Here is a 57,671-nt window from a genome sequence, read left to right as displayed (position 1 = left end):
CGCTACGGGTCCGGCGGCACCGGTTCCCGGCTGGTCATGGAGGAGCTGCTACAGGCGTTGTGGGCCTCGGGCCTGCCCGAGGAGGAGATTCCGTCCCGCTACCACCGGATCGTGATCCTCGTCGCCGCGCTGATCGCCTCCGAGGCCGGCATCGCCACCCTCACCCCCGGCGAGTACGAACAGGGCATGGAGCAGTTCCGCGTCGCGGTCCTCGGCGCCGACCCCGGCCACTTCCCCGCCCTGGCCCACTTCGCCCGCGAGATCCGTCCCCTCGGGGCCGCCGGCGGCGACGCGTTCGACGAGATCCTGGCCGCTCACCTCGCCCGGATCGAGGCCGCGATTCCCTGAGGGGCCCTCCCGGCTCGCGGGCTGTCTCGGCGTCGCACCTGAAGATCACCGGTAGGCTGTCGCGCCGAACGACTGGAGCCCCGATTGTCGCGATTATCCCTGCTGGTCTGGGTGGCCGCCCCGACCGCCGCCGCGTACCCGACCTGGATCGCCTGGCAGCCCGAAGACGCCGAGTCGCAGTCCTACATGTGCGTGGGCGATTTCTGGGATCTGGAGCGCATCTCGCCGTTCCTGACGCTGCGCGGGGACCTCGGTACGCTGACGGAACTCGTGGTGACCTGGGGAATCCCGGTACTCGTCGTACTCGCCGCCCTGGGCCACTGGCGTTCGGCGGCGGCCGGGCGACGGGCCGCGGGGTTCCTCGTCCTGATCGCGATCGTGAGGCCGCTCACCCCTTGGTACAGCGAGGACGAGCCGTGCGGCGGGCTCCTCGATCTGTTCAGCCCGGACTGGTTCGAGGCCGTGCTCGGCTCCTGGGGGCCCGTCGAGTACGCCCTCCTGATCTCCGCCGCGCTGGTGCTGCTCGCGACGCACGCATCGGGCCCCGCCCAGGAGCCCGCCGGCACGCCGATCCGGCGGGCGGGGCTGGTGTTCCTGATCGATTACCTCATCGTCGCCTACCTCGTCACCCTCGCCGTCGTTCTGACCGACGGCTGGGCCTCCAGCATGCACAGCGGCCTGCTGAACTGGCTCAGCTTCGACGCGATGCTGGGCGAGCCCGCCCGCCTGCTGACCTATCCGGCGCTGATCGGCTACATCCTGCTCAGGCGGCGGCTCGCGGCACGTCCTGCCGTGGTGGCGAGCCTTCCCCCGCGATCTGCGGTCCCGCGGTGGGTCTCGCTGATCTGGACGGCCGCCCTGGCCGCCGCCGCCTTTCCGACCTGGCAGTCGTGGCCGCCCGTGCCCTCGGAGTGGGCACGTCATGTGTCCGGCTCCGGCGTGCTCAGGTCGTTCCTGGAAACGCTGCGCGACGACGCCGGTCGCGTGGTGGAGTTCGCGATCACGTGGGGGGTGCCCGCGGTCGCCGTACTGGCCTGCGTCTGCCTGCGCGGCCCGGCTCCCGTGGGCCGGCGGGTGGCGGGGATGCTGGCCGCGATCGCGGTCGCCCGGCAACTCCTCACCACCTTCCGCTTCGACACGGACCTCTGCTGCTCGACCCCGGGGATCAAGGACCTCGGCGCCCTCTACGTGAACGGCGATCTCGCGCAGGACGTGCACGGCGAGCCCTTGCAGGACGTCGGCGTCCAGGTGCCGGGCGGCTGGCTCGCGGCGTCCTTGCTGGTGGCGGCCGTGCTGGTGCTGGTCGCGTCCCGGTGGATGGCTCCGGCCGTGGGGCCGGTGCGAGCGCGGTCGTCGCGCCGGGTGGCGGCGCTGCTGATCGACTACGCGGTCGTGGTCGCGATCCTCCTCACCCTGCTCAAGCTGGGCGTCACAGATGTGCGGCCCCTCGATCACGGACTGCTCGATCCCGCATGGCAGCAGATGATCTTCGAGGAGGTCGAGTGGCTGCTCGTCGTACTGTCGGTCTTCCTCTATGCGCTGAGCGGGCACACGGTCGGCAAGCTGATCATGCGCGTACGGATCGTCACCGCCGGTACGGGCCGCCGGCCCGCGTGGGGCAGGCTGGCCGTACGGGCGCTGATCTTCCCGCTGCTCGCCTTCACCCCGCAGATCGGGATCGCCCTGCTGGTCCTGGATGGACTGTGGGCCACGATCGACCCCTCCGGCCGCAGCCTGCACGACCGCCTGTCCGGGACGATCGTGGTGGACAAACCGGCCTGACAACAGCCGATCCCCCTTGGCCGGCGGGGAACCGACGGCCGACCGACGCCCCCCATCCTGACCGGCTCGGCCCGGACGCCGCCCGTACCGTCGCCCGGCGCCTGCGGGAGGCCGCCACCGCGAAATCGCGCCGCAGCACCTGCTGCCGGCACTCCTGGACTGCGAACCACCGGATCCCGCGTTCGTGCGTGACCGCATCCGGCCTTGAGGAACGTGGGCAGCCGCAAGATCTTCGCCGACAGGAAGTCCGGCGAGAACGTGCTGCGCCCGTAAACGAAAGCCTGCCCACGCGGGGCTGTGATCGGCTACGCGAACCGCCCGCCGAAGGACATCATCCTGAACGCGTGCCTGAGGCCAGCGCCTTCACCTCCGCAGCCGTCACCGGCTTGCCCGCCACACCCCAGTCGCCGTCCTTGATCTCCTCAACGACGACCACGGTCAGCGGCCGCATGTGCTCACCCTCGATGGCGACGATCGCGTCGGTCAGTTTCTTCACCATCTCGGCCTTCTGGGCGTCGCTGAACACGCCCTCGATCACCTTCACGTTGATGAGTGGCATGGGGTTCCCCTCCCTCTCGATGCGGTGCACCGATGGCACCTCACGCCGTTCAGCCGACATGCCCTTGGATGTAAGGGACAAACCCGGCCCCACCTCTGGCTGTTGTCGATGCTCGGAACCACCGGTGCCGGCGGGCGTTGGAACGGCTCGGGTGCCCGTGGTGGCGTTGCTGGTGATCGGGTGATCGCCTTCGTCGCCCGCTACGGGTTGGGCATCGTCCTGGCGCTGGCGGTGCTCGGGAAGGCGCGGAACTTCGGCGCGTTCCGGAGCAGCCTGGCGACCTTCGGGCTCCAAGGACGGGTGGCCCAGGCGGGCGCCTTCACGGTGGTGACCGTGGAGGCGCTCGTCGCGCTGGCCGCCTTCTCTCTCGTCGCCGACGACCTGGTCGTGGGCGTGACGGGGACGGGTCTGGGTCTGTCGTTCACGGCGGCCCAGACGTACCTCCTGGTCATGGGAGAGCAGGCGGCCCCCTGCCTGTGTTTCGGCTCGGCGGAGCGGGCGTCGGCCCGTACGTTCGGCAGGGCCGCACTGGTCCTGCTGCTGGGCCTGACACTGTGGGGTGCCGCGGTCTGAAGAACCGACTCAACCTTCCGCCGGTCTCGATGAGTGTTGTAGATGAGGCGTCCACGACGGAGGGTTGGGCCGGTGACAGACGACGGGTTCCGCGAGTTCGTGGCCGCGCGTGGTCCGGCGCTGTCGCGTATGGCCTACGTGGTCACGGGGGATCACGGCCTTGCCGAGGACCTGGTGCAGGAGGCGCTGGTCAAGGTCGCGGCACGCTGGCGGAAACTGGCCGGACGGGGTGACCCGGAACCCTACGTCCGCAAGGTCATGATCAACCAGCTGCGTACCTGGCGGCGGCCCCGCCGGTTGACGTTCGTCCCGGCCGCGGTGCTTCCCGAGTCGCCGCCGTCCACGGACGAGTCCGCGCGGACCGACCTGAAGGTCGCGTTGTCGCGGGCGCTGGCCGTGCTCACCGTGAAGCAGCGGATCGTGCTCTATCTCAGGTTCTACGAGGATCTGTCCGAGAGCGCGGTCGCCGCTGAGCTGGGATGCTCCGTCGGCACGGTCAAACGTCACACCCACGACGCGCTCGAACGCCTGCGGAAGGTGGCTCCCCGACTGCTCGAAGCGGAGGTGCGCTCATGAACCGGGCTCTCGGTGAGGCCTTTCACCGTCTCGGCCAGGAGGCTCGCGACTATGCCGACGCCGACAGGGCACTCGCCGCGCTTCGTACCCGAAGGACCCGCAGGACCCGCAGGGCGCTGGTCGCCGGATCGGCCGCCCTCGTGGTGATCGCCGGCGGTCTCGCCGCCTTCCAGGCGCGCTCCCCCGCCGCGCCGGACGCCACGGTGACCGTGGTGTCACCGGCGCACGCCGTCGAGCCGCCCGCCCAGGCGCCGACGCTGCCCGCCACCGGTCCCGTCGGGCGGGGCGCGCTGGTTTACACCGCCTGCCAGTCGCAGTGCCCCACGTTCCTGCTGCTCGCGGACGGCCGGCAGTACCTGCTGGGCGAGCGGACCGTCAGCCCGCCGGGCAACATCACGCTCTCCCCCGACGGGCGCTGGCTCGGACAACCGGTCAAGGGCGGGTACGAGGTCAGGGACCTGCTGGGCGACGCCGTGCACAGACTCGAACCGCCGGCCGCCCCCGACGCCGACAGCGCGTACAGCCCATGGGCGTGGTCCGCGGACTCCCGGCGGCTGATCGTCGGCTACCACGCCAGCGGAGACGTCCGTACCTATCGGACGCTGGAGTTGCCGAGCGGCCGCACCGGCGAGCTCGACCCACCACCCGGGCAGGAGCCGGTCGGCCTGCTGCCGTCGGGCGAGCCGCTCCTCCTCGACCACGGCCAGGACGCCAAGTCGCCCCTCGAACGCGTCACGCTGAAGCACGCGGACACCGGCCGCGCCGTCACCCTGGCATCCGGAACCGGGGTTCTCGCCGACGCCGACCACGGGTTGTCCGTCCAGACGAACGGCGAGCGCGTCTTCGTCCTGGAGTACGCTGGCGACCGGATCACGGTCCTGGAGTTCGACGTCACGGGCAGGCAGGTGGCCCGCCTGCCGCTGCCGCCCGGCCAGTACCCGGTCGGACCGGTGGACGGCGGCTACGCCGTCATCCAGGTTCCCCAGGACCAGGCCCGTGGGCGGCAGAAGCTGGAGGTCGTCTCCCCCGTGGGCCGGCGACCGCTGTTCGACGTACCCGGGCCGGCGGCCGTCGTGCTGCCGGGAGGCGCCCGGCACTAGGCTTCGCGGCGAGCCTGATCGCCACTGTGCGTCGGACCAGGTTCGTGGTCGGCGAAGCGGCCATCCGCCGGGCCCCGACCTCGTAGTTGCGGACCCGGCGGGGCGACTCCGGTCCGTACGTGCGGTTTCCGGGCGCTTGAGGAGCGTTCTCCAGACCGTCGATCACCGTCTCCTCGTACACCAGGGGGCCGTCGGCCGGCCACTGCCGCAGCCGCCGGTCGGGGTGGGCGGTCTCCGTGCCGTTCGTGACGGCGGATGATCATATGATGCGTGATCAGCCCAGTACGAGACCTGGAGATATCGTGCTTATCGCGCTCATCCGGACATCCCTAGCGTGACAGACCATCGTCGATCCATCCCGCGGACGGACACGTTGCTCGCCGACCCCCGGCTCGTCGAGGCGCGGCGGCGGTTCGGCCACGCCCAGGTCAAAGCCGTGATCGTCGAGGCGCAGCAGCGTGCCAGAGATGGAGACCTCCCGCCGGAGGACGTCCTGACCGCCGTACTGGCGGCACTGCCCGCCTCCGCGGCCGGCCTGCGGCCGGTGATCAACGCCACCGGCGTGCTGCTGCACACCAACCTGGGCCGCGCCCCGCTGTCGGCCGCCGCCCGCCAGGCGGTGGACCTGGCCGCCGGGGTCACCGACGTCGAACTCGACCTCGACACGGGCGACAGAGGCAGACGGGGACGTACGGCGCTGGCGGCGCTGGCCGCCGCTGTGCCCGCGGCCGAAGCGGTTCACGTGGTGAACAACAACGCCGCCGCGCTCGTGCTGGCGGCCACCGCGCTGGCGGCGGGAGGCGAGATCGTGATCAGCCGGGGGGAGCTGATCGAGATCGGCGACGGCTTCCGGCTGCCCGACCTGCTCGTCTCCACGGGGGCCAGGCTGCGGGAGGTCGGCATGACCAACCGCACCGCCCTCGCCGACTACGCCGACGCGATCGGGCCGCGGACGGGCATGGTGTTGAAGGTGCACCCCTCCAACTACCGGATCGAGGGCTTCACGGCCGACGTCCCGGTGGCACGGTTGTCGGAGCTGTGCCGGGAGCGTGGCATCCCCCTGGTCGCCGACGCGGGTTCGGGACTGCTCACCCCCGAACCGCTGCTGCCTCGTGAGCCCGACGTCACGAGCTGGTTGACCGAGGGCGCCGACCTCGTCACCACCAGCGGGGACAAACTGCTCGGCGGCCCCCAATGCGGGCTGATGTTCGGCCGTGCCGACCTCGTGGACCGGCTGCGCCGCCATCCCCTCGCACGCGCGCTCCGGGTGGACAAGATCACGCTGGCGGCCCTGGAGGCCACGGTCGCGGGCCCCCCGACGCCGACTTGGGAGAGCCTGCACGCCGATCAGGCCACGCTGCGATCCCGTGCCGAGAACCTGGCCGCCCGGCTGCGTGACAAGGGGGTCGACGCCGAGGCCGTCGACAGCCGGAGCGTGGTCGGCGGCGGCGGGGCGCCCGGGGTGTCCCTCCCGAGCGCCGCCGTCGCGCTGGACAGGCGGACGGCCGACGCGCTACGCCGGGCGGACCCGCCCGTCCTCGCCCGAGTGGAGGACGGGCGCTGCCTGCTCGACCTGCGTGCGGTGCCGGCCGAGCACGACGACACGCTGCTGGCCGGCGTCCTCGCCACGCTGCCGGAAAGAAGCCGCCTGCCGGCTGCCGGTCAGGTGCAGAAGGACGTCCAGGCGGCGCGGCCCGCCGGGTCGCGCAGGCGGTAGTCGCCCGTGGACCAGTCGAGGTCGAAGTAGAGGGCCCACAGGGTGCCGTGCCGGCTGAGGTACGCGGTCATCTGGTCGAGCCAGGCGGCACGGCGGGTGCCGTCGTCGCCTGCGGCGATGTGGCTGCCGAGTTCGGCCACGCCGTGCGGGAGGTTCTCGGCCTGGTTGACGGCATAGGTGCGGTCGAGCAGGGCGGACGGGGTGAGGTACTGGCCTTTGGCGGCGGTGGTGTCGTAGTTGTAGACGTCCCAGGCCAGGGCGTCGATGGCGGTGTTGCCCGGGTAGTAGTCGTGCCAGTCGCGGCCCGAGGCCGGGTCCACCGTCCAGCCCATCAGGATGAGCGTGGCGCGCAGGCGGGGGTTGGCCGCCTCGTCGGCCAGCGCGGCGAGGTGGCTCCAGGCCTGGCGGTACTCCGCGGCGGTGAACTCGCCGTTCCTGATGTTGTCCTCGGGTTCGTGGTAGTAGGTCCAGTAGATGTCCTGGTCGCGTGGTGCCGCGGCGAACCAGGCGCGCATCGTGGCGTCGTGGGTTCCGGCGACGATCGCGGTGGGTGCGGCCTTGAACGAGATGACCATGGGGCGTTTGCCCGCGTTCAGCTTGCCGGGCCAGGGGTCGGGCAGGCCGCCATAGAAGACGCGTACCGCCTTCAGCCCGCCGAACAGGGAGTCCTCGCGAGCCAGCGCCTGCTGGTAGGTCTCGCCGTTCTCGGCGGCGAAGGACGCTCCGCACAGGGGCGGCCGGGTGTAGCTGACGATCAGGCGGGGGCCCAGGTCACCGGCCTCGCGCGAGTGCACGACGGTCGCCGACTCGGCGCTCGGGTTGGTCATCGCGAAGGAGTACGTCCCGGCCGTGCGCACCGTCGCGGAGACGTCGAAGCCGATGCTGGTGGCGCCCGCCGCGGGCAGGGTGGCGGTGGCCACGACGGGGCCGGGCGCGGGCCGGATGGAGTAGGTCATGGACTCGGTCCAGGAGTTGTCGGCGACCGAGCGCAGTTCGGTGACGACGGCCTGCTGGTCGGTCTTCTGGTAGAGCATCTCCAGCCGGGCCGAGGCGATGTTCTGCCCGGCGGGCGGGGCGGGCACGGAGAACTTCAGGTACGCCACGCTGTGCCAGGGGGTGCTCCAGTTGGAGGCCGCCAGTTTGGCCGACGTCCCGTAGACGGTCCCCGGCGCCTCGGCCACCACGTAGGTGTCGGCGGTGGGCGCGATGCCGTCCCGTGCCGCCTGGGCCGAGGCCGGCAGGGGGGCGAGGCCCCCGAGCAGCAGGCCCGGAAGGAGTGCCCAGACTCGTAACCTCGCGGATGAGCGGAGCCTTCTTTGTCGCACGTCTCTCCCTCTTGTCGGTGAACTCGTCCCCCGTCGGACATTCTCCGGAAAACAGCGCAGCAGGCCTTGGCAGGATCCGAAAGAATGGCATGGGAGCTGCATTTCGTACGTCCGCCCGCTTGGTGTGCGTCAAAGACCTGGCGATGTTCTCCCTCCCCCGCCTCCCGGATGGTCGGAACATTGTTCGCCTGATCAGAGCACATCGTGCACGTACGGCAGTTGATAAAGAATGGAAGAAACGTTGAATCGGCTTGTCAATGCCGCTATACAAGATCATGGAACAGCCCAGGATTGGAGAGCGGCATGGCCGTCGAGTTCCGGCTGTTAGGCAGCATCGAGGCGTACGTGGACGAACGTCCGCTCGATATCGGGCCGGCCCGCCAGCGAAGCCTGCTGGCCGCTCTGCTGGCCGACCCCAACCGGCCGGTCTCGGCGGATCAGCTGGTGGAGCGCGTGTGGGGAGACCACGCTCCGCACCGGGCCAGGGAGACGCTGCGCACCTACCTCAGCCGGCTGCGCCAGGCCCTCGCCGTCACCGACGAGGTGAGCATCGGACGCCGCGCGGGCGGGTACGTGCTCACCCTGGACCCGGGGATCGTGGACCTGCATCACTTCCACCAGCTCCTCGCCATGGCACGCTCCACCGGTGACGGCACGGCGGCCATGGACCTGTTCGACCAGGCCTTGGCGCTGTGGCGAGGGGAGCCCTTCGCCCAGCTCGACACCCCCTGGAGTCGCGCGGCCCGTACGGAGGCGGAGAACGAGCGGACCAGGGCCGAGCTGGACCGCACCGACCTGCTGCTGCGCCATGGCCGGCATCACGAGCTGCCGGCCGCGCTGTGGGCGCAGACAGCCGAGCGGCCGCTGGACGAGCGCCTGGCCGGGCAGCTCATGCTCGCGCTCTACCGCAACGGCCGTCAGGCCGATGCGCTCGACCGCTACCAGGACATCCGCACCAGGCTGGCCGAGGAGCTCGGCGCCGACCCCAGCCCGCCGCTGCAACGGCTGCACCAGCAGATCCTGACCGCCGACCCAGCGCTGGCCCCTCCGACGATCACCTCCGCAGCCACCCCGTCGCCGATACCGCGTCAACTCCCCGCACCACCGCAGCTGTTCACCGGCCGGACCCGCGAACTGCGCGCCCTCACCGCCGCACTGGACGAGCCGGCCGCCCCCGGAGACCGCATGCCGATCTCCGCGATCGGGGGAACAGGCGGCATCGGCAAGACCTGGCTCGCCCTGCACTGGGCACACCAGCAGGCCGAACGCTTTCCCGACGGGCAGCTCTACGTCAACCTCCGCGGCTTCGCCCCCGGCACACAACCGGTGTCCCCCACCATGGCGGTCCGCGGATTCCTCGACGCCCTCGGTGTCGTTCCCACCGCGATTCCCGCCGACCCCGACGCGCAGGCCGCGTTGTACCGCAGTCTCGTCGCGGGCAAACGGATGCTCGTCGTCCTGGACAACGCGGCCTCCAGCAGCCAGGTGATCCCGCTGCTGCCCGGCGACTCCACCTGCGCCGTACTGATCACCAGCCGTAACAAGCTCACCAGCCTCGTGGTCACCCACGGCGCTCGCCTGATCCTGCTGGACGTGCTCGGCCACACGGAAGCACGCGACCTGCTCATGCGGCACCTCGGCGCCGACCGGCTCGCGACCGAGCCGGAAGTGGCGCACGACCTGCTGCGATGCTGCGGCGGACTGCCTCTGGCGCTGGGCATCGTCGCCGCCCGCGTCGCCGCCCATCCCGGCCGGGCGCTGTCGATGTTCGCCCAGGAGCTTGTCGATCACTCCACGCGGCTGGACGCACTGGACGCCGGCGAGGCGGACCTCAGCGTACGGGCGGTGTTCTCCTGGTCGTACGAGGCCCTCGACACCGATGCGGCAGACCTGCTCGGCCTGCTCAGCCTGGTCCCCGGACCGGACATCAGCCTCTCGGCCGCCGCCTCCCTCGCCGCGTTGCCTCTCGCCCGAGCCGGCGCGATGTTGCGCAGGCTGGACACCGCGCATCTGATCCAGCAACATCTGCCCGGCCGTTACCGCATGCACGACCTGATCCGCGCGTACGCCGCCGAACAAGCCCACCGCAGCCTGGCTGAGGCCACCCGCGTCGCCGCCCTGCGCCGGCTGGTCGACTTCTACGTCCACACCGCCTACGCGGGCGACCGGCTGCAGCAGCAACATCGGGAGCCCATCAGCCTCGACGTCCCGGTCGACGGATGCCGTCCCGAGCCGCTGGCGGACCAGGCGGCAGCCCTGTCGTGGTTCGAGGCGGAACACGCCTGCCTGCTCGCCGCGCACCGGCTGGCCGACGACCAGCGGTGGGACACCTCGGTGTGGCAACTGGCGTGGGCCCTGCGCACCTTCCACCGGCGACGCGGCCACGGGCACGAGGATCTCGCCTTGTGGCAGGTGGGCCTGGTCGCCGCCGAACGACTGGGCGACCTCGCCGTACAGATCCAGGCCCATCGTTTCCTCGGCAGCACCTGGTCCGAGCTGGGACGGCATGACGACGCCCACCGCCACCTCGAACACGCTCTCGCGCTTGCCGAGCACACCGGGGACACCACAGCGGAAGCCCACATCCACATGGCCCTCGGGTGGGTGGAGAAGGCCCGTGGCGCGAGCCGGCCGGCGGCGGACCACCTCACCCGCGCCGCGCAGCTGTACCGGACCCTCGTCAACCCGGTGTGGGAAGCGGACGCACTCACCACCGCCGGCTGGTTCCACGCCGAGGCCGGCAGGTACGACGAGGCGCTGACGGAGTGCGAGGACGCGCTCCGCATCTACCGCAAGCACGACGAGCCCGAAGGCGAGGCCGACACGCTGAGCAGCCTCGGCTACATCGCCCACCACACCGGCCGGTACACCGCGGCGCTCGAACTCTACGAGCAGGCCCGCGTCCTGTTCCAGGGGCTCGGTTACTCCTCCAACGAAGCCGACACGCTGGACCGTCTCGGCCATACCCAGGTGGCCCTCGACCGTCCCGATCAGGCCCGCCGTTCCTGGCGTCAGGCCCTCAGCATCTACCAGGCACAACAACGCACCACCGACGCCGAACGCGTCCAGGAACAACTTGCCGAACTCGACACCCCTTGACCCGGTACGCGGGCTCGTCCCGGGCGAGCGGGCACGAACCCCGAGCCGCCGAAGCCGAGGAGCGGATCACCTCCGTGTGAGGCCGTGTCCAAGGCTTAAGCGCTGATGGGCTGGGACCGTGGAGGGCCGGTCCGATCTTGTTGGGGACTCTGCCGCGCCGGTCAGGGCTGGACACGTCCGGAAGCTGCGGCCGCTCGCTCCAGCCGTGCGAAGGTGACCGGCCTGCCAGCCCGCGACCCAACCGGCGGGGTGTCCGGTGCCACCAGCAGCTGCTTGCCCGCATCAACCGATCGGTTGATGTCTGCATCCACCACCCCGCTCCCCGTACGGACGATCCGCCACCTCCCGCTTCCGCAGGAGGCTCAGAGCATGCCAACAAACGGCGAGCCCGCCCTCCGCACCACCGGACTCCGCAAAGCGTTCGGCGACCACCTGGCCGTCGACGACATCGACCTCACCGTCCCCGCCGGCTCCTTCTACGGCCTGGTCGGCCCGAACGGCGCCGGCAAGACCACCACCCTGGCCATGGCCGTCGGCCTGCTCCGCCCCGACGCCGGCACCGCCGAGATCTTCGGCGTCGACGTCTGGCGGGACACCGAGCAGGCGAAGGGACTGATCGGCGTGCTGCCCGACGGCAACGCCATGCCGGAACGACTCACCGGCCGCGAAGTCCTCACCTACCTCGGCCTGCTGCGCGGCATGCCCCCCGCCGTCGTCGCCGAGCGCACCGACGAACTCCTCCAGGTCCTCGAACTCGACGCCGCCGAGCAGACCCTGGTCATCGAATACTCCACCGGCATGCGCAAGAAGATCGGCCTGGCCATCGCCCTCCTGCACGCGCCCCGCCTGCTCGTCCTGGACGAGCCCTTCGAGGCCGTCGACCCCGTCTCCGCAGCCACGATCAGGGCCATCCTGCGCAGGTTCGCGGGCAGCGGCGGCTCCGTGATCATCTCCAGCCATGTCATGGCCCTCGTCGAGCAGGTCTGCGACCACGTGGGCGTCATCTCCGACGGCCGCGTCGTGGCCGCCGGGCCGCTGGCCGACGTACGCGGCGCCGGAACCCTGGAGGACGCCTTCGTCGACCTCGTCGGCGCCCGCACCAGCGGAACGGAGGGGCTGACATGGCTCACCTCCTGACCCCCGGCCCGGCCGCCATGGCCCAGCACATGATCCGCATGCGGCTGACGCTCATGCGCAACTCCCTGCGCGGCGACAAAGCCTCCAACCTCTACACCGGCGTCTCGCTCGGGCTGGTCCTGGCCTTCGGAACGATCGCCGTCGCCGTCCTGTGGCCCGTCTACCTGCCGGTCACGCTGGCCGTCTGGCTGTCCGGCTGGATCTTCGGCCCCATCTTCATCGGGGGCGGCAGCGAAGCCCTGCGTCCCGAGTACTTCTCCATGCTCCCGGCCACGCCAGGCCGGATCGCGGCGGCACTGCTCGCCGGAGCCTTCGCCGGTCCCGCGCCAGCGGTCAACCTCGTCGCCCTGATGTCACTGCCGGTGTACGGCTGGCGCTTCGGCCCGGCAGGCGTGCTCATCGGCCTGGCGGCAGCGGTCCTCACGCTCGTCACGATGGTGATGATCTCCCGTGTGATCGTGGCCCTGATCGGCCTGTTCGTCCGATCCCGCGCCACCGCGGCCGCGGTCGGCGTGGTGACCGGGACCGCCATCGCCCTGTGCGGCAACGGCTGGGCCCCGGTGGCGGCGCTGGGCGGCGCCGATACCGCCGCGTGGTCGCACCTCTTCGTCCGCGTCCTGCCGTCGGGATGGGGCGTGGCCGCCATCGAAGCCCCCTGGTTCCTCGCCCTGGCCGTCCTCGCGGCCAACGCCGCCGTGATCGCTCTCCTCCTGGCCGCCTGGTCCGGCCTGCTCGCGCGCCGCGTCGTCTCGGCCGCGCGGGGCGGGGTGCCGCCCCGCCGCGGCACCCCGCGCCCGCTTCCTGCGGCGTACGGCGCCCGGATCGTGGCTGCGAAGGAACTGCGCGTCTGGTGGCGTGACCTGGTCCGCGTCCAGCTCCTGGCCACCGCCCTGTCCTACGCCGTCGTCATGCCCCTCCTGCTGGTGACCATCGACGCCTGGGTCATGGTCCCGTTCGCGGGTCTCATCGCGGTCGTGATGGGAGCCGCCACCTCGGCCAACCTGTACGGCTCCGACGGCACCGCCCTGTGGCTCACCCTCATGACCCCCGGCGCCGAACGCGCCGACGTCCGCGGCCGTCAGCTGGCCTGGTTGGTCATCGTCGGCCCGGCCGCGCTCGTCCTCTCCCTGGCAGGCACCCTCATCAGCGGCCTGGCCTGGGCCTGGCCGTGGGTTCTCGGCCTGCTGCCCGCCCTGCTCGGCGGCGGCGCCGGGGTCATCGTCCTGCTCGCCGTCACCTCGCTCGTCCCCGGCACCGACCCGCACAAGCGCGGCGGCAACCCGCTCAGCACCGGTGCCGACGAGACGGCCGAGACCAGCCTCGCCTGGCTGGTGCTGCTCGCGGTCCCCGCCACCGCCCTGCCCACGGCCGGAGCCATCCTCCTCGCCCCCTGGGCCGGCGTCATCACCGGCGTGCTGACCGGCGTCCTCACCGCCTGGGGCCTGGGCAAGATCGCCTACCGCAGGCTGGAGAGCCACGGGATCGAACTGCTCAATCTCATGAAGTTCGGCCCGCCCACCGAGCCCGACAAGCCCACCACCGCCGATCTGCCCACCCGCCACCGCATCGGCGTCACGATCACGTACCTCATCGCCTGGCTCCCCCTGTTCCCGCAGGGTCTGGTGCCTCTGGTCATGAAGATCCTGGGTGTCAAGGAGCGCGTCTGGTTCCTGGCCCTGTACCTCCCGCCGATCTGGCAGTGGCCGACCATCATCTTCATGATCGCGATCGGACTGCTGATGTACGGCTACGCCATTCTCATCCCGATGCGTCTAGGCTCGTCCACGTCGACTACCAGGCGAAAAGGAGGGTAAGCCCCGGATGAACGACCCCTTCCCCCTTTCCGCCTGGGAACGGCGCTTCGGGCGCCTCGTCGAGATCGTCCCGTACCTCACCCTCGCCGCCTCCCTGGTCATCAGCCTGGCCTCCCCTGAGCAGCCCACGGGCGGGATCCCGCGCACCCTCGCGCTCACCGCCCTGGCCCTGGCCTGGATCCTCGGCGCCCGCACCCTCCTGCCCGCCGCCGTGCGCGGGCGGCGGGTGGCGGTCACCGCGCACTTCCTCGGCGTCCTGGCCACCGCGGCGCTGCTGGCCTTCCACGACCCCATCTTCATCATCTACTGCACATCCGGCTTCTTCCTGGCCGCCCACTTCGCCCCCTCCAGGTGGACCTTCGCCGCCGTCGCCGCCACCTCCTTCGTCCTGTACGGCTCGACGCTCGACTGGTCGCAGGCCACCATCCAGCTCATCGCCTTCTACCTGGCGATCATCGCCGTGCAGACCGTCGCCATCGGCGGCGGCTCCATCGCCGGAATCAAGATCGAGGACCGCCAGCGCGCCTACCGGAAGGCGGTCAGCGACCTGCAGGTCGCCCTGGAGGAGAACGCCGACCTGCACGCCCAACTTCTCACCCAGGCCCACGAGGCGGGCATCCTCGACGAACGCCAGCGCATGGCCCGCGAGATCCACGACACCCTCGCCCAGGGCCTGACCGGCATCATCACCCAGCTGCGCGCCGCCCAGCGCGTCGAGGACTCCGACACCCACGTCGCGCTCGACCTCCACCTCGCCCGCGACAGCCTCACCGAGGCCCGCCGTTCCGTCGCCGCCCTCCAGCCCCACCAGCTCGACGACGCCCACCTGCCCGAGGCGATGACCACCTTGGCGCGCAGCTGGGCCCAGTCCACCGGCGTCGACTTGCACGTCGAGGTCACCGGCGATCGCGTCCCACTCAGTCCCGCCATCGAGGTCACCCTCTTCCGCGTCGCCCAGGAAGCCCTCACCAACGTCGCCAAGCACGCGGGCGCCACCCGCGCCGGCCTGACCCTCTCCTACACCGGCCCCGTCGTCCTGCTCGACATCCGCGACGACGGCACCGGCATCCTCGACCCCGCCGGCGGAGGATTCGGCCTCAGCAGCATGAGACAACGCCTACGCGGCGTCGGCGGCTCCCTCGAAGTCGAGAGCACGCCCGGCGAGGGCACCGCCGTCAGCGCCACCGTCCCCGCGCTCCAAGGAAACCCCCGGTGATCCGCCTCCTCATCGTCGACGACCACCCCATCGTCCGCGACGGCCTGCGCGCCGCCTTCGAAGCCGAACCCGACATCCACGTCGCCGGCGAAGCCGCCAACGGTCGCGAAGGCATCGACCGCGCCGTCGCACTCCAGGTCGACATCGTCCTCATGGACCTGCGCATGCCCGAAATGGACGGCGTCACCGCCATCAGCGCCCTGCGCCACTCCCACCCCGACATCAAGACCCTCGTCCTGACCACCTTCGACGGCGACTCCGACGTCTTGCCCGCCATCGAAGCCGGCGCCACCGGCTACCTCCTCAAGGACGCCCCCACCGACGAACTCCTGCGTGCCGTCCGCGCCGCGGCCGCCGGCGAGCCGGTCCTGTCCCCCTCCGTCGCCGGCCGCCTGATGGGCCAGGTACGCAGACCGGTCAAGCCCGCTCTCACCGACCGCGAACTCCAAGTCCTCGCCCTCGTCGCCGACGGAGCCTCCAACCGCCAGGCAGCCGCCAAGCTCTTCATCAGCGAGGCCAGCATCAAGACCCACCTGCTGCACATCTACGACAAACTCGGCGTCCGCGACCGCGCCGCCGCCGTCGGCGAGGGTTATCGGCGAGGTCTGCTCAGCTAACCGACCACACGGCGCTGAACCGAGACGGCAGTCACAGGGGCGGACATCATCGCAGGTCAGGCAAATCTGGTGGAAACCTACCCAGGGCTACAGGGAGGCCGTTAGAGCAGCAGCAACGTCTTCCCCAAGGCCGTACGGTTTTCGATGGCGGCGTGCGCGTCGGCGGCGCGTTCCAGCACGAAGGTCTGCCCGATGACCGTCCGGACGAGCCCGGCGGCGGCCTGGGACATCATCTGCCCCGCCCACCGCACCAGGTTCGGCCCGAAGTCGAAGAGCTGCTCGATGCCGATCACTTCCACGCCCTGGACCCGTGCCTCCCCCCGGGGTCGATGAGGGTGACCTCGCCGCTGGACGCGCCATCCACGGAGAACCGGCCTCCGCGGGCCGTCACCTCGACCACGACCTGCCCGACCCCAGCCACCGGTTCCGGAGCCCCTCCCAGAACCAGCACCTCCGGACCACCGAACCGCATCACCCGAACCACCCGCACGCCTTGGCTGACGACCTCTCGCCGGGCCGATTCCCCGGGACTACATGAACCCCCCGCAGCCGTCACGGCCTACCGCACCGGCTGCGAGGGTCTCAGAGTGACCGCCGCCCCATCACTCCGGCAGGGCGCCCGCGAAGATCGGCGGGACCCTGTCCCGCCACGGCATCGCCCGTTCCAGGTACGCGGCAACCTGGAACAGCACGTCCTCACGCCCGTACGCGGCGGCGAGCTGTACGCCGACGGGCAGCCCGTCCGCGCTCTGCCCCAGCGGCAGGCTGATCGCCGGCTGCCCGGTGGTGTTGAACAACTGCGTGAACGGCCCGAACCCGGACAACGTCTCCAGCCATCCCCGCAGCGTCTGACCGGGATCGTCGTACCGCAACGTGCCGAGCGGCACCGGGAGGCGGCCCAGGGTGGGCGTGACGAGCAGGTCGTACCGGGTGAAGAAGGCCGCCGCCGACCGGGTGATCCGGTTCTGGGCGTCGAAGGCGGCCAGCATGTCCAGCGCGGTGGCCTGTCTGGCCGCCTTCAGGAACTCCCGCGAGACCGCCTCCATCCTGGCCTCGTCGGGCTGCCGTGGCGCGAGCAGGCAGTGGGAGGCGACCCCGGCGGCCTCGATCAGCCACGCTCTCATGGCGTCCTCGCGGTCGACCGCCGGGCTCGCCTCCTCGACGACGTGCCCGGCCTGCTCCAGCACGTGGGCCGTCGCGACCGCCGCCGCGGCGACCTCCGGGTCCACGTCCGTGCCCATCCAGGAGGCGGTGGTCAGCGCGACCCGCAACCGGCCCGGGTCCGTCACGATCTCCCGTGCGTACGGGCCGCGCGGAGGAGGCGCGGTGTACTTGTCGCCGATCCCCGGCCCGTGGACCGCGTCCAGCAGGCGGGCGGCGTCGCGGACCGTACGCGTGAGCACGAACTCGTCCGCCATGCCCAGGACCAGCTCACCGGCCTCCGGGCCGCAGGGGCCACGCCCACGGCTCAGCTTGAGCCCGACCAGTCCGCAGCAGGCGGCCGGGATCCGGGTGGAGCCGGCGCCGTCGCTGGCGTGCGCGACCGGTACGGCCCCGGCCACCACCAGCGCCGCGGCGCCGCCGCTCGACCCGCCCGCGGTACGGCCGAGGTCCCAGGGGTTGCGTACGGGCCCGTAGCGCACGGGCTCGGTGGTGAAGCTGACGCACAGCTCAGGCACCGCGGTCAGGCCCAGCGTGACCAGGCCGGCGGCGCGGAAGCGTGTCATCAGGTCGGTGTCGCGCCTGGCGAGGACGCCGGGATAGGCCCGGCTTCCCAGCGTGAACGGCACCCCTTCGGCCACCGGCCCGTGATCCTTGATGAGGAACGGCACCCCCGCGAAGGGCCCGTCGGCGGCGTGGTCGAGCGCCGGCGTGAACACCGGCAGGGCCAGCCCGTTGACGTGCTCGTCGACCTGCGCCAGCGCCTGGCGGGCGGCGGTCTCGACCTCGCCGGCGCCGGCCTCGCCCGTCCTGATCAGGTCGCGGAGGCCGGTGGCGTCGTACCTGGCGTACTCATGGATGTCCATGGAAAGTCCTTCTCCGGGCGCGCTCGGGCGCCCGTACGTCGATCGTCTGAGGGAAGAGTCAGAGAGCTGCCGACAAGGAGGTGACGGCTCCTGGGCCGCCCCTCTGCCGGTGATCGACGTGTTCCTACGCTCGGTACATCACCGCCCATGCTCGCAGCGACGGGCCCGAGGGGCCACCGAGTTTTCCGCCAGGGGAACAGGGTCCTCATGGCCGCCTTGCCCGTTCGGGTGGTCACGCCCGGGTCGAGCGAGCATGCGCAAGACGGTCGCCTCCGGCTCATACGACGGAATCGTGGCCCGCGAATTCCCTGCCGGGACCTGTCCCTTCAGCGCAGCTGGGTTGGGGTGTGAGGGCAAGAGCCAATTCGGCGAAGGCGGTGGCCGTCGGGAGCGGGTCGGCGGGCAGGGCGAGAAGGATGGTGCGCTCGGCAGCCGGGTCCAGCGGGATCGCGTGCACGCCCGGGCGATGGGCGGGCAGCGACAGTTCGGGGACGATGCTCACCCCGAGCCCCTCGGCGACCATGGCGAGAATGCTGCTGGTGTCGCGCACCCGGTAGTGGCAGTTCAGGCTCGCCCCCGCCGCTCGCGCGAGTGTCGTGATCAGAGGCTCACAGCCGCCCGCGGACATGATGAACGGATGCCGGGACAGTTCGACCACCGGTATCGAGTCGCGGACGCCCAGTTCGTGACCGCTGGGCAGGACGGCCAGCATGCGGTCGGTGGCAAGCGGTCGCGCCGTCAACCCTGCGGGGAGCGAGGCCGGGGTGGCCCGTGCGCGCGCCACCCCGGCTGACACAGTCGCGATATCCGCCGCTCCCGTTTCGAGCCACTCCAGCACCTCGCCGTCCGAGCCCTCCATCACCGTGAGCCGCACCTGCGGGTAGGTCTCGCCGAACCGCCGCAGGATCGGCGGCAGCAGCCGGACGTTGGCGCTGGGGATGACACCGACGCGTAGGCTGCCACGCTCATGCTTCTGGACTGCGGCCACCTCCTGCTCCAGCGCTTCCACCTGGGTGAGGATGAGCGTGGCGCGACGGCACACGGCACGTCCGGCCGCCGTCAGGCTCACCCCCTGGTTGCCCCGCACCAGCAGCGCGACCCCGAGCTCGCTCTCCAGCGCGCGCAGAGCGTGGCTGACGGCAGACTGTGTGGTGGACAGTTCCTCGGCGGCCCGGGTCATGCTGCCGGTCCGTGCGACCGCCTGCAGGATCTTCAGCTGGGTGAAGGTCATAGCGCCGCGCGCAGCAGGCCGACGACCAGCGGGTGCGGGGCCCCGGGACGCGAGCGGGCTTGCGGCACGAACAGTGTGGCCACGTAGTAGGGGTGGCCGGGAATCTCCAGCACCCGGGCCTCGCCATCACCGTCCACTCCTGTGACTGAGAAGCCACCGTCGTGCAGGGTCTTCTGCCGGCTGGGGTCGAGACCGAAGTTGCAGTAGTACTCCTCTTCGACCTCGGTCCGTCCGTACAGTGCGGCCACCCGGGTACCGGGGATCAGGGTGACGGGCATGGTCTTGCCGGCCAGCGAGCAGGCCAGTTCCGACACGAAGAGGGTGGAGGCGTATGGGTCGTACTCCGCGTGCTGTGCGTCCTCGTAGCCGAGCACGTGGCGGGCGTACTCGATGACCATGTGCTGGCAGCCGCCGCACGTACCCAAGGTGGGGAGGCTGTGCTCGCGGCCGTGACGAAGTGCGGCCAGTGCGCCGCGCATGCTTCGGTACGGGCTGCCTGGCGCGCACCACAACACGTCGGCGGCCTTGACCTCGGCCAGGTCGGATTCGAGCGGTTCGGTGGCCAGCCAGCGGACGTCCACCCCGATGCCGAGGTGCGCGGCGGCGTGCCGCAGCGCGTCGTCGGTAGCCACGTGCGGGGGAAAAGCTGGATCGCGGTCGCCAATGACCGCGACGCGCAGAGATCGGTCCATGGCCTCACTATGTGATGTTCCGGTCTGAGCACCCATACCAGACCATGCGTGCGCCATGAGCAATCGCTCATATCCAGCTCGGCGGGAAGCCTCGCTACACGACTTCGAAAACTGACATCCATCCCGAAACCCTTCCGCTGGAGATTGAAACCCTTTTCGGGACGATGGAGGGATGAGCCCGCACACCAGGTCTGCGCCGCGCACTGGCCGGAGAGGTACTGCGGGAAGGCGCGCTCGGCGAGTTCGCGATCTTCCACCGGTCATCGGCCTGGCGCACCTATCTCGCGCTGCAGGCCACGTTCCGCAGCCTGCCCGACAGCGACCTGCGCGCCGAGGTCCAGCGATCTCTCACCGAGTCGGAACGCTCGATGGTCGCGGACGTGGCAACCGCCTACTCCTGGGTGGCGAGATCGATCGGCCTGCGTCCGCGCGCCGGCATCACCTTCGAGACAGTGGCCCGCCTGGCCGTCGCCACATTGCGCGGGCTGATCCTGATGACACCCAGCAACCCGGAAATCATCTCCCAGCGGTTCCAGGCCAATCCGTTCGAAGCACCCGAGCCCGCCGAATGGTCGGAGCCCGCACTGGCGATCGCGTCCGTAGTGCTCGATCTGCTGGAAACCGACCCCGAGGTGGAATGGACCGACGAGCACGAGCGCTCGGTCGCAGCCGGTCTGCGAACCGGGCGATGGGCGGCGAGCTGACAACTGCGCCATTCGCCGAACTGGTCGCCGTCCAGGCCGGCCGATTCCACGACCACGACAGGTTCGTCACCCTGCCTGAGTGGGCCGACATCCTGGACCGCCACTTCCCGGCCACCGCATCCGGGAGACCGGCCCCCGTCGGCGACGTCCATCAGCAGGCTCACCCAGCGGCGCCGCACGGCTCGGTGATGGCCTTGCCGAGGTGCATGGACAGCAAGTGGCTCGCTCGTCGGTGCAGCGGGAGGGGCCGCCGGAACCGCGCACCGCCGTGCGCTCGTAGTGCGTGATCCATGCGGATTTCACCATGAAGATCATCAATGCGTTACGTTGTCTCCGCGTTAACGGGCAAAGACGGGGGTCATCATGCACAGGGTCACACGGCTCGCCAGGCGAACAACCGCTCTGACCGTGGGGATCGGGCTGGCCGCGCCCGCACTGATTCTCGGCGCACCCGGGCCGGCCGCCTCGGCCGAGATCACATTGCGGACACTCGCGGCTGCGCGAGGCTTTCGGATCGGCGCGTCCGTCAGCTCCTCGGCGCTGGAGAAGGACTCGGGCTACCAGGACAAGCTCAAGTACGAGTTCAACAGTGTGACGCCCGAGAACGCCATGAAATGGGCCAATCTGGAGGCCACGCGAGGCCAGGAAACTTGGGGGAAGGCCGACGCGATCGTCGACCTCGCCACGCAGAACAACCAGATGGTGCGCGGTCACACACTGGTGTGGCACAAGTCGCTCCCCACCTGGGTCACCGATGGAACGCTCTCCACCGACGAGCTCCGCGACGCCCTGAAGCAGCACATCCAGAAGACCGTGAAGCGCTACGCCGGTCGTGTTGCCGTATGGGACGTCGTCAACGAAGCGTTGAACGATGACGGCACCCTCCGGCAGAGCATCTGGCTGCAGCGGCTGGGCAGCGGTTACATCGCCGACGCGTTCCGCTGGGCACGTGAGGCCGACCCCTCGGCCAAGCTCTACATCAACGACTTCGACGCCGAGTGGGCCACCCCCAAGCGTGACGGCCTGTACAAACTGGTCCGCGACCTGCGAGCCCAAGGCGTGCCCATCGACGGGGTCGGCTTCCAGACGCACACCCTGATCAAGGATCCCATCCCCGCCGCATTGCCCCTGACCCAGCTCCAGGACACCCTGAAGCTCTTCGCGGGCCTCGGCGTCGACGTGGCCGTCACCGAGTTGGACATCCGCGTGAAGCTGCCGTCCGACGCCGACAAGCTCGCCGCTCAGGCCGAGACCTATCGGCGGGCCGCCGCGGCCTGTGTCGGCGTCTCCCGATGCGTATCGCTCACCGTGTGGGGCTTCACCGACAAGTACTCATGGGTGGACAGCGGGGTCCCGGGCTGGGGAGACGCCGACCTCCTCGACCGGAGTCTCCAGAAGAAGCCCGCCTACGCCAAGGTCCAGTCCGTCCTCGCCGATCGGGACTTCGCGGGCACGGTCACAGCGCTGCATTCAGGCCAGTGCCTCACCATGCCGGCTGACGGCAGGCGGCTCGTCCAGTCCTCCTGCACCAACGGTCAGGACCAGAAGTTCACCTTCCAGCGCGTAGCGACCAAGATCTACACCATCACGAGCGGCGGCAAGTGCCTCACCGTCGACGGCGCGAGCACCGCGGCCGGTGCGGCCGTCTCGGGGCGCGCCTGTGTCGCCGGAAAGCCCGAGCAACAGTTCGAGCTGCGTCCGGTCGGAGAGGTCGGAGCCCAGGACTACCGGCTCATGCCCACGCACAGCTACAAGAGCGTGGCCGTGAAGGGGGGAAGCACGGCGAACTGGGCCCCGGTCGAGCAGGCGCAGTACTTGTCCTCCACGACGCCGCCCACTCAGGTGTGGCGCCTGTCGGGCGTGCCCCGCCAGCCCTGAACCCACCCTCAGCCGGTGATCCGGCGGCCGGTCACATGGCGGTGCGGGCGGACCACAGCTCGGGGAAGACGTCCCGGCGCTCACCCCGCCACGGTCGGTGAACACAGGTGAGCGCCTCCCGGTCAACTCCCCGTCGGACGTCAGGGAGTGGGCCAGGGAGGCGCGAGCCGCAGCCCTGCCACCGGCAGACCCGCGTCTGCCCGGCAGCCCAGCCACGCCATACAGGTCGGCGGGTCAGGCATGTTGCCCAGGTCTGATCACGGCGGGAGGTCGCGCCAGCGTGCGGCCGACGCCAGGGCGTCCAGGCTGATCCGCTCCAGGAACGCACCGCCCCTGGCCAGGCGGCGGCCCACGGGCGTGTCGAGCCCGAGCGTCTGCCCTGCCGCCTTCGTGATCTCCGCGGCCGCGAGCGTCTGCCGCGCGCTGATCATCGTCGAGTGGTACCAGGCGTCGTCGTCGACCACGTAGATGTCGCGCCGCCGCCGCGGATCACGTTCGCGCCTGATCAGCCCCTGTCGGGTCAGGTAGCCCACCGCCATGGAGATCGAGGCCGGACTGACGTTCAGTCCGCGCGACAACTCGGTCGCGGTGAGCCTGCCGTCCTCGCTCACCCACAGGCCGATGAGTACGCGCGCCACCATCTTCGGCAGGCCCATCCCGACCGCCATCTCGACGGCTCCCTCTTCCACCTCCAAGATCTTGCGCTCCTGGGGTTCGGCCTCGGGCGAACGGGCCGGGGTGCCGCGCCGCGCCCGCCGCGCTGTCGCCTGGTGCGCCCGCTCGGGGCGGTAGTCACCGGGTCCGCCGTTGCGGCCGACCTCACGGCTGATCGTCGAGGTCGGACGCTCCAGGCGCCTGGCGATCTCGGCGTAGGAGCGGCCTTCGGCGAGGCCGGTCGCGATGCGCTGCCGCTCCCGCAGGGTCAACCTTCCTTCTGGCATGACACCACTATTGCGTTCGACGCCATTCAGTGCAACGTTTCATTGCATTCATCTTCACCGTCAACGCATCAATACATCCACCTTCAGCTGCACATATGTACATCGATTGATTGACAGAATTCTTGAAAGCAACGTAGCTTTTTGATTGTGATGAACACGTACTATCTCGATGAGTTCTGCAACCGGTGAGGGTGGGCATGTTCAAACGCATTCTTCCTGCGCTGGGTCTGCTGGTTCTCGCGCCGCTGGTCGGCGAGTACCTGCTGGGCAACATCGCCATCGACGCCCTACCGATGATCATCGGGCTGATCCCGCTCTACGGCGGTGGCGCGCTGCTGATCCGTGAGGTCGCACGCCGGTGGCGGCTGGGGTGGCCGGGGATCATCCTGCTCGGGCTCGCCTATGCCGTGATCGAGGAGGGCCTGCTCACCCGGTCGTTGTTCGATCCCGACTATGTCGGGTTGCGGTTGCTCGACTACGGGTTCATTCCGGGGCTGGGCATCGGCGCCTACTGGACCGTGTTCGTTCTGGCCATCCATGGGGTGTGGAGCATCGCGGTGCCGATCTCGATGGTTGAGGCGGGCTCACGCCGTCCGGACACACCCTGGCTCGGCAAGGTCGGTCTCACCGTGTCGGCCGTGCTGTTCGTGTCAGGTGGCGCGGTACCCATCGCCCTGGCGGGTTCGGCCGCCTACCCGCTGTCGGCCGCCCAGATCGCCTGGACGCTGTTCGCGGCCGTCGCCCTGATCGTCGCCGCGTTCCTGTCCGTACGATTCCGCCGTTCACCCCTCTCCCCGCCCGCATCGGCCGGCCCGTGGACCGTCTTCGCGATCGCCGTCGTGGCCGGGCTGGTGTTCTGGCTCCCCGGTTTGCTCGCCCTGGTGGGGATCAAGCTGGAGTCCATCGTGCCCGCGTGGATCACGGTCGGCTTCTACCTCGCGCTCTACGCCACCATGACGCTGATCGTCCTGCGGTGGTCCCGGCGTGTGGGCTGGGGGGCCTGGCACAGGTTCGCTCTGGGCGCTGCCGGTCTGGTCACCTATGCCTGGCACGGCTTCCCCCAGCCGCCGAGTTTCCCGGCGCCCGCGCATGTGGACCTCATCGGCAACGCGGTCTTCGCGCTGGCCGCCGTCGGTCTGCTCGCCATTGTGGTGGTACGGCTCCGCCGCACCGTTCCGGCAACTTGACCTTCAACCTGGGTGCTTGGGATGCCTCTGGGGTGCCGACGGCGGCGCCCCTTCGTCCTGCCCCGACGCGTGTGGCCGTCCGGACGTTCCGTGCGGGTGCATGGTGAGTCGACCTCCGGCCCGGACTTGTGGGCGCTGATCGCAACCTGTAGGTTGCCATCTATGGCAACCTGCAGGTTGCAAAAAAAGGGGGGCATGGGTTCGGACGTGTGGTGGTGCGGCGGCACCCCGTCGAGCGGGCCGGCTCGCCGAGCGAGAACTTGCCCTGGACGCCACCGACACGAAGGAGTCAAGCAACCATGAACAAGCCTGAATTCACCGCCGGCCTGAACATCGCCATGAAGATCCCCAAGGCGCAGTACGAGGCCACCGTGGCCTTCTACCGCGACACTCTGGGCTTCGACGTCAAGGAGGACGACGTCTCCTACGCTCCGACCGTCTCGAGAACTCACTCGGTGCGGTTCGGGCCCAACACGCTGTGGCTCGACTGTGTCGACAACTACAGCCAGCCCGACCTGTGGCTGCAGCTGCACACCGATGACCTGGACGCGGCAGCGGCCAAACTGGCCGACGTCGGCATCCATCCGTGCGACGAGGTCGAGCCCCTGGAGAGTCTCGATTCCAGAACCCACTGGATCAAGAACCCGGCCGGTGTCGTGCACCTGCTCGCGGAGTCCGGCTGATCCCTATGCCGCGATGAGGCATCCCGTTCGCGTCGGCTCAGTTGCGGACGGCTCGTTGCAGGACGGCTTGGATGTGGTCAGGGTCGGCGGGGGCGTTGTCGAGGAGAATCGCGGTGCACAGTCCGTCGGAGGCCGCGACGAGGGCGGCGATGGCCGCCGGGTCGTCGGTCAGTGTGGTGGCGAGTTCGGCGATGTTCTCCCGCCAGCGTCGCGCCACGGGTCGCAGTGCGGGGCGGCGGGCGGCCAGGGTTGCCAGCTCGCGTTCGGCCAGCGCGCGTTCACGTCCGGGACCGGCGGACTCGGCGATGAGGTGGGCCAGCCCGGTGAGCTTGTCGCCGGGGGTGTCGATGATGTCGCGGATGCGGGCGGTGTAGGCGTCGGCGACACTCGTGAGGGCGGCGACGAGCAGGTCGTCGAGGGTCGCGAAGTAGTAGGTGCTCAGGGACGTCGTGGTGCCGGCCTGTTTGGCGACCGTGCGATGGGTGACGCCTGCCGCGCCGTCGCGAGTGACCACGGCGAGGGTGGCCTCGATGATCTCCGCGCGTCGTCTCTCGCCACGCGCGCGGCGTCCGTCGATGTGCTCGCTGTCGTCGGTGGTGTCGTTCATGCTGCTCCTCGGCCCGGCCCTCAGGATAGTCGGACCATCGTTCAAACGTCGGAGTCGCGGTTCTGCGCCTCCCCGAGCGTGGGCACGTGACGCAGCATCCCGAGGCACAGCACCGTGGCGGCGGCGATGGCGACCCCCGCGACCAGGGAGGCGACGTTGAGCCCGCCGGTGAATGCCTGCTGGGCCGCCTTGACGGTCCCGGACGGAAGGCTCTCGATGATCGCCATGGTCGCGTTCAGGCTGTCGGTGAGGGGACCGGAGATCTCCGACGCCAGATCTTCGGGCACTGTCACCTGAGCACGGTAGACGGCGGTGGTGAGGCTGCCGAGCAGGGCGACGCCGACGGCGATGCCGAGCTCCTGGACCGTCTCGGACATCGACGCCGCCGATCCGGATCGTGCTGCCGGCACCGCGCCCACCACCATGTCGGTGCCCAGGGCGGCGAGGGCGCCCAGCCCGAGATAGACGAACGCGAAGCCGACCGCCACAGGGATCGCGTCGTCGAGTCCCGCGGTGGCGAGCAGCGCGTAGCCGGCGAGGGACGCCCCGAGGGCGGCGCCCATGACCGAGCCGGGGCGGAAGCGCCGGGCGATCAGCGGAGCACCGACGGCGGCGGCGAACATCGCCAGCGCCGGTGGTCCCATCCAGAGCCCCGCGTCGAAGGGGGTGAGCCCTTCGACGAGCTGGAGGTACTGCGTGACCAGGTACATCGAGCCGCCGACTCCGGCCAGGCCGATGAGCAGCACACTCAGGGCCACGGTGAAGGCCCGGTTGCCGAACAGCGTCACGTCCAGCAGTGGGTCGGGGAGGCGACGTTGGCGGCGTACGAACACGATTCCGGCCACAACTCCCGCCACGGCACAGACGAGGGCTGGGCCATCGGGACCGTCGGAGGCGATGTGCTTGACGGCGTAGATGACCGGAAGGATCGCCGCCAGGGACAGGCCCACGCTGATCAGGTCCAGTCGGCCGGTGGAGGGGGCCGCGTACTCGGGGAGCAGGGCGCGTGCCCCGGCCAGGACGACGAGGGCGATGGGCACCGCCGTCAGGAACGGCGCTCCCCACCAGAAGGAGTCCACGAGTGATCCGCCCACGATCGGTCCGGCGGCCATCCCGAGCGCGAACATCGTGGCCCAGACCCCGATCGCGACCGCGCGCTGACGCGCGTCGGGGAACATGTTCGAGATCAGCGACAGCGTGGAGGGCATGAGCGTCGCCCCGGCCACCCCCAGCAGGGCTCGCGCGAGGATCAACAGCTCGGCCGTGGGAGCGAACGCGGCGAACACCGAGGCCGCCGCGAACGCGATCATCCCGGTCTTCAGCAACCGGCGCCGCCCGATCCGGTCGCCCAGCGTGCCCATGGTGACGAGGAACCCGGCGACGAGGAACCCGTAGGCGTCCATGATCCATAGCAGTTGGGTGGCTGACGGGGACAGATCGGCCGCCATGCTCGGCGCCACCAGGTACAGCACGGTCACGTCCAGTCCCAGCAGCGCGGTCGGCAGGGCCAGCAGACCCAGGCCCGCCCACTGGCGTGTCCCTGCCCGCGTGAATCGTTGCTGCGTCATCACGTCCCCTTCGCTCTCATTAAGTTGGACGTTAGTACAACTAGTACTATCGTTCAACTTGATGAAAACGGGTGCCGTCGTACATCTCGTTCTTGATCGCGCATTCGGGAGTCCTGACGGCGGCTTGCTCGGGGGCGGCCGGTCGGGTCGCCCCGGGCGTTTCAGCCCGGGGCTCCCACAGAACCGTGCGTAACAATCTCTCGTTACACGGCTCTTGTCGTCCTGATCACCAGACTGCTGGAACCGTGTTCACCCAGATCCAGTGGGCGAAGAACTTGGGCCGCAGCTTCACGACCCTTTCCCACTGGGCTTGGGCCTTCTTTCGGCTCCGTAGCCGCTTGTACTTGTTGCGCGACCACCGCATCAGGTAAGCGTTGATGCGGGCCAGGAGGGGATGCAGCGCGGAGCGGTAGAACGCCCCGTAGTACTGCATCCAGCCCCGCACGACCGGATTGATCCGCCGCGCGAGGTCGTGTTCGGAGGATCCGGTGCGATGGTGGAGCCGCCAGGCTCGCACTGTCACACCCATCTGTTTCAAGGCTTCCTTGCCGACCGCCGGGTTGAAGCCGCAGCGCATCTTCCCGGTTTTCGTCCGCACCCCCCGCGGTCGGAAGGTGAACCCAAGGAACGTGAACGACGTGTGCTCGTGCGAGCCGCGCCGTCTGTCGTCCTTGCAGTACACGATCCGGGTCTTGTCCGGGTGCAGGTCAAGCCCAACCTCGGCCATCCGTTCCTTAACCGCCGCCAGTACGCGTTCGGCCTGCCCCAGCCTGGAGCAGTGCACGACCGCGTCGTCGGCGTAGCGCTCGAACACCACGTCCGGGAACTCCCGGATGATCCAGGCGTCGAACGCATAGTGCAGGAACAGATTCGCTAAGACGGGTGAGACCGCCGATCCCTGTGGGGTTCCGCGATCTCGGTCTTGCAAGGTTCCGTCGGGCAGTGCCAGCGGCGCAGCGAGCCACCGCTTGACATACAGCACCACCCACGGCAGGTCGGTGTGCGCCTGGACCGCCTTGACGATCAGGTCCCACGGCACGGAGTCGAAGAACTTCCGGATGTCGAACTCGACCACCCAGTCGAACTCCCAACAGCGTTGCCGACAGGCCCCGACCGCGTCCAACGCCGAGCGGCCCGGACGATAGCCATAGGAGTCCGGATGGAAGATCGGTTCGACCTTCGCTTCCAGCACTCCGGCTACCACCGTCTGCGCGATCCGATCGGCCACGGTGGGCACGCCGAGCATTCTTGTGCCCCCGCCGTGTGCCTTCGGGATCTCCACAGCCATGACCGGCGGCGGAAAGTACGTCCCCGAGGACATCCGATTCCAGATCTTGTAGAGATTGTTCTTCAGATCCTTCTCGAATTCCCCGATGGATAACCCGTCCACCCCGGCCGCACCCTTATTTGCCTTGACCTTCTCCCACGCCATCTGGACAGTCCATTTTGAGATCTCAAACGGATTGCCCGGTGCTTTCAACTCGTCCACGCGACTCCTCCCGGAGAACTTCCGGTTGATCGAACAAACGGGTCACGAACGACCCGGCCCCTTCGCTCCAGCCCTATTACAGGACCTTCACCACTACTACGGGCCGGTCCGCCGGCGCGCCCGGCAACGGGTACTCTGACGCCGGCTCCGGGAGTTTCCCCAGATCACAGCTCTTCCCTGTCGCCCACCGAGGCGGGCAGTGTCCGAACGCGCCTTCTCCTGTTCCACTCGAACGCCGCAGACCGGGCTCGCGCCACCTCCATGCCGGACACCGCCTGGCCAGTAAGCGGACACCCGCCAGGCTCATCCCGGGGTCGTATTCACTCCCCGGTTTCGATGTCATCTGTTCTGATTTCGACACGTCGTCAGTGGTTCACTCGCGTTCGCCTTCCCGATCCCTACCTGACGCCTATCCGGCGCCTTTTCCTCATCGCTCACCACGACTGTCTTCAGCAAACGCAGCATGAGGTGGTTTGGAGCCTCCCTCCGCAGGGCGACTCCGAAGGGCCAAGACCTTCATCGTCCGAGCAGCATCGCTCCAGATCATTCGCCTACATCGAACTCTCCTTCACGTTCAGGACACACGAATACGCCAGAAAGGGGCCGTTGGCTGCTGTAGTCGCAGCTCAGCGGGTTCGGCGGTAGGCGCGACCATCCCCTGCAAGGTGGGGTTGGTCCAGGGTCAGCGGGTTCGGCGACGTTGGGCGGGGTCGGCTTCGGCGGTGAGGCGGGCGGAGGTCTCTTCGCCGAGGCGTACGTAGCGGCCGAGGCTGGCCAGGTGCTGGTGGCGGCTCTTGGCCTGCAGTTCGGGCGCTGTTCGGCCGGCTTGGGCGAGATGCTGGAGCGCCGAATGGCGGAGCTGGTGCAAGGTCCACCCTTGCCGGTGCGGGTCGAGCTTTGCGGAGGCGCTCTTGAACAGGTACTCGGCGCGCGGATAGGACAGTCGGCCTCGCCCAGTGCACGTACTCGATGGCGCCGCCCTTGGAGACGACGCGGGCGCGGCGAAACTCCAGGTCGAGGTCTTCGACGTTGAGGGTGAGGATTTCCTCGGCGCGGGCGGCCGTGTCGTACAGCAGCCTCCAGAGGACTTTTTCCCGCAGGGCGTGCGCAGGGTCGGTGAACAGCCTCTCCAGTCGGGTGCGCGGGATGGAGCGGTCGCCTCGGTGTGCCGTCTTTCGGCGTTCCAGCCGCCGGGCTGGGTTGGTGGCCAGCAGCTCCTGGCGCTGAGCCCAGGTGGTGAACGAGGTCAGCGCGGATAGGTGCCGGTTCCAGGTCGCGGCTGCTGCGGCGCTCCATTGGTCCATCGCCGAGGCGTAGTGCTCAGACTGCAGGGCGGCGACCGGATGGTGCGGGCCGGTGGCCGCGGTCAGCCGGGTGAGGGTCTCGGCGTAGCCGGCGCGGGTGGTGGCCGCAGCGAGGGATTCGAGGAAACGCTCGACTGCGGTCGTGACCGTCACGTCGGCGGTCGCAGGGTCGGGCTGGCTGGGGAACGCCACGATGGACACGGAGCCGCCTCCCGAAAGGCGATGTGACACATAATGTAGCCGAGTCGACTGCGCGGCGGCGGGCGCCGAGCTGGGCGGAGGTGATCCGTCGGCAGCCGGTGTGACAGATAATGCACATTCTGTGTCACATGTATCACTCCGCTGTTCCTCCTGCAGGGGATGCATCCTCCGATCTCGCGAAAACTACGACGAGCTCCAGCCCGCCGCCCGGGTTGGGGTTCGCTCGCACGTCGGCCCCGTGGGCCTTCGCGATCGCTGCGACGATCGACAATCCGAGCCCGGCGCCCTGTCCAGGGGTCGTGTGGAGCCGTCGGAAGGGCTTGAAGAGGTCGCCGAAACGTTCCTGGGGCACGTGCGGGCCGGTGTTACGGACCGTCAGAACTCCATGAGAGAGCGTTACCTCAACGGTTCCGCCGGGATGGTTGTAGCGGACCGCGTTGTCGAGGAGGTTGGTGACGAGCCGGTTCAGCAGGACAGGGTCCCCATCGACGACGAACGGCTCTGCCTGCCCCGTCACACTGACGCCGTCCGCATCTCTATTCGCCAGGACGCGCTGTACCACCTGGTCCATGGCCACCGGACTCCTGTTGTCCAGGCCGTGTTCCGCCTGGGCCAGGACCAGCAAGGCGTCGATGAGGTTCTCCGCGCGGCGGTTGTGGCGCAGGAGCGTGCCGCGGATCTCGCCGACGTCCTCGGGAAGCCCGATCTCGATCGCCGCCCGCTGGACGGCCAGCGGAGTCCGCAACTCGTGGGAAGCGTTCGCGATGAACCGCCGCTGCCCCTCGGCGGGGCGTTCGAGCCGGTCGAGCATCGCGTCGAAGGTGTCGGCCAGTTCCTTCAGCTCGTCCTTCGGCCCGGCGAGCGCGATCCGTTCGTGCAGGGTTGACAGGGACAGCCGCTGCGCGGTGGCGGTGATCCGGTGGATGGGCCGCAGGATCCGCCCGGCGAGCAACCATCCGACGGCCAACGAGACCAGTGTCAGGGCCCCGACCGTCAGCGCGGTCACCTGCCACTGGTAGCCGATCACGTTGTTCACCAGTTCGGGCAGCTGTGGCAGCCGATCGTTCGGCACGCCCCGGGGCGGCGCCGCCCCTCCGCCAGACAGCCGGCCGATCCGCGCGTCCAGCGTCCGACGCAGCAGGAGGTTGACCGTGACCAGCAACACAACCGAGGTGAGTAGGAACAGTCCGGAGTAGATCAGCGTGAGCCGTACCCGGATCGTCGTCACAGCAGGTATCCCGCGCCCGGAACGGTCTGAATGCACGGCGGGTCCCCCAGCTTGGTCCGCAGGCGGCTGACCAGGACCCGCACCACCGTGGTGAACGGATCGGCGTTCTCGTCCCAGGCCTCTTCAAGCAGCCGTTCGGAGCTCACGACCGCGCCGTCCGCCCTCATCAGCACCTCCAGGACGGCGAACTCCTTGAGTGACAGATGCAGGTGCCGCCCGTCCCGCGAGGCCTGCAGCCGGTGCCTGTCGAGCACGATCCCGTGCCGCGTCAGCACCGGTGGTACCTGCGACTGGCTGCGCCGCCCCAGCGCCTGCACTCGTGCGACCAGCTCGGTGTAGTCAAAAGGTTTGGGCAGGTAGTCGTCGGCCCCCATCCCGAGACCTGCGACTCGCTCCGGCACCGACGCCGCCGCCGTCAACATCAGGATCCGCGTACGGCTCCCGCGCGCCACCAGCTCACTGCACACGAGGTCGCCGTGGATCTCAGGCAGGTCCCGGTCCAGCACGAGAACGTCGTAGTCGTGCACCGCCAGCCGCTCCACCGCGGCGGCTCCGTCGTACACCACGTCGACGGCCATGGCGTGGCGGCGCAACCCCACCGCCACGAGATCAGCCAGGTCTCGTTCATCTTCGGCCACCAGAATCCGCATCCGACATTCCTACTCGAACCGGGGTTTCAATGGCGTTAACGGATCCGTTCACGACCGTGTAACCCGCTTCAGGCCACGCTAGCGGCCATGATCAGAGCCCTCTGCGCGGCCGTCCTGGTGGCGGCCTGCTCTATGTCCGCACCCGCGTCCTCGCCGGCCACCACCACCTCAGGCGAGCGCTGCACCGCCGCCACCGCGCCACCTCCGGAATCGGCGCCGCCGACATCGGTGAACACGCTCCGGCAGGCGTACTTCTGCGTGCTGGACAACTACTACAGCGGTCCGGCCATGGATCCGAAGGCATTGCTGAAGAGCGCCTTCGCCGCCTATACCCAGGACCTGATGCGGCGCGACGCCGATCGGGCCGACCTCCGGCTGCCCGAGCTGACCGGGAACCGTGACATCGACTGGGCCGCCTTCGCCAAAGTCCTCGGCGCCGGTGACGTGTCCGCGCTGCGCGCCGCGATCACCGCAATGGTCGCCGGACTGCACGACAACCACGCCCGCGCGGTCAGGCCGACTCCCCAGCCGGAAGGCGGGCCGACCGGAACGGGCATCGTGGGCATATCGGCCCGGCAGGGCCAGCAACTCGACCCGGCAGCCAAGCCGCCGTTGTTCATCACCAGCGTCCTGCCCGGCAGGCCCGCCGCCAAGGCCGGCATCAGACCCGGAGACATCATCGTCAAGGCCAACGGCGTGCCCGCGTTCATCGGGAACACCGTGAACCAGAGCATCGTCGCGGCCTTCGCCACCAACCCGGTAAAGCTCACGCTCAAGCGCCCCACGATGGGACGGACCCGCACGGTCGACCTCAAGGAGGGGCCCATCACGAGGCAGCCTCCGGCGGTGACATCGAAGACGCTTCCCGGCGGCGCCGTTTACGTCCAGCTGCCCGGTTTTTTCGAAGGCGCCGCCGACCAGGTCATCGCCAAGCTGAAGGGCAAACCGAAGGCGGTGGTCCTCGACCTGCGCGGCAACGGCGGTGGGTCGCCCCGCGAGGTGACGCGGCTGCTCGGCGCGTTCGCACACGGCAAGGTCACCAGCTACTTCTGCCCGCTCAAGGGCGACTGCGCGCCCAACCGGACTGACGACACCGTCGCGCTGCTCGGCTCGCGCCTGGTCGTCCTCACCGACCGGGGATGCGCCTCGGCCTGCGAGGACTTCAGCGCGGCCGTCAAGGACAACAGACTGGGCACCCTCATCGGGACCCGCACCGCGGGAGCCGTCTCCGGCCCCGCCGAAGGCTACCTCCTCAACGACGGCAGCCTTCTGCTGCTGCCCAAGGTCCGGCACCTCGGGCCCGTCCACGAAATCATCGACACGATCGGTGTACCGGTCGACCACTACGCCCCCATGACCGCGCTTGACCTGGCTACCGGGCGCGACCCTGGTGTGGTTAAGGCGCTGGAGCTTCTTTGACGCGCTTGCCGCAGCGGCCGGGCTGGCCGCCCCTTTCACCATCGCCGACACCCAGCGCGCCGCCATGGCCGAGCCGGGTCCGCTCGACCGCAGCGCTGTTGGCGGAGGGCGTCGTGCTCCCGCTTGAGGCGGGCCTGCGGCGGCTCAAGACCCGTTAGCAGAACTGGATCTATCGAAGGAGTGGATTGTGAGCAATGCCGCCGGCACGCCCGTACTGAGCGCCCGCGGGCTACGGAAGGAGCACGGCAAAGGGGAAGGATTGGTGCGCGCCGTCGACGACGTCGATCTCGACGTCAGCGCGGGAGAGACGGTGGCGATCATGGGACCGAGCGGTTGCGGAAAGTCGACGCTGCTGCATCTGCTCGGCGGGCTGGATCGGCCCTCGGCTGGAGAGGTGTGGCTGAACGACCGGCGCATCGACAACATCAGCGAGAAGGCCCTGGCCGGGATGCGGCGGACCGACGTCAGCTACGTCTTCCAGTCCTTCCACCTGATGGAGGAGCTCACCGCCGTGGAAAACGTCGAGCTGGCGGCGCTGCTGGCCGGACGCTCGCCCCGGGCCGCACGGCGGCGCGCGGAGGAGCTGCTGGATCAGCTCGGACTCGCCGGCCGGGCGCGGTTCCTGCCCTCCGCGCTCTCCGGCGGCCAACGGCAGCGGGTCGCGGTCGCCCGGGCGCTGAGCAACGAGCCGCTGGTCGTCCTCGCTGACGAACCGACCGGTAACCTGGACAGCGCCGCCACCTTGGACGTCCTCCAGCTCTTCAAGGACCTGCACGAGTCGGGGCAGACGCTGGTCATCGTCACCCACGACGCGCGGATCGCGGCCACCGCGGACCGGAAGTTCTCGATGCGCGACGGCGCGCTCGTGGACGAGAGCTGGCTGACCGGCGGCACCACCGGGCAGCTCGGCGCGCTCGCCGGGCTGGAGGACTGACCGGAATGGGCCGCATCGTCCTCGTGGTCCGCCTGGCCCTGCGAGACCTCCGGCGTCGCCGCACCGAGGCCGCGCTGCTGCTGCTCGCCATCCTGGCCGCCACCACAACGTTGACGCTCGGGCTCGTCCTGCGCGACGCGGCCAGCGACCCGTACCAGAGCACCCGGGCGGCGACCAACGGACCTGACGTGGTCGCCAACGCCGGCCAGGCCGACGACCTCGCGGAGCTCGGGAAACTGGCCACCGCCTCCGGCGTCACCGAGCACAGCGGACCGTACCCCGTCATCGCGGGGAAGCTCGAGGCGTCCGTCCGGACGTCGGATGTCCAGGCCATGGGGCGCGACGCCGCTTTCGCGGCGGTCGATCAGCCCGAGGTGACCCAGGGCAGTTGGGTCAGCGACGGCGGCGTGGTGCTCGAGGCCGGCTTCGCCGACTCGCTCGATGTGGGCGTCGGTGACTCGGTCACCCTGGGCGGTAGGTCGTTCAAGGTCGTCGGTGTCGCGGTCACCGCCGCCATGCCGCCCTATCCCGGAGCGTCCTGCATCGTCTCGGCCGGCTGCATCAACGGCGCCATCCCCGACGACCGGAAGCTGCCGGCGGGGTTGCTGCACAATCCCGGGCTGGCCTGGCTCACCCAGGCGGACGTGCTGAGCCTCGCCTCGGACCAGAACTCCCTGTCCTACGTGATGAACCTGAAGCTGGCCGACCCGGACGAAGCCCAGGCATTCGTCGACCGGAACGGCGGCGATCATGGCGGCGCCATACCCATGCAGACCTGGAAGAGCATTCTCGCCGACGCCACCGACCTGGCCCGAGACTCCCAGATCCTGCTGCTGATCGGCGCCTGGCTGCTCGGCCTGCTCGCCGTGGCCAGTCTCTCGGTGCTGGTCGGCGGGCGGACGGCCGATCAGACCAGGCGTATCGGGTTGTTGAAAGCAGTCGGCGGCACACCGGGCCTGGTCGCTGCCGTGCTACTCGCGGAGTACCTCCTGGTGGCCGTCGTCGCGGCCGCGGCCGGGCTGACGATCGGAGCGCTGACCGCTCCGTTACTCACCGAATCCAGTGCCGGCCTCGTCGGCGGTGCGGGGACGGCGTCGTTGACCTGGTCCACGATCGGTCTGGTGACCGCCGTGGCACTCGGCGTCGCGGTGGTGGCGACCGCTGTTCCGGCCGTGCGCGCGGCCCGCTCCAGCACCGTCAGCGCGCTGGCCGACGCGGCACGCCCACCTCGCCGCACCGGTTGGCTGATCAGTCTCTCGGCGCGACTGCCCGTCCCGCTGCTGCTCGCTCTGCGGGTCGCCGCCCGCCGGCCGCGACGGGTGGTGCTGGGCGTGGTCAGCATCGCGGTCACGGTCAGCGGGATCTACGTCCTGCTGGTGCTCAACGCCTTCCTCGGCGACCAGCCAGGCACCGGCGCATACACCGAAGCTCAGGTGGCGGTGCTGCGGCACGTGCTCCTCGTCTGGACGGTCATCCTGCTCTCCCTGGCAGCGGTCAACGCCATCGTCGTCACCTGGGCGACGGTGCTCGACAACCGGCATGCGTCGGCTCTGGCCCGCGCCCTCGGCGCAACCCCCCAGGAAGTGACCGTCGCCCTGGCGACCGCGCAGGTGCTGCCCGCGCTCCTCGGCGCCGTCATGGGTGTCTTCCCGGGAGGCTTCCTGCTGTTCGCCGCCATCAACACGATCACCGGCGGCGACAGCGACAAGGCCACGCTTCCCGCACCCTGGCAGCTGATCGCCCTGGTGCTGGCAACCGTGCTCGTGGTGGCGGCGCTCACCTCTGTTCCCGCCCACCTTGGCGGCCGCCGTCCCGTGACCGCGACTCTCTAAGCCGACCACCACGGCAAGCCTGGTGATGCCGCATAGATCCGTTCCTTACGCCGCTCACCTCGGCGTACCAAACACGGACGTTGGGGACGCAAGGACAGGATTCGCGACCTGCCGTCGAGGATCTCGAAAGGGGTGAGGACCCTCCTGGCGTGGTGTGTAGCGGCCAAGAAGCGCACCACCCGCAGGAGGTCCTCGTCCCCGCCGGTCGCTTTCGGCATCTCATGAGGGGGATCAGGCCAGCGCCGCGGCGAACAACACTCGTGGCTCCAGATCCAACCGGGTGTTGGGGGTGCCGGCCGGTGGGGTGAGGTGGAGGGTCCAGTTCCCGAACCGGCGGACGGTGTGGGTGATGTAGGGGGAAACGGTTGCCAGGTCGTCCAGGTCGACAGGTTGTCCCTCGGCGGCGATGTCATTGGCGGCGTCGGTGATGTCCAGGGCTGTTGAGTACATGACGCAGTTGGCGAGCAACTCGTTGAACTTGATGACCTTCTCCTGGTAGTCGGGGTCGTTGTGGCCGATGAGCTTGCCGCCGAACATCAGCCAGTCGGCGAAACCGTGGAAGGCCTCGTTCCGGTTGGTGACCTGGGTGATCTGCTTCCGCAACTGCGGCTCGGACAGATAGCGCAGCAGCGTGATGGTGCGGATCGCCCGGCCGAGTTCCCTGAATGCCCGGTACAGGCGGTTCTTACGGGAGTGGTTGCCCAGCCGGCGCAGCAGCGTGACCGACGACATCCTGTTCTCCCGGATGGAGATCGCGGTGCGCAGCAGGTCCGTCCAATGGGCCTCGATCAGATCCCAGTCGACCGCCTCGTCCCCGAACAGGGAACCGATGTGCTGGTAGTGCGTGTCGGGGGCGGGCCGGTAGAAGATCAGGTCGTGCCAGTTGCGGATGCGGGGGAGCAAGTCGAATCCCAGGAGCGCGGCCAGGCCGAAGACCGGCAGCGACTGGCCTTGGGTGTCGGCGTGGATGGTGTCGGGCTGGACGTCGGAGGTGTTCTTCAGCAGGCCCTCGATGATGTAGACCGCCTCCCACACCCCGCACGGGATGAAGTGGCTGAACAGGGCGACGTAGGTGTTGGAGATATGCCGGTAGGCGATGCCTCCGTATCCGCCGTACCGGATGGACGTTTCCGCGAGGAGGTTGTTCTCCCACGTGTCGATCTGGGAGCCGTCCGCGGCGACGGTCTTCCCATCGCCCCACACGCCGGCCACGTCCAACTTGCTGAACGCGTTGACGACCGTCGCCGACGCTTTCTCAATCTTGCCGGCGGTGGCGTGCTTGTTGCCTGCCAGTGAGAGCTCGTGCACGCTGACCTTGCCGCGCATGTGTGCCGCGACCTGGGACGGGCCAAGTAGTGTGCCGTGCGCGAACACCGTCAGCACGTAGCGAGCCAAGGCCTCTTGATCTTCGGATCCGAGCCGGAGGCCGGGCCGAAATGATGGTGCCAGCCCAGCAGATAGGCGGTGCGCGTGAGGATGTCCAGCAGCGCCCGCTGCGGCAGCCGGTCATGGAGCGCGGCCTCCAACTCCAGCGCCTCCGGCCGACGCTCGGCGCCCTTGCGACGCTTGAGCACCGGACGGCCACCCTCCAGCACCAGATCGGTGTTGGAGGGATACCCGGCATCGACGCTCTGAGCGAGGGCGGCAAGCTTGTCCCGGAAGAAGGCGGTCAGCTGCGACGGCTCGGACGGGATCCCGGCCTGCTCGCAGAACCGGGCCACCAGCGGCTCGCACTCCTGCCAGGACATCAGCTGCTCGCGCAGGTTGGCGTAGGACTCCGAGCCCGCCACCGCGATGTCCCCGGACCGCAACTCCGCCGCCAGGTAGGAGAACACGCACACCTCCAGGTGACGGCGCACCAGCATCCCCGGCTTGTGCTTGTCCCGCAGGACCTTCTTCCACATCGCCGAGGCGAAGCCGTCGATGTCGATCGACAGCGTCACCGGTTGCCCGTCCGCGCCCACCCGCTCGACCGTCAGCCGCTCCGGCACGAACACGGCCTTCGCGCCGCGGAGGGCCCGCAGGAACTCCACCGCGTCGACCACGCTGCGGTCCGCGCTGGTCGACTCCAGAGTGATCGCGTGCACCAGCGTGAACAGCCGCAGTCAGCGCCTCCACCCCGACCGCTTTCTCCAGCGTCTTGAGCACCAACCGGCCGGCTCGCTCCGCCACCTCACGCGTGTCCGGCGCCCGGCCCTCGACCGAGGCATCGCCGTTGCTTTCGGCCGACGCCTCCTCCTCAGGGGCGGTGGCCTCGCGAACCATGGACAGCATGTCGCCGAAGACGCCCAACAGCCGCTCCAATTCGACCCGATGCGCCTCCCGCAGCGCCTCCAGGCGCTCGCGCCCCTTCTTGTGGATCGCGGCTATCCGCTTGCAGAACATCGTCACCACGTCATCTCGGACACTGGTCCGGACTGCGTGCACGAAGCACACAATCAGGGTCAGCCGCTTGTCCTCGTTGGTGATCTTCTTCATGTCGGCGACGTCGGTGACCCGCGCCTCCCAGCGAAATGAGCGATCTTCCCCGGTGACACGCCATCCAGCCATACCTCGGTCGGCCCGATCGCGTCGATACCCTCCAGCAGCTCCAGGCGCTGCTTGAACTTGCCCAGCGACGCGGCCTGCGCCACATCCTTCAAACGGTCGTACTCGCTGCGCCGACTGATCGGATCCACCACCAGCATCCGCCCCAGCCCGGCCTTGGCCCCAGCGTCGAGCCGCCCAGCGACGCTCTGGTAGAAGCCGTTGTTGACCTCCGTGCGGATTGTTGCGGCCATCGCATCCAGCGTGGCGTAGCCCGGCAGCTCACAGCGTGCCCGGATCAGCTCCTCCAACGCCACGTTGATCAAGTCCGCAGGATTGTCTTTCGTCAGCACCGCCCTGCGAATCGCATCCTTGGCCACCTTCCGGACCCCAGCCCCGTCATAGACGACCTTCATCCGCTTGCGGACGAACTCCCGATGCCGCTTGGCCGACCTAACCGCCGCACGCTCCAGCGTTACGTCCTCGCCGAGCCCCAGAACGTCCCTCACATGCCGCACCACCACCAGCGGCACATCCTCGACCTTCGGGAAGTACCCCAGCCGTTGGTAGGACTTCAACCACACCACCAGGGCCAGCAGATGCTGCTGATCCTGCGTCTTGATCCGCGCCCACTCCACCTCGGCATCCGTCGGCGTGAACGCCTCAGACAGCTCCCGCCCCGACACCCCGCGGCCAAAGCGTGGATACGCCGTCCGATCGACTGAGGTCACAGCCAACCCCCGCATGCACGGCGCTCAGCGGCTGGCCGGGGTCTGGAACGGGACGATCTGGATGGCGTAGGCGTCGAAGGCGGCACGGTCTGGGCGTCGCATGCTGCCGTACGGGAACTGCCCTGCCATCCAGCCGATCGGCGGCCGCGAACGCGGCCGAGATGCCGCTTGAACGTCGGCCGGTAGTGGCCGGCCAAGAGGTCCGGCTTCGGCGGCCCGGAGGCGCGGACCGTGCCGATCAGGGGGTGGTGTGCTCGCCCGCCAGGCTTTCGAAGCAGGGGCGCAGGAGCTCGACGATGTCGTCGGCGGAGGCGTCGGCGAGCGCGCTGAGCTTGAGAAGGTGACGGTCGATGATCACGCCGGTGATGATGGCCGTGACCAGGCCCGCCCGCAGGTCCGCGTCCTGGTGCGGGATGGCCTCGCCGACCCGGGACAGCCAGGCCCTCCCGCTGTCGCGGAAGTCGTCACTGGCGCCGGCGTGGGTGAGCACGGAACGCAACAGCGCCAGCGACGCCGCCGGTTCGTCGTCGAGGCGGCTGCGCAGCATCGAGAGCAGCGCTTCGGCGGGCTCGCCGGGTGGCAGTTCGTGGGTTTCGATCTGGGCGGCCCGCGCGAAGAGCTGTTCCTTGGAGCCGAAGTAGTGCATCACCAGGCCGGCGTTGACCCCGGCCGCGGAGGCGACGGCACGAATGGTGGTGTGTTCGTAACCCAGTTCAGCGAAGGCCTGCCGGGCCGCACCGAGGATGCGCTCCTGCGTGTCGAGGCGCTGTTGCGCACGCGTACGGCTGGGCTTGGACGACTCGCTCACCGGCTCATTGTACGGGCGTTGACCCACTCACCCATTTCGCTATACGCTCGTTCAATGAACATGCGTACAACGAAAGTCGTGACCGACATCCTCCAGGCGGGCAAGACGGGGGACCATGAACGATTCCTCGACCTCATGGCTCCCGACGCCGTGATCGAGTGGCCGTACCGGCCGGAAGGCATGCCGGCCGAGCTGCGCGGCCGGGCGGAGATCGCCGCGTTCGTCGCCGCGCAGGGCTGGCTGATCAGCTTCGACGAGTATGTCGACCTGGTGCTGCACGAGACTGTCGACCCCGAGGTGGTCATCGTCGAATACACCGCGAACGGTACGGTCACCGGCACAGGAGCGCCGTTCACCCAGCGGGTCATCGCCGTGTTCCAGGTCCGCGACGGTCAGGTGGTGTCCTATCGGGACTACATCAACCCGCTCCCGATCATGAAGGTGCTGGAGTCCCATGACACATGAACCGCCCCGAGACGACGGTCTCCGTCCTGGCCCGAGCCGGCGTCGCGTACGATCTCGCCGGTCTGAACCCATCGGCGAGGTATCGGATGGGCCTCTTGGGCGTAGGTGATGAGTTCGCTGCGTGATCGGGCTTCCGTAGTGTGATGTGAGGATCCGCCGGCGTGCCTCGTGCAGCAGAAGAGATCATGGATCTTGGACGGCGATGGGTTCGTCGATGACGGGCGTCCAGACGGCCTGCCGTGAGAGCTGGTCGGCGGATCGGATCCGTGTGGTGATCCGCAGGCAGGCCGTACTGGACGACACGTCGTGCTAGCGCTTCACGGAGAGCAGCCGGTCCACGGCGAACGGGACGATCCCCGGCTGCGCCGCCTTCGTACGCGCCGAGCTCTGACCGCAGAGCCCCAGCAGCAGGTAGTCGACAGTGGCGTAGTCGATGGGGCTGATCACGATGTTGCCGTTCTCGTCCAGGCTCTGGTACTTCGTGCGGTTGACGCCCATGGAAAGCTGGCGGGCGCCGTCCGGGCTGGTGTAGGAGTCGGTGGCCATGCCGAAGACGCCGCCGCTGTGTCCCCAGAACCGTCCGCACGGCAGGTCGGTGGCGTAGATGCCGAGGCCATAGGCTCCCGACACCCCGGCCACGGGCACCGTCTTCTGCATCTCGGCCAGCTCGGCGGAGCCGATCAGCTCGCCGCGCAGCAGCTTCCGGTAGAACTGGTTGATGTCGTCCATCGTGGACACGACCGCGCCCGCCGTGGTGATCCACGACATGTTGTAGACGCTGTAGTCCTTGGGCGGGTCGATGAAGCCGAACATCGACTCGTACGCCTTGGAGTGCGGGCCGGGGATGGCCGGCGTGCGCGGGAAGGACGTATGCCGCAGGCCCGCCTTGCGGATGACGTTGCGGGTGATGTACCGCTCGGCGTTCTCGCCCGTCACCTTCTCCAGGAGCAGGCCGGCGAGCAGGTAGTTGGTGTTGGAGTAGATCCCCGGCGTGGCGCCCGGCTCGCCGGTCGGTGCGGCGGCCAGGCCCAGATCGACCAGTTCCCGCCGGGAGAAGGTACGGAAACGGTTGTCGTCGAGGCTCTCGAACGTGCCCTGGAGCAGCGAGGGGAAGGCCGGGCCCACGTGGTCGGCGATGTGGCTCGTGTGATTGAGCAACATCCGTACGGTGATCTTCTGTCCGCGCTCGCCGGGCACCACGTCGGGCAGGTAGCGGGCGATGGGGGCGTCCAGCTCGACGGCGCCGCGTGCCACCTGCTGGAGCAGGGCCACCGCGGAGAATGTCTTGGTGATGCTGCCGACCCGGTGCAGCATGTCGGGGCGTACGGGGCGGTTCGTGGCGACGTCCGCCACGCCGGCGGCACCCCGCCAGTCGCGTTCGCCGTCGCGGACGGCGGAGTAGATGCCGTACATGCCGGCCTCGTGCACGGCGTTCAGCGACCGGCGCAGCGCCTGCCGATCGGGGCCGGTCTCACGCGCCGGGGCGGCCGGGGTGGGGGCGGCCTGGGCCGGGGTGGCCGCCAGTAACATTCCGGCGGTCAGGGCGACGGCCGAGGTGCTCTTTCCAAGCGTCCGGATGTTCATGGCGTAAGCATGATCGAAACGCCGGTTCGGCGGTCAGTCCCGGCTGTCATCGGCTCCACATGACAGGAGTCATGATCGGTGCCGAGGGCGGCGGCGCGGCGGTCCGGGCCGCTCCCCCGTCGTTCACACGAAGAAGCCGATGATGCGGCTGATGCGGCCTCCGCTGAACTCGACCACGTCGTAGCCGGTGGCGACCGTGCCGAGCCGCCAGGTGAACAGGGCGTGGTCGTGGTGGGTGCTGATCACGGTGTCGAGGGTGAAGAGCAGGTCGCCGAAGCTCGGCTGAGCCTTGCCGATCACTTTCGACAGTTCGGCGTGTCCGCGCAGGCCCGCGTTGTCGGGGTCGGTGTAGAGCGAGTCGTCGGTGAGGACGGACTTCATCAACGTCATCCGGGCGGCGTCGTCCCGCTCGTTCCAGACGTCGAGGTACTTGAGGATCAGGTTGTCGGTGTTCATGCGGTTGCTCCTTCGAGAGTGCGGGATCGGGAGGGTTCGAGGGCGATGGCGGCCAGGCCCAGCCTTCCTGCATGCCCAAGAATTGCTACACGGCGTTCACCATAGTGCACGGCGTTCAATATTCAAGCCCTGTAGGGTGTCGGCATGGAAGCGACCATGAGCCGACGCGAACGACTGCGCGCCCAGACCAGCGCCGAGATCAAGACGATCGCGCTCAAGCTCATGGCCGAGGGCGGCCCCGACGCGATCTCGCTGCGCGCCATCGCGCGTGAGATGGGCATGACGGCGGGCGCGATCTACAGCTACTTCGCCACTCGCGACGACCTGGTCACGACGCTGACCGGCGACGTCTACACCTCGCTCGTCGAGGCCGCCGAGGCGGCGCGCGACGCGGTGCCCGAGTCCGATGCCGGTGGGCGGATCATGGCCTGGGCGCAGGCCGTACGAGAATGGGCTCTTGCCAACCCCGAGGGCTTCCGGCTCATTTACGGCGATCCGGTGCCCGGCTACCGGGCGCCGGACCACAGCCCCGGCATCGCCGCCGAGGCGCGCGCCTGCACCGGCATCACGGGTCTCGTGGCCGCCGCGTGGCCGGTCGCCGGGAGCGCGAGCCACGACTATGACTGGGCCGACTTCGATCCCGGCCTGGTCGCGCACACCCGGGAGGAGTTCCCCGATCTGCCGCCCGCGGGGCTGGCTCTGACCATGCGCGTGTGGGGGCGTATGCACGGCTTGATGGCGCTGGAGATCTACGGGCACCTGCGCGGGATCGTCCACGACCCGGCGGCCGTCTTCCGCGACGAGATGCGCGACCTCATCGCCTCACTCGGGCTCTAGTACGTGAGGCTGCGGTTCACGGTCGTGATGGCCAACGTCACCGTCCGATGGCCGAGGAAGCCTCCGGTGCTGGCTGAGTGTCGATCAGGGTGTCGCGGTTCGCACGCAAAGTGCGCCGGCTGATCGGTGATGATCACTGACGGTCGGATTCGTGGAACCCTCCGCCTGAGCTGCGGTAATGCAGCGACCTCCGGTTGACGTCTCGGTTTGATCACGGTGTTGGATCACAATCAGGGGTGCCGGTAACGCCCATGTCACCAGCCCCAAACCGGTGATCTTTGCCGAGATTCCCAGCTGTGGGGTCCCGCGATGGCCGTGTACTCGCGGTCGAAGCTGGTCGCCGAGCGGGCGGCGGGACGGAACTGGCCGTGATCAACCCCGTCGGCATCTTCGGCCCGGCGCTCGGCCCGGACTGCTCGGTCTACGTCGAGGTGGTGGAGCGACTGCTGAACGGAAAGCTGCCGGAGATCGCGAACCTGCTGCGGGTACGGCTTGGCCCGGCGGCCCGCCGAGTGCCAACCCGGACGGCATCGGACTGGGCGATCCGCCTCGGCGCGCTGGTGAGCCCTCGCTTCGCGACGGTCGTTCCGGACCTGGGCGTGGCACGCCAGGCGTCGAGCGCGAAAGCGCGTGCGGTTCTGGGCCGGCGGCCCCGGCCGATCGAGGAGACGATCCTGGACACCGCGGCCGGCTTGGCCGGCCTGGGCCTGCTCCGCAACACAACGCGAACGGCCGACGCGTAGCCGACCCCATCCCGCCGCATCGCGATCAACATCCTGCCGGATTCTGGTCGAGATCGGCCAGGAACCTCTCGGCGCGGCGGGCGAAGAGGTGGGCCCCGCGTTCGCCGGATCGGGCGCGGGCTTCGTCGGCGGCGGCTCGTACGACGTCGACGGGTTCGCCGCGGGCGTGCAGCAGGCGGGCGCGCAGCAACAGGAGAAGTCCTTCGGCATAGCGTTGGCCGTGGGCCTTGACGGCCTGGTCGGCCCGGTCGAGGGCGGTCGCGGCCTTGTCGGGCATCTCGGCTGCCAGCCACATCTCGGCGATCAGTCCGTACCAGTAGGCGAGGCCCCATCTCGGCGGGTCGAGCAGGGTCGCGGCCAGGAGATGTTCGGCCTTGGCCGCGGTGCCGGCCGGGTCGTCGCCGGTGAGGGCGCGGGCCCAGTACCAGTCCAGCCGTATGTAGGCTTCCTGCGCGACGCCGAGCGGCGCCCTGGCAAGCGGACGGGAATCCCATGGATCCGGACAGAGCGCTGCCCCGCTCGTTCTGGACCCGGTCTCGAACTGCTTTGATCCCGGTCAGAGCCGAGCGCGGAAGTGAAGGCCGGTCGGAGGCGGCCCGGTGCCCCGCATGGAGGGGGATGGGCGGGGGTTCGGGGGCCGCCGGTGGTGACCGCCCGGCGCGTCCGATGAATTGCGCCGGGAGTAATCAGGCCCTTCTCGGGCGGCCGGGAAATGTCCGGTGGCGGTCCTGGTGACGGCGATTCCGCATGCCCGGAATGTGCGGGCGACTTTGTTCGAGCTCCTTTGTCTGCGCGGAAAACGGAGAGGGCCGTGGCATGAATGTCACAGAACAACGTTGGCATGTTTTGATGGCGCACCGCACGCGGCTGGTGGCCTTGGCGATACGCATGGGGGCGGGGGCGGACGCGGAGGACGTCGTCCAGGACGCGTTGTTGCGTACCGCCACCTTCGCCAGGCTGGAGGAGGAACGGGCGTGGCCCTTCCTCGCCACGGTCACGGCGCGACTTGTGGTCGACCACCACCGCCGGACGGCACGCGAACAGGCGTTACGCCGTCACGCGGCGCTGATGCCGCGCCCCCACGGCTTCGAGGACACCGTGGCCGACTGGGACGAGGCCCGGCGCGCGGCACCCCTGATCGCGCTGCTCGATCCCGAGATCCGTCATGTGGCCCACCTGCGAATGGAGGGCGCCACCTGGGGGCAGATCGGCGTCGCGCGCGGCGAATCGGCCGCCGCCGTCGAGATGCGGTATCGCCGTGCGACAGCCCCGGTACGGCGGGCCATGAACCGGCCGGCCGGAAATCGGCGATGAATTCTGTCGAGCTCGCCGTCCAGGGACGTACTACTCATGAAAGGTTCGCTCGCTCAAGCCGATATGCGATTCTTGGCGATCGCGGAAAAGGACAGCCATGAGAAGCCTGCGAAGGCGTATTCCGCTCGTACGGCATGCGTTTGTCGTGTTGCTGGCGGCGCTCGCCTGCTTGACGCTCGCGCCCGCAGCGGGAGCGGAGAGCAGGACGGTCCAGAAGGCCTCGTCGTCCCCGGCAGATCCCGACACCGAACTGGCCACCACCGAGAACGGCGAGGAACCGCTGGACTCCATCTCCAGCGAGGACTATCTCGCGAAGCTCGCCCAGAACGACGTCATCGTCTCGGCCGAGGAACGGACCCAGATTCTGGCGAGTTCCTGCTGGATCTACACCGGTTACCGGGGCGGCAAGAACCGCGTCGGCCAATGGCTCTGGAAGTATTTCCAGAGAATGGACTACTGCCGCGACGGCAGCCGGATCACCAGCGCCCATTTCTACGTCAGGTGGGCCGAGGTCTACATGGTGGGCTGGTCGTTCAAGAACCACGAGTCGCTCGTGAGCAACGGCGGCCGGGGATCGGCCCAGTGGCGCAAGCGGACCCAGGGCGTCTTCTGCCTTGTCCCGTACGTCTCCTGCATCCAGGAATCGCACCCCTGGGTGGACATGACCGTCTACGGTAACGGCGCGAAGTCCTTCAGCGCCGGCGGCTGAGGCCGCACATGAGGGAGCGCCGGTCCGGGAAGCCCCGGGCCGGCGCTCTGCCATTCCCCGGATTCGGCAGCGACTTGATCTCGCGAGAGAAGCGAGTCCAGGGTGACGATCAGCGGCCAGATCTGCCGGAGAGATTGCAGCTACGGGATCCGGGATGAACCGCCCGCCCGAGCAGATAACGGCAGGCAGGGGCCAGTCTTGGTGGCTGCTGGATTGTCTGGAAGCCCGATTCGTCACCTGGACAAAACTTGATCATCTCCACGCGGCTGGGTACGTTGTGCTGGTTTGCCCGTATTCGGGGATATGGGGGATCGTGTGGGGCGTCGTGAACGACCGGTCGATCCGGCGGACGGCCCGGTAGCCGCCTTCGCCGTGGAGCTGCGCAAGCTGCGGCAGGAGGCGGGCGGGCCGTCCTACCGGGCGATGGCCGCTCGGGTGCCGTGCTCGGCCGCCACGCTGGCGCAGGCCGCGGCAGGAGACCGGTTTGCGACCCTGCCGGTCACCCTCGCCTACGTACAGGCGTGCGGCGGGGACACCCAGCAGTGGCGGACCCGGTGGCAGGAGGCCCTGGCCGCTGTCCGTGAGGCCACCGCCGTGGGCGGGGATATGGCTCGGGCGCCGTATCGGGGGCTGGCCAGGTTCGAGACAGCCGATCAGGCGTACTTCTTCGGCCGGACCGCGCTGGTCGAGCGGGTGGCCGACCTGGTGGACGCGCATCGCCTGGTCGTGGTGGTGGGCCCGTCGGGCTGCGGCAAGTCCTCGCTGCTGCGTGCGGGGCTGGTGCCGAGGCTACGGCCGCGCGCGGTGCGGGTGGTGACACCGGGCGCCCACCCGCAGGCGGCGCTGCCAGAGGCTGCCGCGGATGAGGTGATCGTGGTCGACCAGTTCGAGGAGACGTTCACCCTGTGCCAGGACCCGGACGAACGCCAGGCGTTCATCGACGCCCTGGTCAATGGTCAGGCCGGCCGGGTGGTGCTGGCCGTCCGCGCGGACTTCTTCGACCACTGCGCGCGCCATCCCGCACTGATGGAAGCCGTCCGGGACTCCACGGTCCCGGTCGGCCCGATGAGCCGGAGCGATCTGCGTGAGGCGATCACCAAACCGGCCGCGGCCGCCGGACTGATCGTCCAGCGCGAACTGACCGCCACCCTCATCGAGGAGGTGGCCGACGAGCCCGGCGGCCTGCCGTTGATGTCGCACGCCCTGCTGGAGACCTGGCGGCGCCACCACGGCAAGGCACTCACCCTGGCCGACTACGAAGCCACCGGCGGCATCCACGGCGCCGTCGCCCACACCGCCGAGAACCTCTACACCGACCTGACCCCCACCCAGCGGCAGCGATTACGCGAGCTGCTGCTGCGCCTGGTCACCCCGGGCCAGGCAGGCGCGCAGGACACCCGCCGCCCGGTACGGCGCGCCGAACTACTCACCGGCGACCCTCTCGACCCGGGCCCGGTCCTGCTGGAACAACTGGCCGCCGCCCGCCTGATCACCCTGGACGACGACACCGCCGACCTGGCCCACGAAGCGCTGCTGACCGCCTGGCCCCGCCTGCGCGACTGGGTGGAGGAAGACCGGGAACGACTGCGCGTCCACCGCCGCCTCACCGAAGCGGCCACCACCTGGAACGACCACGCCCGCGACCCCGGCACCCTCTACCGCGGACTCCAACTGGCCACCGCCCAAGAACACCTCACCCAGCACCTCGACACACTCACCCCCGAGGAGCGGGCCTTCCTCCATGCCGGCACAGCCGCCCACCACGGCGCACGCCGCCGACGCGGACTACGGACCTCGGTCCTGTCGGTCGTGGTCGTACTCGCGCTGGTGGCGGCGTCACTGGCCTGGCAGCAGAACACGGTCAGCAGCCGGCGGCAGCGCGAGGCGCACGCCCGCCAGATGGCCGGCACCGCCGAGAGCCTGCGCCAGTCCGACCCGCGCCTGGCCATGCAGCTCAGCCTGGCGGCCTGGCGCCTGGCCGACCTCCCTGAGACCCGCGCGGCACTTCGTACGGCCGGCCTGCAACCTGAGCAGGACACCTTCACCGACCCCGACCAGGCGGAGGAGACCATGCGCTGGCTGAGCGCTGACGGACGCTCGCTCATCAGCGCCGGCGCCACCCAGGTCACCCGCTGGGACCTGGACACGCGACAGCGTCTGTCCGTCGCGCCCGGGCTCGGCGCGCTGCTACCGAACACCGGGGTGGGCAGCGGTGACGCTCGATGGCTGCCTGTCATCGACCGGGCCACCGCCGAGGTGACGCTGTGGGACCTGGTGAAGGGCCGCCACGACCTACGCCCGCTGGACACCGCCAACCAGGGCAGCGAGATCGCCCCGAGCGGCCGCTACCTGATCACCTACCATGCCGCCGGCTCCCGCTACCGAGTCAGCGTGTGGGACCCGGGCACCCGGCGACAGGTCCTGCGGGTGAGTACGCCGAGGAAGAAGAAGCCCGCCGCGCGGAAGCAGACCTGGATCGACGGGGCGCTCGCGCGTGAGCAGCATTCCGGTCGTGCGCGGAGCGAGAGAGACACTCCCGACGCCGTGCTCAGCGCCGACGACCGGACCCTCGCGCTCTGTGTGCCGGGCGCGCCGCTGCAACTGTGGGACCTGCCCTCCGGACGCAGACGCGAGCTGCCGGGGGCACCCGTACTCTCAGGGCAGCAGTGCCGGGACGAACGGGTGAGTCTGGCGCCGGACGGACGGCGGCTGCTGCTGACCACCGAGACCAAGATCCGCCAGTGGGAGCTGCCGTCGGGCAAGGAGGGCCCCTACGTGGACGAGCTGGCCGTGCACGATGTCAGCTTCAGCGCCGACGGCGCCCTCCTCATGGCCGCCGGTGTCGACGGGTACGTGGTACTGCGGATGAGCCAGCTCGACAGCCCGCTCTTCCGTTACCCCTACAGCGGCGCCAATGCCGCGAGCCTGCACCTCGACCCGGCTGCCAACCGCGTCCGCTTCATCGTCGGCTCCCGTGGAGGGACGGGATGGCCGGCGACCGTGCGCACACTTCAGCTGAGCACCGCCCCGGACACCCTCCGGTACGACGAGAGGTCGCAGTCGGCCACCTTCAGCCTTACCGGCGACAAGCTGGCCACCGTGTACCGCGACCGGGTCGAGCTTCGCGACGTCAAGTCCGGACGACGCCTTCCAGGACCGCCCCCGGTGCCCTGCCCGGGAGGCACGTTCTGGACTCCTCGCTGCTGGATGATCGCCGGTTTCCGCCACGACGGCCAGGCCCTCGCGTACGGCGACCGCTTCGGCGGGCCGTTCAGTGCGAAGGTATGGGATCTCACGCAACAGCGCGTCACCGCCGTCTCCCCGCCCATCCCCTTCGCAGCCGGCCTCGCGTTCGCCGGCGGAGGCGGCACTCTCCTCGCCGTCGGCCAGGCCGGCGACGTCCGGACCTCGCCTTCCACGTCGTTCACCTCATGGGACATCCGCGCCGGCACCGCTCCCGCGAAAACGCCCGGTCTCTCGGGAGACACGATCATCGTCGATCCACGCGAACGTGTTCTCGTCACCTCGAGGGGCGACGTCGCCGACCTGGCCGCGGGCCGGGTGATCCCGCGTACCACCGGACCCGGACCGGGCAAGGCCCTGGCCTTCAGCCGCGACGCGAGCCTCTTCGCCGTGGGCGACGCGGCGGGTCAGATCGCCTTGTGGGACGGCGACGTACGACGCCATCTCGGCACGCTCACGCCCGCCTCGGCCTCCGGGCCCGTCACCGCGCTCGCGTTCTCCGCGGACGGGCAGGTGCTCGCCGCCGGCAGGGTCAACGGTGACGTGCAACTGTGGGACACGGCCCTGCGGCAGCCGATCGGAGCGCCCATCCGCACCCCGGCCGGCACAGTCCTGGCACTGAGAGTGGACAACGAGGCTCTGTACGTGGCCGGCATACACGTTCCCCTCCTGCGCTACGACCTCACACCGGCCGCCGCGGCCGCCGCCGTCTGCCGCCGAACGGGCCAGGGCCTCACCGCCGAGAACTGGTCGGCCTACTTTCCCGGATACCCCTACCAGTCCACCTGCGGTGGCGACGCCCACCGGAACGTACCGGACGCCCCCCGGGCGGGCCGGGTGGATCAGGAGAGCGAGCTGCGGGTGCGCGCCCGCGGCTGTCTCACCAAGGACACCGACGCCGAATCCATACGGCTGAGCGCCGCCAAGCTGCCGCGCGTCAGGTCGTCTCGTGCCCGGTCCATGCGCGTACGTGCGAGACGTCGATGAGTTCGGCTCCGTCTCCGAGCGGCAGCGCCGCGGGGGCCCTGCCCTCGACGAACCGGTCGAGGAACGCCAGCGTCAGCGCCCCCACGAGCCGGGTGACGCGCTTCCCGTCCACGAGGCCGAGGTGGCCGGCGTGGCCGAGGCGCTGCTTGTCAGGCAGCAGCGCCAGGTCCGTGAAATCCCGGTGCATGGCGTCGGTGACCTTGACCCGGACGATATCCCCGCGCAACCCCATCTGGCCGAATTCCTCGTAGAACAGGTCGCTGTGGTGTGCACGGCCCTTGAAGTCCGCGTACAGACCGAGGATCGGCACGCGGGCGGAGCGGCCGAAGAGGTCGGGCGCGAGGTGCATGCCGTCGAGGTTGACGGCGGCGCGCCCGCGCGGGTCGGCGTGCGCGGCGCGACCGGCGGCGCATCCGCCGAGGGACATTCCCATGTAGGTCAGTCGCGTCAGGTCGCAGGCGCCGGCGAGGTCGCCGAAGGGGCCGTCCGGTGTCGCGGCCGACAGCGCGTCGGTGACGGCGATCATGCGGTCGCGCCACTGCCGGACGAGCGGGACCACCTTGCCGTTCTCCCAGAGGTCGGCGAACCAGGCGTGGCGGGCGTCGAGGTCGTCTCCGAGCGGCATGTAGCGCTCCAGCCGCTTGAACAGGTCGACGGCCGCGGCGATGAGCGGCTCCTCCGGTCCGAGCCGCGATCCGTCGGGCCGCGCGGCGAAACCGCCGCCGTGCTGGAGCACGCTGACGGCGACGTGACCGTGGGAGGCGAGTTCGGTCAGCAACGAGGTGTTCTGTGCGGGGTACAGGTCGGCGCCGTGGGAGAACACGATCGTCGGATGAGGCCCCGGCCTGGCGGGGGCGTCGCGGTGGTCGTGGGTGAGCGCCGCGGCGAGCGCGGCGGTGGTGGTGGCGGGCGGCCAGGTCGGGTTGCGGCGGGCGGTCCACTCCAGCAGCAGGTCCCGCTCGCTCCCGGCCGCGTACGGCCGGGGCCGGACCGTCGCCGCCGCCGGGTACCAGACCCGCATCAGCAGCGGACCCGCCTCTACGTCCCGGACGCCGGCCCGATAGGGGCCGGTGGGGCGGGGAAGGCTCACCTCAGGCATCGGCGCCGCTCCCCCTCAGCCAGATCAGCCCGTCGCCGAGCCGGCTGCGCCACCAGGTCTCGTCGTGGCCGCCGGCGAACTCGCGGTATCGGTAGTCGTAGCCCTTGAGTGTGAGTACGTCGCGCAGGTGCCTACTGGCGTGCACCTGTCCGGGGGTGGCGGGCGGCGGCCCGGTCTCGAACGTCCCGACCTCCTGGTAGATCCGGGTCGGCACGGGGTCGGCCCGCATGAACTCGTCGATGAGCACGGGCGTCCTGGACCCGGCACCGACGACCGTGGCGGCCGGATCGGTGGCGGCGGCGGGGTCGGCGAGGCGGGCGTAGGCGCGCAGGGTGTCCGGGTCCCACCAGACCGATCCCGACAACATGAGCACACCGCCGAACACGTCAGGGTGCTTCAACCCGGTGTAGGCCGCGCACAGCCCGCCCAGGCTGCAGCCGGTGATGACGGTCGCCGCCGGGTCGGAGGTGAGGGGGTGGCGGCGCCGCGCCCACGGCAGCAGGTCCTCGGCCAGGTGGCGGGACCATTCCGCGTCGCAGGCGAGTTCCTTGTTACGGTCGCCCTGCTGGACGAACAGCGCCGCCGTGGGCAGGATCCTTCCCTCGGCGTGCAGGTTGTCGAGTACGGTGCTCGCGCTGTGTCCGGCATGACCGTCGAGCACGACCAGGACGCCCAGTGGAGCGCTCGGCTCGTCGCGGCCCGGCGGGAGGTACGTCCACACCTGCCTGCCGTCGTCGTACGTCCCTTCCACCACCGTCCCCCTCGGGACGTCAGGGCGCCGGTCGGCCCACGACAGCGGCGCGGCGTCCGGGCACACCAGCACCGACCGCAGCGGAGGCACACCAGGGGTGGCCAGGGCGGCGAAGTCATGCGCTTCGCGGACCCGGGCGTACGGGTCGGGGACGTGCTCGACCCCGGACGCGTCGACGATCTCGAAACTGTAGGTGGTGCGAACGTCCGTCCTGATCCTCCAGGTGAGGAATCGGGTGGCGGTCCCTGGTACCGGCGCCAGAGAGCGCCGTTGCGGCGGGAGCCCACTGACCGTCTCGACGATCCTGACCTGCTCGACCGGCCGGTCCGCCTTCCACAGGAAGGTCACCAGGCAAGCCTGCGGGTCGTCGGGACATCTCTCGATCAGCGGCGTGCCGTCTTTCCGGAGCTCGGCCCACAACCTCGCCTCGCTCGCGGCCGGATCGTCCGACTCGAACAGAGCCTTGATCCGCGGGCTGAGCACGTCGTCACCCAATGTCGTCGGCCTCCCCTTTTCGTCTGTCTGGCTGCACGGAACCCAAGCACGGCACGGTGACGGCCGACCGAATCTATGAGCGATCGGTCGTGGCGGGCGGTGTGGCGACGGATCCGTGCCAGGGGTCGAGCGGGACCACCGCGATGGTGCGTCCGTCCGCGTCCAAGACCCGGCCCATACGTTTGACGACGCGCAGGGCGACCATCCGGTCCAGCACCTCCAGTGACGGGATCGCCCCCGCCATGCGCGCCTCGCCGTACGAGATGTCGGACATGTGGCGCAGCCACTGGCTGACGAAGAGGTTCGGCCGCGCCGCGACGGCGAAGCTGCCCCGGTTCTGCGGCAACGCGGCCAGCGCCCGCCCGACGGCGTCCAGATCGGCGGCCGGCACGCGCAGGAAGTAGTTGACGAGGATCGGCCAGCCCGCCGCCTCCTGCGTGACGTCGCACCTCATCGACACCAGCCCGGCGGCGAGCATCGCCGCCACCCGCCGGCTGGTCGTCGAGGGGCTCTCGCCGACCTGCTCGGAGAGCGCCGCCACCGGGGCGCGGGCGTCCAGGCTGAGCGCGCGGAACAGCGCCCGGTGCCGTCCGGACAGGGCGAGCGGCCGGGCCGGACGCTCGGGGTGGCGGTCGAGGCTCCTGACCTCGGAACGCTCCAGCGCGTCCAGGCGCCACGAGCTGCCCTCGCCGTACACCTGGGTGATCGGGTAGAGCTCGGTACGCAGCACGCCCGGCAGTGTCTCGATTTGGGCGAGCACCAGGTCGGCCAGGGCTTGGAGGGAGTCGGCCATCAGGGTCAGGAACAGGCTGCGGCCGGAGCCGACGATCGTGATCGAAGCCACCCGTGGGTTGACGAGCAGGGCGGCGATCACGGCCTCTCGGTCGGCCGGCCCGCATTCCACGTCGAGGTAGGCGGTCACGAGCCGGCGCAGGAGCGCGGGACCGGGTGTCACCAGCACCGACACCAGGCCGCGGTCCACGAGCCGCTGCCAGCGGCGGGCCGCGGTGATCGGGTGCTGGGCGCAGGCCGGGCCGATCGTCGTCCAGGGTGCTCGCGGCGCGAGCTGGACCGCGTGGATCAACCGGAGATCCTGCTCGCTGAGCTCCTGCCGCACGGATCCGTCGCCTCCAGCCCCTGGTTTGCCGATTCGCTGACGACAGCGGCGACCCGATGGGGGGACCTGCTGCACTCCAGCGACGAAGCCATCCAAGCAGGAGGAAGATCCGTGATACCCACCGGCCTGTTGGTGTCCCTGCGCCGAGCGCTGCACGCCGATCCTGAGCTGGGTCTGGCGTTGCCCCGTACCCAGCGGCGGGTGATGGAGGGACTGGCCGGGCTCCCACTGGAGATCACTCTGGGAGCAGCCTCGACCTCGGTGACCGCGGTGCTGCGCGGCGGCCGCCCCATCGTTGAGCGGCCGGTCGTCCTCCTGCGCGCCGACATGGACGCATTGCCGATCCAGGAGAGTACAGAGCTTCCCTACGCCTCCCGCAACCAGGGCGTGATGCACGCCTGCGGCCACGACCTGCACACCGCGATGCTCGTGGGCGCGGCGCACCTGCTGTGCGCCGTTCGTGACGACCTGCCGGGCGATGTGATCCTGATGTTCCAGCCGGGAGAGGAGGGGCACGACGGAGCAGCCGCGATGATCTCCGAGGGGGTGCTCGAGGCGGCCGGCGCACCGCCGCTCGCGGCGTACGCGCTGCACGTGCAGTCCGTACGGCGGGCCGGCGTGTTCGCCACCCGTGCCGGAACCGTGTTGTCGGGCACGGCGCGGATGCGCGTCACCGTGCACGGCAAGGGCGGCCACGGCGCCGTACCGCATCGTGCGCTCGACCCCGTGCCGCCGCTCGCCGAGATGATCACGGCCGTCCACGCCCTGGTGACACGCAGGTTCGACGCCTTCGACCCGGTGGTCGTGACCGTCGGCCACGTGTCGGCCGGATCCCACGGCACCGCCATCCCCGCCTCGGCCTGCTTCGAGGCCACGATCCGCACCTATTCCGAACGTAATCGCGCCTCCGCCCGCCGTCTGCTGTGCGAGCTGGTCACGGGCATAGCGGCGGCGCACGGGACCACAGCGGAGATCGACTACGACGCCGAGCTGCCGGTCACCGTCACCGACCCCGCGGAGACCGCCTTCGCGAGCGACACGATCGAACAGCTTTGGGGCGCCCAACGACTGGCCGCGATGCCCCACCCGCATCCCGCCTCCGAGGACTTCTCCCGCGTGCTGGCGCGGGTGCCCGGGGCTTTCGTGTTCCTGGGCGCGCGCCCGGCACGCCTGGGCCGCGACGAGGCGGAGGAGAACCACTCGCCACGCGCGGAGTTCGACGACGTGGTGCTGGACGACGGCGCGCGGCTGCTGGCCGAACTCGCGGTACGGCGACTGGACGCGTAACGCACCGCCTTCCACCGACGCCTCTGGGCGACATCGTGCCGCCGCGATCGCTCATGTACGTGGGTCAGGGCGCTCCGGGTCCGGTTCGGAGTCGGCGGGTGGCTGCTCGACCGGGAAGAAGATCGGGCTGAGCAGGTGTTGTGTGCGGTCCGGCGTTGGCTGATTGGTCAACAGGGGCAGGATCACGCGACGGAACTCGATGATCATCTTTTCCAGCTCGCCGCGGGTGAGCCAGATGGCGTGCTGCCGGTAGCCGACGAGGTCCGCCACCGGGTCGGCCTCCTCATGGTCGAGATAGGCGTTGAATTCGGCGACCAGGACGGCCATCGAGGTGGCGAAAGCACGCCGGTGGTCGTCGGGCGTCATGGCCGCGAGCACATCGGCGTCGAGGACGGCTCGGTCGTGGCGTAGCCGGTAGCGGCGCTCCACCGCGCCGCGCACCCGCCTCTCGCCCGCCACTTCCAGGATCCCGCTGGCGGCGAGCAGGTCGACGTGCCGATAGACCATGGCCTTCGAAGTGTCGGGGATCCGCGCGCACAGCTGGCCGGTGGTGAGTTCCCGCTCTCCGCGCATCGCGTGCACGATCCGCAGCCGTACCGGATGCGCCAGTAGCTCCAAAGTGTCCACGATCCAACAGTCTCATGCTGTGCTACCGTTCGCAAAACAGTAGAAAGGATGGGGTTGGGATGACCACGGAAACGGATCCAGCGGCGATCGCCACGGCGATCGTCGAGATGGCGCGGAGCGGACGCTTCGCGGACATTGAGACGTTGTTCGCCCCGCCGCTACGAGCGGCGGTCTCCGCTGAGACGCTGCAGGTCGCCTGGGAGAGCCAGCTCTCCAGGATCGGGGCGATCTCCGCGATCGGGACGCCGATCAGCGAGCCGGCCCCCGACAGCGGGGTGACCGCCACGGGGAAGGCCGAGCTGGTCAAGGTGAGCGTCCCGGTGACGTACGAACGTGGCGGACTGACGGTGGTCATGACGGTCGACGAGACCGGCCTGCTGCAGGACCTGCGGCTCGCACCTCCGCTCGCCGAGCCGTGGACGCCGCCCCCGTACGCCCGCCGCAAGAGGTTCGACGAGCACGAGGTCACCGTGGGCGCCGGCGCGCTGGCCGTACCCGGCACGTTGAGCCTGCCGCGCGGGCGCGGCCCGTGGCCCGCGGTGGTGCTGCTCAGCGGCGGCGGACCGTTCGACCGGGACGCCACCAGCGGCCCCAACAAGCCCCTCAAGGACCTTGCCTGGGGGCTGGCCGGCCGCGGCGTGGCGGTGCTGCGCTTCGACAAGGTCACCCATACCCACGCCGCCGAGGTGGCGGCGGACCGGGGCTTCACGATGAGCGATGAGTACGTCCCGCACGCCGTCGCGGCCATCCGCCTCCTCCAGGGCCACCCTGCCGTCGACGCCGCGCGGGTGTTCGTCGCGGGTCACAGCATGGGCGGCAAGGTCGCCCCGCGGGTCGCCGCCGCCGAGCCGTCGGTGGCCGGACTGGTGCTCCTGGCCGGTGACACCCAGCCCATGCATCAGGCCGCCGTCCGCGTCGTCCGCCATCTCGCCTCGCTCGATCCCGGCGCGCAGGCCGCGGTCGAGGCGATCACGCGGCAGGCCGCCCGGGTCGACAGCCCTCAGCTGTCGGCCGAGACACCCGCCGCGGAGCTGCCGTTCGGGTTCTCCGGGGCGTACTGGCTCGACCTGCGCGGTTACGACCCGGTCGCGGCCGCGGCCGCGCTGGACAAGCCGATGCTCATCCTGCAGGGCGGCCGCGACTACCAGGTGACCGTCGCCGACGACCTCGCGGGCTGGCAGGCAGGACTCGCCCACCGTACGGACGTCACCATCCGCGTCTACGACGCCGACGACCACCTGTTCTTCCCCGGCTCAGGCCCGTCCACCCCCGCGGACTACGACAGGCCCCAGCACGTGGACGCGGCCGTGGTCACCGACATCGCCGACTGGCTGGCGTCGCGGCAACCGGCGATCGCCCGGCTCCTGTCGGCCTTCAAACGCTGACCACTCCCCCTGGCAGGAAAGGCACGGCAGTGATCGACGAAACCGCCTCCTCCCCCGCGGAACACCAGC

General features: G+C 69.8%; 50 protein-coding genes (1 of these 50 cut by a window edge). 26 read left to right on the top strand and 24 right to left on the bottom strand.

All coding sequences use genetic code 11. The features are described 5' to 3' along the window. Positions 1-348, top strand: partial view of a TetR/AcrR family transcriptional regulator gene (locus tag DMB42_RS42605; RefSeq protein WP_125645079.1) — the 3' portion only. Its footprint begins 306 nt before the window's first position; only the last 348 of its 654 coding nucleotides appear in the window; the start codon falls outside the window, past its left edge; the stop codon is at positions 346-348. 84 nt (positions 349-432) lie between these two features. Then, on the top strand, positions 433-2,130 hold the full coding sequence (locus DMB42_RS42600; RefSeq protein WP_125645077.1) for an RDD family protein: 1,698 nt from the start codon (positions 433-435) through the stop codon (positions 2,128-2,130). A 331-nt stretch (positions 2,131-2,461) separates the two neighbouring features. Here the strand turns inward: DMB42_RS42600 and DMB42_RS42595 are convergent, their stop codons facing one another. Beyond that, positions 2,462-2,689, bottom strand: coding sequence for a 4-oxalocrotonate tautomerase family protein (locus DMB42_RS42595; protein ID WP_125645075.1), 228 nt, complete (start codon positions 2,687-2,689; stop codon positions 2,462-2,464). 180 nt (positions 2,690-2,869) lie between these two features. Between DMB42_RS42595 and DMB42_RS42590 the strand changes: the two genes are divergently transcribed. From DMB42_RS42590 to selA, 4 genes are all read left to right on the top strand, one after another. Continuing rightward, on the top strand, positions 2,870-3,262 hold the full coding sequence (locus DMB42_RS42590) for a MauE/DoxX family redox-associated membrane protein (protein ID WP_125645073.1): 393 nt from the start codon (positions 2,870-2,872) through the stop codon (positions 3,260-3,262). A 72-nt stretch (positions 3,263-3,334) separates the two neighbouring features. Continuing rightward, positions 3,335-3,838 (top strand): SigE family RNA polymerase sigma factor, encoded by a 504-nt coding sequence (locus DMB42_RS42585; protein ID WP_260478269.1) that lies wholly within the window; start codon positions 3,335-3,337, stop codon positions 3,836-3,838. Continuing rightward, the gene (locus tag DMB42_RS42580) at positions 3,835-4,938 is read left to right on the top strand and encodes a hypothetical protein (RefSeq protein ID WP_125645069.1); all 1,104 of its coding nucleotides are present in this window, start codon (positions 3,835-3,837) and stop codon (positions 4,936-4,938) included. Before DMB42_RS42585 ends, DMB42_RS42580 begins: the two co-directional genes overlap by 4 nt. 334 nt (positions 4,939-5,272) lie before the next feature. Further along, complete coding sequence (gene selA / locus DMB42_RS42575) at positions 5,273-6,655, top strand: L-seryl-tRNA(Sec) selenium transferase (protein WP_125645068.1); 1,383 nt, start codon at positions 5,273-5,275, stop codon at positions 6,653-6,655. On the opposite strand, the gene DMB42_RS42570 is transcribed toward selA, so the two are convergent. Then, on the bottom strand, positions 6,601-7,980 hold the full coding sequence (locus DMB42_RS42570) for a DNRLRE domain-containing protein (protein ID WP_185845157.1): 1,380 nt from the start codon (positions 7,978-7,980) through the stop codon (positions 6,601-6,603). The two genes, selA and DMB42_RS42570, sit on opposite strands and share 55 nt — an antisense overlap. 303 nt (positions 7,981-8,283) lie before the next feature. On the opposite strand from DMB42_RS42570, the gene DMB42_RS42565 reads away from it, so the two are divergent. From DMB42_RS42565 to DMB42_RS42545, 5 genes are all read left to right on the top strand, one after another. Further along, positions 8,284-11,079 carry a BTAD domain-containing putative transcriptional regulator gene (locus DMB42_RS42565; protein WP_125645064.1) on the top strand — a complete coding sequence of 932 codons (2,796 nt, stop codon included), beginning with the start codon at positions 8,284-8,286 and terminating at the stop codon, positions 11,077-11,079. Between the two features lie 369 nt (positions 11,080-11,448). Continuing rightward, a complete protein-coding gene (locus tag DMB42_RS42560; RefSeq protein ID WP_125645062.1) occupies positions 11,449-12,216 on the top strand; it encodes an ABC transporter ATP-binding protein in 768 nt (255 codons plus the stop codon). Next, the gene (locus tag DMB42_RS42555) at positions 12,201-14,030 is read left to right on the top strand and encodes a hypothetical protein (protein ID WP_125645060.1); all 1,830 of its coding nucleotides are present in this window, start codon (positions 12,201-12,203) and stop codon (positions 14,028-14,030) included. Before DMB42_RS42560 ends, DMB42_RS42555 begins: the two co-directional genes overlap by 16 nt. A 7-nt stretch (positions 14,031-14,037) precedes the next feature. After that, positions 14,038-15,246: a sensor histidine kinase gene (locus tag DMB42_RS42550; protein ID WP_125645058.1), complete on the top strand. Its 1,209-nt coding sequence runs from the start codon at positions 14,038-14,040 to the stop codon at positions 15,244-15,246. Beyond that, the gene (locus tag DMB42_RS42545; RefSeq protein WP_125645056.1) at positions 15,243-15,863 is read left to right on the top strand and encodes a response regulator transcription factor; all 621 of its coding nucleotides are present in this window, start codon (positions 15,243-15,245) and stop codon (positions 15,861-15,863) included. The genes DMB42_RS42550 and DMB42_RS42545 overlap by 4 nt, the downstream gene beginning before the upstream one ends. Positions 15,864-15,964: 101 nt before the next feature. Here the strand turns inward: DMB42_RS42545 and DMB42_RS55530 are convergent, their stop codons facing one another. The 4 genes from DMB42_RS55530 to DMB42_RS42525 all read right to left on the bottom strand — a co-directional run bounded on the left by DMB42_RS55530 (position 15,965) and on the right by DMB42_RS42525 (position 19,813). Continuing rightward, the gene (locus DMB42_RS55530; protein ID WP_260478268.1) at positions 15,965-16,162 is read right to left on the bottom strand and encodes a zinc-binding dehydrogenase; all 198 of its coding nucleotides are present in this window, start codon (positions 16,160-16,162) and stop codon (positions 15,965-15,967) included. A 303-nt stretch (positions 16,163-16,465) separates the two neighbouring features. Then, a complete protein-coding gene (locus DMB42_RS42535; RefSeq protein ID WP_125645054.1) occupies positions 16,466-17,890 on the bottom strand; it encodes an amidase in 1,425 nt (474 codons plus the stop codon). A 277-nt stretch (positions 17,891-18,167) separates the two neighbouring features. After that, a complete protein-coding gene (locus tag DMB42_RS42530; RefSeq protein ID WP_125645052.1) occupies positions 18,168-19,121 on the bottom strand; it encodes a LysR family transcriptional regulator in 954 nt (317 codons plus the stop codon). Further along, positions 19,118-19,813, bottom strand: a complete 696-nt coding sequence (locus DMB42_RS42525; protein ID WP_125645050.1) for a glutamine amidotransferase-related protein — start codon at positions 19,811-19,813, stop codon at positions 19,118-19,120. Before DMB42_RS42525 ends, DMB42_RS42530 begins: the two co-directional genes overlap by 4 nt. Before the next feature lie 380 nt (positions 19,814-20,193). On the opposite strand from DMB42_RS42525, the gene DMB42_RS42520 reads away from it, so the two are divergent. Together DMB42_RS42520 and DMB42_RS42515 are read left to right on the top strand one after the other, a co-directional pair. Continuing rightward, positions 20,194-20,517 (top strand): hypothetical protein, encoded by a 324-nt coding sequence (locus DMB42_RS42520; protein WP_125645049.1) that lies wholly within the window; start codon positions 20,194-20,196, stop codon positions 20,515-20,517. A gap of 408 nt (positions 20,518-20,925) precedes the next feature. Next, positions 20,926-22,395: an endo-1,4-beta-xylanase gene (locus DMB42_RS42515; protein WP_221762598.1), complete on the top strand. Its 1,470-nt coding sequence runs from the start codon at positions 20,926-20,928 to the stop codon at positions 22,393-22,395. Positions 22,396-22,652: 257 nt separating this feature from the next. Here DMB42_RS42515 and DMB42_RS42510 read toward each other — a convergent pair whose 3' ends face one another. Next, entirely contained in the window at positions 22,653-23,336 is a 684-nt protein-coding gene (locus DMB42_RS42510) for a helix-turn-helix domain-containing protein (protein WP_260478267.1), read from the bottom strand. Between the two features lie 197 nt (positions 23,337-23,533). On the opposite strand from DMB42_RS42510, the gene DMB42_RS42505 reads away from it, so the two are divergent. Beyond that, positions 23,534-24,523 (top strand): hypothetical protein, encoded by a 990-nt coding sequence (locus DMB42_RS42505; RefSeq protein ID WP_125645045.1) that lies wholly within the window; start codon positions 23,534-23,536, stop codon positions 24,521-24,523. 299 nt (positions 24,524-24,822) lie between these two features. After that, entirely contained in the window at positions 24,823-25,206 is a 384-nt protein-coding gene (locus tag DMB42_RS42500) for a VOC family protein (protein ID WP_125645043.1), read from the top strand. Between the two features lie 37 nt (positions 25,207-25,243). On the opposite strand, the gene DMB42_RS42495 is transcribed toward DMB42_RS42500, so the two are convergent. The 6 genes from DMB42_RS42495 to DMB42_RS42465 form a co-directional block, all read right to left on the bottom strand. Next, on the bottom strand, positions 25,244-25,813 hold the full coding sequence (locus DMB42_RS42495) for a TetR/AcrR family transcriptional regulator (RefSeq protein WP_125645041.1): 570 nt from the start codon (positions 25,811-25,813) through the stop codon (positions 25,244-25,246). A gap of 41 nt (positions 25,814-25,854) precedes the next feature. Next, the gene (locus tag DMB42_RS42490; RefSeq protein WP_125645039.1) at positions 25,855-27,381 is read right to left on the bottom strand and encodes an MFS transporter; all 1,527 of its coding nucleotides are present in this window, start codon (positions 27,379-27,381) and stop codon (positions 25,855-25,857) included. A 226-nt stretch (positions 27,382-27,607) separates the two neighbouring features. Further along, on the bottom strand, positions 27,608-28,870 hold the full coding sequence (ltrA, locus tag DMB42_RS42485) for a group II intron reverse transcriptase/maturase (RefSeq protein ID WP_125645037.1): 1,263 nt from the start codon (positions 28,868-28,870) through the stop codon (positions 27,608-27,610). Between the two features lie 626 nt (positions 28,871-29,496). Then, positions 29,497-30,174, bottom strand: coding sequence for a tyrosine-type recombinase/integrase (locus DMB42_RS56505; RefSeq protein WP_396985457.1), 678 nt, complete (start codon positions 30,172-30,174; stop codon positions 29,497-29,499). A 334-nt stretch (positions 30,175-30,508) separates the two neighbouring features. After that, a complete protein-coding gene (locus DMB42_RS42470; RefSeq protein WP_125645035.1) occupies positions 30,509-31,603 on the bottom strand; it encodes a HAMP domain-containing sensor histidine kinase in 1,095 nt (364 codons plus the stop codon). Further along, positions 31,600-32,253, bottom strand: a complete 654-nt coding sequence (locus tag DMB42_RS42465; protein WP_125645033.1) for a response regulator transcription factor — start codon at positions 32,251-32,253, stop codon at positions 31,600-31,602. The genes DMB42_RS42470 and DMB42_RS42465 overlap by 4 nt, the downstream gene beginning before the upstream one ends. 87 nt (positions 32,254-32,340) lie before the next feature. On the opposite strand from DMB42_RS42465, the gene DMB42_RS42460 reads away from it, so the two are divergent. From DMB42_RS42460 to DMB42_RS42450, 3 genes are all read left to right on the top strand, one after another. Beyond that, positions 32,341-33,672 (top strand): S41 family peptidase, encoded by a 1,332-nt coding sequence (locus DMB42_RS42460; protein WP_125645031.1) that lies wholly within the window; start codon positions 32,341-32,343, stop codon positions 33,670-33,672. A gap of 187 nt (positions 33,673-33,859) precedes the next feature. Further along, positions 33,860-34,606 carry an ABC transporter ATP-binding protein gene (locus DMB42_RS42455; RefSeq protein WP_185845156.1) on the top strand — a complete coding sequence of 249 codons (747 nt, stop codon included), beginning with the start codon at positions 33,860-33,862 and terminating at the stop codon, positions 34,604-34,606. 5 nt (positions 34,607-34,611) lie between these two features. Next, complete coding sequence (locus tag DMB42_RS42450; RefSeq protein ID WP_125645027.1) at positions 34,612-36,438, top strand: FtsX-like permease family protein; 1,827 nt, start codon at positions 34,612-34,614, stop codon at positions 36,436-36,438. Positions 36,439-36,669: 231 nt separating this feature from the next. Here the strand turns inward: DMB42_RS42450 and DMB42_RS54490 are convergent, their stop codons facing one another. The 4 genes from DMB42_RS54490 to DMB42_RS42440 all read right to left on the bottom strand — a co-directional run bounded on the left by DMB42_RS54490 (position 36,670) and on the right by DMB42_RS42440 (position 40,503). Further along, positions 36,670-37,833, bottom strand: coding sequence for a transposase (locus DMB42_RS54490; protein ID WP_260478266.1), 1,164 nt, complete (start codon positions 37,831-37,833; stop codon positions 36,670-36,672). Beyond that, on the bottom strand, positions 37,815-38,525 hold the full coding sequence (locus tag DMB42_RS54485; RefSeq protein ID WP_221762596.1) for a hypothetical protein: 711 nt from the start codon (positions 38,523-38,525) through the stop codon (positions 37,815-37,817). Before DMB42_RS54485 ends, DMB42_RS54490 begins: the two co-directional genes overlap by 19 nt. Before the next feature lie 387 nt (positions 38,526-38,912). Then, positions 38,913-39,695, bottom strand: a complete 783-nt coding sequence (locus DMB42_RS54480) for a DUF4158 domain-containing protein (RefSeq protein ID WP_221762595.1) — start codon at positions 39,693-39,695, stop codon at positions 38,913-38,915. A 238-nt stretch (positions 39,696-39,933) separates the two neighbouring features. Beyond that, on the bottom strand, positions 39,934-40,503 hold the full coding sequence (locus DMB42_RS42440) for a TetR/AcrR family transcriptional regulator (RefSeq protein WP_125645025.1): 570 nt from the start codon (positions 40,501-40,503) through the stop codon (positions 39,934-39,936). A 78-nt stretch (positions 40,504-40,581) separates the two neighbouring features. Here DMB42_RS42440 and DMB42_RS42435 point away from each other — a divergent pair, with 78 nt between their 5' ends. Continuing rightward, complete coding sequence (locus DMB42_RS42435) at positions 40,582-40,968, top strand: nuclear transport factor 2 family protein (RefSeq protein ID WP_221762594.1); 387 nt, start codon at positions 40,582-40,584, stop codon at positions 40,966-40,968. A gap of 309 nt (positions 40,969-41,277) precedes the next feature. On the opposite strand, the gene DMB42_RS42430 is transcribed toward DMB42_RS42435, so the two are convergent. Together DMB42_RS42430 and DMB42_RS42425 are read right to left on the bottom strand one after the other, a co-directional pair. Next, a complete protein-coding gene (locus tag DMB42_RS42430) occupies positions 41,278-42,552 on the bottom strand; it encodes a serine hydrolase (RefSeq protein ID WP_125645021.1) in 1,275 nt (424 codons plus the stop codon). 123 nt (positions 42,553-42,675) lie between these two features. Then, entirely contained in the window at positions 42,676-43,008 is a 333-nt protein-coding gene (locus DMB42_RS42425) for a nuclear transport factor 2 family protein (RefSeq protein ID WP_125645019.1), read from the bottom strand. Between the two features lie 144 nt (positions 43,009-43,152). Between DMB42_RS42425 and DMB42_RS42420 the strand changes: the two genes are divergently transcribed. Both DMB42_RS42420 and DMB42_RS42415 read left to right on the top strand, forming a co-directional pair. After that, positions 43,153-43,845 (top strand): TetR/AcrR family transcriptional regulator, encoded by a 693-nt coding sequence (locus DMB42_RS42420; protein WP_260478265.1) that lies wholly within the window; start codon positions 43,153-43,155, stop codon positions 43,843-43,845. Between the two features lie 368 nt (positions 43,846-44,213). Then, entirely contained in the window at positions 44,214-44,588 is a 375-nt protein-coding gene (locus DMB42_RS42415; protein ID WP_125645017.1) for a hypothetical protein, read from the top strand. A gap of 25 nt (positions 44,589-44,613) precedes the next feature. Here the strand turns inward: DMB42_RS42415 and DMB42_RS54475 are convergent, their stop codons facing one another. After that, positions 44,614-44,883: a hypothetical protein gene (locus DMB42_RS54475; RefSeq protein ID WP_221762593.1), complete on the bottom strand. Its 270-nt coding sequence runs from the start codon at positions 44,881-44,883 to the stop codon at positions 44,614-44,616. 554 nt (positions 44,884-45,437) lie between these two features. Here DMB42_RS54475 and DMB42_RS42405 point away from each other — a divergent pair. The 3 genes from DMB42_RS42405 to DMB42_RS42395 all read left to right on the top strand — a co-directional run bounded on the left by DMB42_RS42405 (position 45,438) and on the right by DMB42_RS42395 (position 50,841). Next, on the top strand, positions 45,438-45,902 hold the full coding sequence (locus DMB42_RS42405; RefSeq protein ID WP_185845155.1) for an RNA polymerase sigma factor: 465 nt from the start codon (positions 45,438-45,440) through the stop codon (positions 45,900-45,902). Between the two features lie 145 nt (positions 45,903-46,047). After that, positions 46,048-46,611, top strand: coding sequence for a hypothetical protein (locus DMB42_RS42400; protein ID WP_125645013.1), 564 nt, complete (start codon positions 46,048-46,050; stop codon positions 46,609-46,611). Between the two features lie 315 nt (positions 46,612-46,926). After that, the gene (locus tag DMB42_RS42395) at positions 46,927-50,841 is read left to right on the top strand and encodes an AAA family ATPase (protein WP_125645011.1); all 3,915 of its coding nucleotides are present in this window, start codon (positions 46,927-46,929) and stop codon (positions 50,839-50,841) included. Here the strand turns inward: DMB42_RS42395 and DMB42_RS42390 are convergent. From DMB42_RS42390 to DMB42_RS42380, 3 genes are all read right to left on the bottom strand, one after another. Further along, positions 50,792-51,940 (bottom strand): hypothetical protein, encoded by a 1,149-nt coding sequence (locus DMB42_RS42390; RefSeq protein ID WP_125645010.1) that lies wholly within the window; start codon positions 51,938-51,940, stop codon positions 50,792-50,794. The genes DMB42_RS42395 and DMB42_RS42390 overlap by 50 nt on opposite strands. Next, the gene (locus DMB42_RS42385; protein WP_125645008.1) at positions 51,933-53,186 is read right to left on the bottom strand and encodes an esterase family protein; all 1,254 of its coding nucleotides are present in this window, start codon (positions 53,184-53,186) and stop codon (positions 51,933-51,935) included. The genes DMB42_RS42390 and DMB42_RS42385 overlap by 8 nt, the downstream gene beginning before the upstream one ends. A gap of 73 nt (positions 53,187-53,259) precedes the next feature. Continuing rightward, entirely contained in the window at positions 53,260-54,303 is a 1,044-nt protein-coding gene (locus DMB42_RS42380; RefSeq protein ID WP_260478264.1) for an Lrp/AsnC family transcriptional regulator, read from the bottom strand. A 132-nt stretch (positions 54,304-54,435) separates the two neighbouring features. On the opposite strand from DMB42_RS42380, the gene DMB42_RS42375 reads away from it, so the two are divergent. After that, on the top strand, positions 54,436-55,590 hold the full coding sequence (locus DMB42_RS42375; RefSeq protein WP_312024801.1) for a M20 family metallopeptidase: 1,155 nt from the start codon (positions 54,436-54,438) through the stop codon (positions 55,588-55,590). A 51-nt stretch (positions 55,591-55,641) separates the two neighbouring features. Here the strand turns inward: DMB42_RS42375 and DMB42_RS42370 are convergent, their stop codons facing one another. Further along, a complete protein-coding gene (locus DMB42_RS42370; RefSeq protein WP_125645004.1) occupies positions 55,642-56,217 on the bottom strand; it encodes a helix-turn-helix domain-containing protein in 576 nt (191 codons plus the stop codon). 59 nt (positions 56,218-56,276) lie between these two features. On the opposite strand from DMB42_RS42370, the gene DMB42_RS42365 reads away from it, so the two are divergent. Next, on the top strand, positions 56,277-57,602 hold the full coding sequence (locus tag DMB42_RS42365; protein ID WP_125645002.1) for a serine aminopeptidase domain-containing protein: 1,326 nt from the start codon (positions 56,277-56,279) through the stop codon (positions 57,600-57,602). Positions 57,603-57,671 lie beyond the last annotated feature (69 nt).

Source organism: Nonomuraea sp. WAC 01424 (genome assembly GCF_003947315.1).
GTDB classification, from domain to species: domain Bacteria; phylum Actinomycetota; class Actinomycetes; order Streptosporangiales; family Streptosporangiaceae; genus Nonomuraea; species Nonomuraea spiralis.
This window is presented reverse-complemented; position numbering and strand designations above follow the sequence as displayed.

What these genes read in the sequence shown, in the direction of transcription:
- DMB42_RS42560 (WP_125645062.1), top strand. Translation starts at nt 11,449, where the DNA reads ATGCCAACAAACGGCGAGCCCGCCCTCCGCACCACCGGACTCCGCAAA.
- DMB42_RS42530 (WP_125645052.1), bottom strand. Translation starts at nt 19,121, where the DNA reads ATGACCTTCACCCAGCTGAAGATCCTGCAGGCGGTCGCACGGACCGGC.
- DMB42_RS42505 (WP_125645045.1), top strand. Translation starts at nt 23,534, where the DNA reads ATGTTCAAACGCATTCTTCCTGCGCTGGGTCTGCTGGTTCTCGCGCCG.
- DMB42_RS42465 (WP_125645033.1), bottom strand. Translation starts at nt 32,253, where the DNA reads ATGCGGATTCTGGTGGCCGAAGATGAACGAGACCTGGCTGATCTCGTG.
- DMB42_RS42420 (WP_260478265.1), top strand. Translation starts at nt 43,153, where the DNA reads ATGGAAGCGACCATGAGCCGACGCGAACGACTGCGCGCCCAGACCAGC.
- DMB42_RS42500 (WP_125645043.1), top strand. Translation starts at nt 24,823, where the DNA reads ATGAACAAGCCTGAATTCACCGCCGGCCTGAACATCGCCATGAAGATC.
- DMB42_RS42565 (WP_125645064.1), top strand. Translation starts at nt 8,284, where the DNA reads ATGGCCGTCGAGTTCCGGCTGTTAGGCAGCATCGAGGCGTACGTGGAC.
- DMB42_RS42550 (WP_125645058.1), top strand. Translation starts at nt 14,038, where the DNA reads ATGAACGACCCCTTCCCCCTTTCCGCCTGGGAACGGCGCTTCGGGCGC.
- DMB42_RS42405 (WP_185845155.1), top strand. Translation starts at nt 45,438, where the DNA reads ATGGCGCACCGCACGCGGCTGGTGGCCTTGGCGATACGCATGGGGGCG.
- DMB42_RS42390 (WP_125645010.1), bottom strand. Translation starts at nt 51,940, where the DNA reads ATGCCTGAGGTGAGCCTTCCCCGCCCCACCGGCCCCTATCGGGCCGGC.
- DMB42_RS42450 (WP_125645027.1), top strand. Translation starts at nt 34,612, where the DNA reads ATGGGCCGCATCGTCCTCGTGGTCCGCCTGGCCCTGCGAGACCTCCGG.
- DMB42_RS42555 (WP_125645060.1), top strand. Translation starts at nt 12,201, where the DNA reads ATGGCTCACCTCCTGACCCCCGGCCCGGCCGCCATGGCCCAGCACATG.
- DMB42_RS42535 (WP_125645054.1), bottom strand. Translation starts at nt 17,890, where the DNA reads ATGGACATCCATGAGTACGCCAGGTACGACGCCACCGGCCTCCGCGAC.
- DMB42_RS42595 (WP_125645075.1), bottom strand. Translation starts at nt 2,689, where the DNA reads ATGCCACTCATCAACGTGAAGGTGATCGAGGGCGTGTTCAGCGACGCC.
- DMB42_RS42525 (WP_125645050.1), bottom strand. Translation starts at nt 19,813, where the DNA reads ATGGACCGATCTCTGCGCGTCGCGGTCATTGGCGACCGCGATCCAGCT.
- DMB42_RS42460 (WP_125645031.1), top strand. Translation starts at nt 32,341, where the DNA reads ATGATCAGAGCCCTCTGCGCGGCCGTCCTGGTGGCGGCCTGCTCTATG.
- DMB42_RS54475 (WP_221762593.1), bottom strand. Translation starts at nt 44,883, where the DNA reads ATGTGGCTGGCAGCCGAGATGCCCGACAAGGCCGCGACCGCCCTCGAC.
- DMB42_RS42510 (WP_260478267.1), bottom strand. Translation starts at nt 23,336, where the DNA reads ATGCCAGAAGGAAGGTTGACCCTGCGGGAGCGGCAGCGCATCGCGACC.
- DMB42_RS42430 (WP_125645021.1), bottom strand. Translation starts at nt 42,552, where the DNA reads ATGAACATCCGGACGCTTGGAAAGAGCACCTCGGCCGTCGCCCTGACC.
- DMB42_RS56505 (WP_396985457.1), bottom strand. Translation starts at nt 30,174, where the DNA reads ATGGACCAATGGAGCGCCGCAGCAGCCGCGACCTGGAACCGGCACCTA.
- DMB42_RS42365 (WP_125645002.1), top strand. Translation starts at nt 56,277, where the DNA reads ATGACCACGGAAACGGATCCAGCGGCGATCGCCACGGCGATCGTCGAG.
- DMB42_RS42580 (WP_125645069.1), top strand. Translation starts at nt 3,835, where the DNA reads ATGAACCGGGCTCTCGGTGAGGCCTTTCACCGTCTCGGCCAGGAGGCT.
- DMB42_RS42490 (WP_125645039.1), bottom strand. Translation starts at nt 27,381, where the DNA reads ATGACGCAGCAACGATTCACGCGGGCAGGGACACGCCAGTGGGCGGGC.
- DMB42_RS42425 (WP_125645019.1), bottom strand. Translation starts at nt 43,008, where the DNA reads ATGAACACCGACAACCTGATCCTCAAGTACCTCGACGTCTGGAACGAG.
- DMB42_RS42495 (WP_125645041.1), bottom strand. Translation starts at nt 25,813, where the DNA reads ATGAACGACACCACCGACGACAGCGAGCACATCGACGGACGCCGCGCG.